The organism is Variovorax sp. GW821-FHT10D07, assembly GCF_059415325.1.
The window spans coordinates 814,817-871,810 of the sequence record NZ_JBWKMZ010000003.1; the positions used below are offsets into that span (position 1 = coordinate 814,817).

General features: G+C 70.4%; 47 protein-coding genes and 1 pseudogene (2 of these 48 only partly in view). 34 read left to right on the forward strand and 14 right to left on the reverse strand.

Annotation, left to right across the window (positions count from 1 at the left end; translation table 11 throughout):
- The 10 genes and pseudogenes from AC07PU_RS14170 to AC07PU_RS14215 all read left to right on the forward strand — a co-directional run.
- Nucleotides 1–1,025, forward strand: a pseudogene (locus tag AC07PU_RS14170) (M20 family peptidase) (its annotated part extends 472 nt beyond the left edge of the window); the annotation flags it as partial.
- 37 nt (nt 1,026–1,062) lie between these two features.
- The gene (locus tag AC07PU_RS14175) at nt 1,063–2,238 is read left to right on the forward strand and encodes an acetyl-CoA C-acyltransferase (RefSeq protein WP_093342083.1); all 1,176 of its coding nucleotides are present in this window, start codon (nt 1,063–1,065) and stop codon (nt 2,236–2,238) included.
- Nucleotides 2,239–2,413: 175 nt separating this feature from the next.
- On the forward strand, nt 2,414–4,267 hold the full coding sequence (locus AC07PU_RS14180; RefSeq protein WP_495318210.1) for an acyl-CoA dehydrogenase: 1,854 nt from the start codon (nt 2,414–2,416) through the stop codon (nt 4,265–4,267).
- A 14-nt stretch (nt 4,268–4,281) separates the two neighbouring features.
- Entirely contained in the window at nt 4,282–4,500 is a 219-nt protein-coding gene (locus AC07PU_RS14185) for a hypothetical protein (RefSeq protein ID WP_296782740.1), read from the forward strand.
- 11 nt (nt 4,501–4,511) lie between these two features.
- Nucleotides 4,512–4,814: a Dabb family protein gene (locus tag AC07PU_RS14190; RefSeq protein ID WP_093342078.1), complete on the forward strand. Its 303-nt coding sequence runs from the start codon at nt 4,512–4,514 to the stop codon at nt 4,812–4,814.
- Nucleotides 4,815–4,851: 37 nt separating this feature from the next.
- Nucleotides 4,852–5,649, forward strand: a complete 798-nt coding sequence (locus tag AC07PU_RS14195; RefSeq protein ID WP_093342076.1) for an SDR family oxidoreductase — start codon at nt 4,852–4,854, stop codon at nt 5,647–5,649.
- 4 nt (nt 5,650–5,653) lie between these two features.
- On the forward strand, nt 5,654–6,115 hold the full coding sequence (locus tag AC07PU_RS14200) for a PaaI family thioesterase (RefSeq protein WP_093342075.1): 462 nt from the start codon (nt 5,654–5,656) through the stop codon (nt 6,113–6,115).
- A 92-nt stretch (nt 6,116–6,207) separates the two neighbouring features.
- Nucleotides 6,208–7,224: an NADP-dependent oxidoreductase gene (locus tag AC07PU_RS14205; protein ID WP_093342073.1), complete on the forward strand. Its 1,017-nt coding sequence runs from the start codon at nt 6,208–6,210 to the stop codon at nt 7,222–7,224.
- Between the two features lie 27 nt (nt 7,225–7,251).
- A complete protein-coding gene (locus tag AC07PU_RS14210; RefSeq protein ID WP_495318214.1) occupies nt 7,252–8,901 on the forward strand; it encodes an isovaleryl-CoA dehydrogenase in 1,650 nt (549 codons plus the stop codon).
- Between the two features lie 36 nt (nt 8,902–8,937).
- Entirely contained in the window at nt 8,938–9,876 is a 939-nt protein-coding gene (locus AC07PU_RS14215; RefSeq protein WP_093342070.1) for a glutathione S-transferase family protein, read from the forward strand.
- A gap of 42 nt (nt 9,877–9,918) precedes the next feature.
- On the opposite strand, the gene AC07PU_RS14220 is transcribed toward AC07PU_RS14215, so the two are convergent.
- Nucleotides 9,919–12,549: an ExeM/NucH family extracellular endonuclease gene (locus AC07PU_RS14220; RefSeq protein ID WP_495318216.1), complete on the reverse strand. Its 2,631-nt coding sequence runs from the start codon at nt 12,547–12,549 to the stop codon at nt 9,919–9,921.
- A gap of 353 nt (nt 12,550–12,902) precedes the next feature.
- Between AC07PU_RS14220 and AC07PU_RS14225 the strand changes: the two genes are divergently transcribed.
- The gene (locus tag AC07PU_RS14225; RefSeq protein ID WP_296782730.1) at nt 12,903–13,808 is read left to right on the forward strand and encodes an SDR family oxidoreductase; all 906 of its coding nucleotides are present in this window, start codon (nt 12,903–12,905) and stop codon (nt 13,806–13,808) included.
- A 3-nt stretch (nt 13,809–13,811) separates the two neighbouring features.
- On the opposite strand, the gene AC07PU_RS14230 is transcribed toward AC07PU_RS14225, so the two are convergent.
- Together AC07PU_RS14230 and AC07PU_RS14235 are read right to left on the reverse strand one after the other, a co-directional pair.
- Entirely contained in the window at nt 13,812–14,291 is a 480-nt protein-coding gene (locus AC07PU_RS14230) for an anthrone oxygenase family protein (protein ID WP_398497700.1), read from the reverse strand.
- Nucleotides 14,288–15,160 carry a Rossmann-fold NAD(P)-binding domain-containing protein gene (locus AC07PU_RS14235; protein WP_495318219.1) on the reverse strand — a complete coding sequence of 291 codons (873 nt, stop codon included), beginning with the start codon at nt 15,158–15,160 and terminating at the stop codon, nt 14,288–14,290. The genes AC07PU_RS14230 and AC07PU_RS14235 overlap by 4 nt, the downstream gene beginning before the upstream one ends.
- A gap of 95 nt (nt 15,161–15,255) precedes the next feature.
- Here AC07PU_RS14235 and AC07PU_RS14240 point away from each other — a divergent pair, with 95 nt between their 5' ends.
- Nucleotides 15,256–15,894: a TetR/AcrR family transcriptional regulator gene (locus AC07PU_RS14240; protein WP_495318221.1), complete on the forward strand. Its 639-nt coding sequence runs from the start codon at nt 15,256–15,258 to the stop codon at nt 15,892–15,894.
- On the opposite strand, the gene AC07PU_RS14245 is transcribed toward AC07PU_RS14240, so the two are convergent.
- On the reverse strand, nt 15,895–16,845 hold the full coding sequence (locus AC07PU_RS14245; protein ID WP_495318223.1) for a LysR substrate-binding domain-containing protein: 951 nt from the start codon (nt 16,843–16,845) through the stop codon (nt 15,895–15,897).
- 127 nt (nt 16,846–16,972) lie between these two features.
- Between AC07PU_RS14245 and AC07PU_RS14250 the strand changes: the two genes are divergently transcribed.
- The 8 genes from AC07PU_RS14250 to AC07PU_RS14285 all read left to right on the forward strand — a co-directional run bounded on the left by AC07PU_RS14250 (nt 16,973) and on the right by AC07PU_RS14285 (nt 28,859).
- Nucleotides 16,973–17,683: an FMN-dependent NADH-azoreductase gene (locus tag AC07PU_RS14250; RefSeq protein WP_495318225.1), complete on the forward strand. Its 711-nt coding sequence runs from the start codon at nt 16,973–16,975 to the stop codon at nt 17,681–17,683.
- Nucleotides 17,684–17,850: 167 nt separating this feature from the next.
- The gene (locus tag AC07PU_RS14255; RefSeq protein ID WP_495318227.1) at nt 17,851–20,664 is read left to right on the forward strand and encodes a sensor domain-containing diguanylate cyclase; all 2,814 of its coding nucleotides are present in this window, start codon (nt 17,851–17,853) and stop codon (nt 20,662–20,664) included.
- A gap of 238 nt (nt 20,665–20,902) precedes the next feature.
- Nucleotides 20,903–22,339, forward strand: a complete 1,437-nt coding sequence (locus tag AC07PU_RS14260; protein ID WP_495318312.1) for an MFS transporter — start codon at nt 20,903–20,905, stop codon at nt 22,337–22,339.
- A 263-nt stretch (nt 22,340–22,602) separates the two neighbouring features.
- Nucleotides 22,603–25,038, forward strand: a complete 2,436-nt coding sequence (locus tag AC07PU_RS14265; protein ID WP_495318229.1) for an alkaline phosphatase family protein — start codon at nt 22,603–22,605, stop codon at nt 25,036–25,038.
- A 178-nt stretch (nt 25,039–25,216) separates the two neighbouring features.
- Nucleotides 25,217–26,617 carry a cytochrome-c peroxidase gene (locus tag AC07PU_RS14270; RefSeq protein WP_495318231.1) on the forward strand — a complete coding sequence of 467 codons (1,401 nt, stop codon included), beginning with the start codon at nt 25,217–25,219 and terminating at the stop codon, nt 26,615–26,617.
- Nucleotides 26,614–27,246, forward strand: coding sequence for a hypothetical protein (locus tag AC07PU_RS14275; protein ID WP_495318233.1), 633 nt, complete (start codon nt 26,614–26,616; stop codon nt 27,244–27,246). The genes AC07PU_RS14270 and AC07PU_RS14275 overlap by 4 nt, the downstream gene beginning before the upstream one ends.
- A 49-nt stretch (nt 27,247–27,295) precedes the next feature.
- Nucleotides 27,296–27,949 (forward strand): hypothetical protein, encoded by a 654-nt coding sequence (locus AC07PU_RS14280; protein ID WP_495318235.1) that lies wholly within the window; start codon nt 27,296–27,298, stop codon nt 27,947–27,949.
- Nucleotides 27,950–27,962: 13 nt separating this feature from the next.
- Complete coding sequence (locus tag AC07PU_RS14285) at nt 27,963–28,859, forward strand: 2OG-Fe(II) oxygenase (protein ID WP_495318237.1); 897 nt, start codon at nt 27,963–27,965, stop codon at nt 28,857–28,859.
- Here AC07PU_RS14285 and AC07PU_RS14290 read toward each other — a convergent pair.
- Complete coding sequence (locus AC07PU_RS14290) at nt 28,843–29,892, reverse strand: aldo/keto reductase (protein ID WP_495318239.1); 1,050 nt, start codon at nt 29,890–29,892, stop codon at nt 28,843–28,845. The genes AC07PU_RS14285 and AC07PU_RS14290 overlap by 17 nt on opposite strands.
- A gap of 33 nt (nt 29,893–29,925) precedes the next feature.
- A complete protein-coding gene (locus AC07PU_RS14295) occupies nt 29,926–31,116 on the reverse strand; it encodes an MFS transporter (protein ID WP_490876443.1) in 1,191 nt (396 codons plus the stop codon).
- Between the two features lie 102 nt (nt 31,117–31,218).
- On the opposite strand from AC07PU_RS14295, the gene AC07PU_RS14300 reads away from it, so the two are divergent.
- A complete protein-coding gene (locus tag AC07PU_RS14300) occupies nt 31,219–32,181 on the forward strand; it encodes a LysR family transcriptional regulator (RefSeq protein ID WP_431509015.1) in 963 nt (320 codons plus the stop codon).
- On the opposite strand, the gene AC07PU_RS14305 is transcribed toward AC07PU_RS14300, so the two are convergent.
- The 3 genes from AC07PU_RS14305 to AC07PU_RS14315 form a co-directional block, all read right to left on the reverse strand.
- A complete protein-coding gene (locus AC07PU_RS14305) occupies nt 32,130–32,921 on the reverse strand; it encodes a fumarylacetoacetate hydrolase family protein (protein WP_495318242.1) in 792 nt (263 codons plus the stop codon). The two genes, AC07PU_RS14300 and AC07PU_RS14305, sit on opposite strands and share 52 nt — an antisense overlap.
- A gap of 13 nt (nt 32,922–32,934) precedes the next feature.
- Nucleotides 32,935–33,912 carry a Bug family tripartite tricarboxylate transporter substrate binding protein gene (locus AC07PU_RS14310; RefSeq protein ID WP_093342044.1) on the reverse strand — a complete coding sequence of 326 codons (978 nt, stop codon included), beginning with the start codon at nt 33,910–33,912 and terminating at the stop codon, nt 32,935–32,937.
- Between the two features lie 139 nt (nt 33,913–34,051).
- Nucleotides 34,052–35,296 carry a pyridoxal-phosphate-dependent aminotransferase family protein gene (locus tag AC07PU_RS14315; protein ID WP_495318245.1) on the reverse strand — a complete coding sequence of 415 codons (1,245 nt, stop codon included), beginning with the start codon at nt 35,294–35,296 and terminating at the stop codon, nt 34,052–34,054.
- A gap of 131 nt (nt 35,297–35,427) precedes the next feature.
- On the opposite strand from AC07PU_RS14315, the gene AC07PU_RS14320 reads away from it, so the two are divergent.
- From AC07PU_RS14320 to AC07PU_RS14335, 4 genes are all read left to right on the forward strand, one after another.
- The gene (locus AC07PU_RS14320) at nt 35,428–36,135 is read left to right on the forward strand and encodes a GntR family transcriptional regulator (protein ID WP_261205684.1); all 708 of its coding nucleotides are present in this window, start codon (nt 35,428–35,430) and stop codon (nt 36,133–36,135) included.
- A gap of 30 nt (nt 36,136–36,165) precedes the next feature.
- Nucleotides 36,166–39,237, forward strand: a complete 3,072-nt coding sequence (locus tag AC07PU_RS14325; RefSeq protein WP_495318247.1) for an FAD-binding and (Fe-S)-binding domain-containing protein — start codon at nt 36,166–36,168, stop codon at nt 39,235–39,237.
- Nucleotides 39,238–39,308: 71 nt separating this feature from the next.
- A complete protein-coding gene (locus tag AC07PU_RS14330) occupies nt 39,309–40,532 on the forward strand; it encodes a YbfB/YjiJ family MFS transporter (protein ID WP_495318249.1) in 1,224 nt (407 codons plus the stop codon).
- On the forward strand, nt 40,529–41,104 hold the full coding sequence (locus AC07PU_RS14335) for a methylated-DNA--[protein]-cysteine S-methyltransferase (RefSeq protein WP_495318251.1): 576 nt from the start codon (nt 40,529–40,531) through the stop codon (nt 41,102–41,104). The genes AC07PU_RS14330 and AC07PU_RS14335 overlap by 4 nt, the downstream gene beginning before the upstream one ends.
- 9 nt (nt 41,105–41,113) lie before the next feature.
- Here AC07PU_RS14335 and AC07PU_RS14340 read toward each other — a convergent pair whose 3' ends face one another.
- Nucleotides 41,114–43,390 carry a DNA/RNA non-specific endonuclease gene (locus AC07PU_RS14340; protein ID WP_495318253.1) on the reverse strand — a complete coding sequence of 759 codons (2,277 nt, stop codon included), beginning with the start codon at nt 43,388–43,390 and terminating at the stop codon, nt 41,114–41,116.
- Nucleotides 43,391–43,498: 108 nt separating this feature from the next.
- Nucleotides 43,499–44,998, reverse strand: coding sequence for a MocR-like pyridoxine biosynthesis transcription factor PdxR (gene pdxR, locus AC07PU_RS14345; RefSeq protein ID WP_495318314.1), 1,500 nt, complete (start codon nt 44,996–44,998; stop codon nt 43,499–43,501).
- A 67-nt stretch (nt 44,999–45,065) separates the two neighbouring features.
- Between pdxR and AC07PU_RS14350 the strand changes: the two genes are divergently transcribed.
- Together AC07PU_RS14350 and AC07PU_RS14355 are read left to right on the forward strand one after the other, a co-directional pair.
- Nucleotides 45,066–46,757 (forward strand): NAD(P)H dependent flavin oxidoreductase family protein, encoded by a 1,692-nt coding sequence (locus AC07PU_RS14350; RefSeq protein ID WP_495318255.1) that lies wholly within the window; start codon nt 45,066–45,068, stop codon nt 46,755–46,757.
- A gap of 38 nt (nt 46,758–46,795) precedes the next feature.
- The gene (locus AC07PU_RS14355) at nt 46,796–47,254 is read left to right on the forward strand and encodes a hypothetical protein (RefSeq protein WP_495318257.1); all 459 of its coding nucleotides are present in this window, start codon (nt 46,796–46,798) and stop codon (nt 47,252–47,254) included.
- Here the strand turns inward: AC07PU_RS14355 and AC07PU_RS14360 are convergent.
- Together AC07PU_RS14360 and AC07PU_RS14365 are read right to left on the reverse strand one after the other, a co-directional pair.
- Complete coding sequence (locus tag AC07PU_RS14360) at nt 47,247–48,482, reverse strand: MFS transporter (RefSeq protein WP_495318259.1); 1,236 nt, start codon at nt 48,480–48,482, stop codon at nt 47,247–47,249. The genes AC07PU_RS14355 and AC07PU_RS14360 overlap by 8 nt on opposite strands.
- Before the next feature lie 63 nt (nt 48,483–48,545).
- A complete protein-coding gene (locus tag AC07PU_RS14365) occupies nt 48,546–49,448 on the reverse strand; it encodes a LysR substrate-binding domain-containing protein (RefSeq protein ID WP_495318316.1) in 903 nt (300 codons plus the stop codon).
- Between the two features lie 78 nt (nt 49,449–49,526).
- On the opposite strand from AC07PU_RS14365, the gene AC07PU_RS14370 reads away from it, so the two are divergent.
- From AC07PU_RS14370 to AC07PU_RS14380, 3 genes are all read left to right on the forward strand, one after another.
- Nucleotides 49,527–50,726, forward strand: coding sequence for an MFS transporter (locus AC07PU_RS14370; RefSeq protein WP_495318261.1), 1,200 nt, complete (start codon nt 49,527–49,529; stop codon nt 50,724–50,726).
- The gene (locus AC07PU_RS14375) at nt 50,723–51,346 is read left to right on the forward strand and encodes a pyridoxamine 5'-phosphate oxidase family protein (RefSeq protein WP_495318263.1); all 624 of its coding nucleotides are present in this window, start codon (nt 50,723–50,725) and stop codon (nt 51,344–51,346) included. The genes AC07PU_RS14370 and AC07PU_RS14375 overlap by 4 nt, the downstream gene beginning before the upstream one ends.
- Nucleotides 51,347–51,454: 108 nt before the next feature.
- Nucleotides 51,455–51,694: a hypothetical protein gene (locus AC07PU_RS14380; RefSeq protein ID WP_296782680.1), complete on the forward strand. Its 240-nt coding sequence runs from the start codon at nt 51,455–51,457 to the stop codon at nt 51,692–51,694.
- A 6-nt stretch (nt 51,695–51,700) separates the two neighbouring features.
- On the opposite strand, the gene AC07PU_RS14385 is transcribed toward AC07PU_RS14380, so the two are convergent.
- Nucleotides 51,701–52,999, reverse strand: a complete 1,299-nt coding sequence (locus AC07PU_RS14385) for an MFS transporter (protein WP_093342022.1) — start codon at nt 52,997–52,999, stop codon at nt 51,701–51,703.
- A gap of 281 nt (nt 53,000–53,280) precedes the next feature.
- Between AC07PU_RS14385 and AC07PU_RS14390 the strand changes: the two genes are divergently transcribed.
- The 4 genes from AC07PU_RS14390 to AC07PU_RS14405 form a co-directional block, all read left to right on the forward strand.
- Nucleotides 53,281–54,090, forward strand: a complete 810-nt coding sequence (locus AC07PU_RS14390) for an SDR family NAD(P)-dependent oxidoreductase (RefSeq protein WP_296782678.1) — start codon at nt 53,281–53,283, stop codon at nt 54,088–54,090.
- A 17-nt stretch (nt 54,091–54,107) separates the two neighbouring features.
- The gene (locus AC07PU_RS14395; RefSeq protein WP_495318266.1) at nt 54,108–54,977 is read left to right on the forward strand and encodes a CmcJ/NvfI family oxidoreductase; all 870 of its coding nucleotides are present in this window, start codon (nt 54,108–54,110) and stop codon (nt 54,975–54,977) included.
- 32 nt (nt 54,978–55,009) lie between these two features.
- Entirely contained in the window at nt 55,010–56,305 is a 1,296-nt protein-coding gene (locus tag AC07PU_RS14400; RefSeq protein WP_495318318.1) for an LLM class flavin-dependent oxidoreductase, read from the forward strand.
- Nucleotides 56,306–56,375: 70 nt separating this feature from the next.
- A protein-coding gene (locus AC07PU_RS14405) for a multidrug effflux MFS transporter (protein ID WP_208512690.1) crosses the window boundary here: on the forward strand, nt 56,376–56,994 show its 5' portion. The gene runs 599 nt beyond the window's last position; the window shows 619 of its 1,218 coding nt (coding positions 1–619); it begins with the start codon at nt 56,376–56,378; its stop codon lies off the right edge, out of view.

The window sequence follows — 56,994 nt, forward strand, 5'->3', positions numbered from 1 at the left end:
GCGGCACGCTCGACAACAAGGGCAACCTGTTCGCGCAGATGGAGGCCATCGAGCTGCTGATCGCCAGCGGCTTCAAGCCCCGCCAGACCATCTACCTCGTGATGGGCGACGACGAGGAGGTCAGCGGCCTGCGCGGCGCGCAGCCGATCGCCGAGCTGCTCAAGTCGCGCGGCGTGAAGCTCGACTGGGTGCTCGACGAGGGCCTGCTGGTGCTCGACGGCGTGCTGCCGGGCCTGAGCAAGCCGGCGGCGCTGATCGGCCTGGCCGAGAAGGGCTACGCCACCTTCTTCCTCTCGCTCGATACGGCGCCCGGTCATTCCTCGATGCCGCCCGCGCACAGCGCGATCGGCAGCATGAGCGCGGCGCTCGCGCGGCTCGAGGCCAACCCGATGCCCGGCGGCATCCAGGGCGTGGCGGGCCAGATGTTCGGCACGCTGGCGCCCGAGATGAGCGGCATCAACCGCGTGATGCTGTCGAACCTCTGGCTCACGGCGCCGCTGGTCGAAGGCCAGCTGCAGAAGAGCCCGAGCAGCAACGCGATGCTGCGCACCACCACCGCGCTGACCATCGTGCGCGCCGGCAACAAGGACAACGTGCTGCCCGGCCGCGCCGAGGCCGCCGTCAATTTCCGCGTGCTGCCCGGCGACACCATCGACAGCGTCGAGGCCCACCTGCGCAAGCAGCTCGGCAACGACGAGATCAAGATCAAGCGCTACCCCGGCAACTCCGAGGCCTCGCCGGTCTCGCCGACCGACAGCGCCGGCTACCGCACCATCGAGCGCTCGGTGCGCCAGTCCTTCCCCGACGCCATCGTCGCGCCCGGCCTCATGACGGCGGCCACCGATTCGCGCCACTTCTCGATCGTGAGCGACGCGGTGTTCCGCTTCTCGCCGTTCCGCATGAAGAACGAGGACCTCGCGCGCTTCCACGGCAACAACGAACGCCTCGCGATCTCGAACTACGGCGAGATGATCGGTTTCTATCAGCAGCTGCTGCGCAACGCCTCCGGCGCGCAGCCCCAGTAACCCGGCTTTCCCTTCCATCTTCGAAAAGGACCTCACCATGACCAGCGCCGTCATCGTTTCCACCGCCCGCACGCCGCTCGCCAAGAGCTGGAAGGGTGCCTTCAACATGACGCACGGCGCCACGCTCGGCGGCCATGCGGTGCAGCATGCGATCGCCCGCGCCGGCATCGAGGCCGCCGAGGTCGACGACGTGATCATGGGTTGCGCCACGCCCGAAGGCGCGACCGGCTCGAACATCGCGCGCCAGATCGCGCTGCGCGCCGGCTGCCCGATCACCACCTCGGGCATGACCATCAACCGCTTCTGCTCCTCGGGCCTGCAGACCATCGCCACCGCCGCCCAGCGCGTCATCGCGGGCGAGGGCGACGTCTACGTGGCCGGCGGCGTCGAGAGCATCTCGTGCGTGCAGAACGAAGCCAACAAGCACATGCTGGCCGACCCCTGGCTCGTGAAGCACAAGCCCGAGATCTACTGGAACATGCTGCAGACCGCCGAGCAGGTCGCCAAGCGCTACAACATCGGCCGCGACGCCATGGACGAGTACGGCGCCGCGAGCCAGCAGAAGGCCACCGCCGCGCTGGAAGCCGGCCGCTTCAAGGACGAGATCGCGCCGATCACCGTGCTGGCCGGCGTGGCCGACCCCGTGATGGGCCTGCGCACCAAGGAAGTCACGATCGAGAACGACGAAGGCATCCGCCCCGGCACCACCAAGGAAGGCATCAGCGGCATCCGCTCGGCCATTCCCGGCGGCCTGATCTCGGCCGGCAACGCCAGCCAGTTCTCGGACGGCGGCGGCGCCTGCGTGGTGGTCGACGAGAAGTACGCCGAGCGCAAGGGCCTGAAGCCGCTGGGCCGCTTCCTGGGCTTCGCGGTGGCGGGCTGCGAGCCCGACGAGATGGGCATCGGCCCCGTGTTCGCGATCCCCAAGGTGCTCAAGCGCCTGGGCCTGACGGTCAACGACATCGACCTGTGGGAGCTCAACGAAGCCTTCGCGGTGCAGGTGATCTACTGCCGCGACAAGCTCGGCATCCCGGCCGACCGCCTCAACGTGGACGGCGGCGCCATCGCCGTGGGCCACCCCTATGGCGTGAGCGGCCAGCGCCTCACGGGCCACGCGCTGATCGAAGGCAAGCGCCGCGGCGCTAAGAAGGTCGTGGTCACGATGTGCATCGGCGGCGGCATGGGTGCCGCGGGCGTGTTCGAGGTGATCTGAGCTTCGTCCTGAACCGCTGAATTCGGACTTCCGGACGCAGAAGTCGCGAAGGTTACGCAGAAGTCGCAGAAGAGAAACCAGAATTTTCATTGGTTTTTCTCTGCGACTTTTTCTTGGCCTTCCGCGCCTTCCGCGTTCGCTGTCCGACCCCGATCCCGCTTTCCTGGAACACACCATGAGCCTGCGTCCCACCCTCGATTTCCTGCTCTACGACTGGCTGCATGCCGAAACGCTGGCCTCGCGCGAACGCTTCGCCGACCACTCGCGCGAGACCTTCGACGCGGTGCTCGACACCTGCGAGCGCATCGCGCGCGAGAAGTACGCGCCGTTCAACCGCACCGTCGACACGCAGGAGCCGCACTTCGACGGCGAGAAGGTGATCCTGCCGCAGGCCACGCACGACGCGCACAAGGCCTTCGTCGAATCGGGAATGATGAGCGCGGCGCAGGACTACGACATCGGCGGCATGCAGTTGCCCTACACGGTGCAGGCCGCGGCCAACAGCTTCTTCGCGATGGCCTCGGTGAGCATCGGCTCGAACATGCTGACCAGCGGCAACGCCAACCTGCTGATGGTGCATGGCACCGACATGCAGAAGGAGGTGTTCGCCAAGAACGAGTTCTCCGGCCGCTGGGCCGGCACCATGTGCCTGTCGGAGCCGCAGGCCGGCTCCTCGCTGAGCGACGTGGCCACGCGCGCCGTGCCCGATGGCGAGGGCTTCCAGGACGATCCGCTGGGCCCGCGCTACCGGCTCACTGGCAACAAGATGTGGATCTCCTCGGGCGACCACGAGCTGACCGAGAACATCGTGCACATCGTGCTCGCCAAGATTCCCGACGAGAACGGCAAGCTGGTGCCGGGCACGCGCGGCATCTCGCTGTTCATCGTGCCCAAGCGCATGGTGAACACGCAAGGCGAACTCACGGGCGAGCGCAACGACGTGGCGCTCGCGGGCCTCAACCACAAGCTGGGCTGGCGCGGCACCACCAACACGCTGTTGAATTTCGGCGAGGGCAAGTACCCGGTCGGCGGCAAGGCCGGCGCGGTGGGCTACCTGGTCGGCGCGCCCGGCAAGGGCCTGCACTGCATGTTCCACATGATGAACGAGGCGCGCATCGGCGTCGGCACCGCCGCCACCATGCTCGGCATGGCCGGCTATTACGCCTCGCTCGACTACGCGAAGAGCCGGCCGCAGGGCCGCCTCGTGAAGAAGCCCGAGGGCGGCGAGGCCAAGGTGGTCAAGGACTCGGCCGGCCCGCAGGTGCGCATCATCGAGCACGCCGACGTGCGCCGCATGCTGCTGGCGCAGAAGGCCTATTGCGAGGGCGCGCTGGCGCTCGAGCTGTACTGCGCGCGGCTGGTCGACGAGCAGAAGACCGGCAACGAGCAGGCCGCCGACGAGGCGCGGCTGCTGCTCGAAGTGCTGACCCCGATCGCCAAGAGCTGGCCCAGCGAGTGGTGCCTCGAGGCCAACTCGCTCGCGATCCAGGTCCATGGCGGCTACGGCTACACGCGCGACTTCCCGGTCGAGCAGTACTGGCGCGACAACCGCCTCAACATGATCCACGAGGGCACGCACGGCATCCAGGCGGCCGACCTGCTGGGTCGCAAGGTGCTGATGGAAAAGGGCCGCGGCCTGCAGCTGCTGGCGGGCCGCATGACCGAGACCATCGGCCGTGCCGCCAAGGTGCCCGCGCTGGCCACCCATGCCAAGGCGCTGGGCGAGGCGCTGCAGCGCGTGGGCAGCGCCACCGAGGCCGCCTGGTCCACCGGCGACCCGGCCGAGGCGCTGGTGAACGCGGTGCCGTACATGCAGGCCTTCGGCCACACGGTGCTGGCCTGGCTGTGGCTCGACGTGGCGCAGCGCGCGCTCGAACTCGACCCGGCGCAGGCCGCTCCCGCGACTGCTGGCAAGATGGCGGCCGCGCGCTATTTCTTCCACTACGAGCTGCCCAAGAACGGCGCCTGGCTCAACGTGGTCGAGAGCCGCGATCCGACCTGTACCGCCTTGCCCGAAGAGGCATTCTGATGCCCGCCATTGCCATGACCCCTCCGACTCCCGCCAAGCCACCGAAACCGCATGCCACGCTCGAGAAGTGGATCTGGATCCTGATCTACGGCGGCCTGTTCCTCGTCATCCTCGGCATCGCCACCGGCCGCACCGAGCCGGCCACCGGCTGGGCCATGGCCGTGCCCGGCGGCATCGCGACCGCCGTGGGCTTCGTGCTGATCTACGTGCGCTCGCGCATGAACGACAAGTAAGGAGCGAGGCCATGCTCAGGCACATCGTGATGTGGAAGTTCAAGGCGCACGCCGAGGGCGCCGACAAGGCCGCCAACCTCGCCAAGGCCAAGGCGCTGCTCGAGGCCTGCGCGACGCTGTCGCCGGGCACCGTGCGCTTCGAGGTCGCGCTGGCCCAGCCGGGCCTGGAAGCCACCTACGACCTGATCCTCAACTCGGAATTCACCGACGCCGCCGCGCTCGCGGCCTATGCCGAGCATCCGCAGCACGTCGCGCTGAAGCCCTTCATCGGCGCCGTGCGCGAGGCACGCCAGTGCATGGACTACGAGCTCTGACGCCACCCGAACACCACCGACACCCGGAGACATTTTCATGACCGCACGCACCACCCAGCAACTGTTCGACCTCCGCGGCAAGACCGCGCTCATCACCGGCGGCTCGCGCGGCCTGGGCCTGCAGATGGCCCACGCGCTCGGCGAGGCCGGCGCGAAGATCATGCTGAGCTCGCGCAAGGCCGACGACCTCGAGCAGGCCGCGGCCGAGCTGCAGGCCGCCGGCATCGACGCGCGCTGGATCGCCGCCGACTGCGCGAAGGAGGAGGACACCCGCCGCCTGGCCGAGGAAACGCTGCAGCGCCTGGGCGCGATCGACATCCTCGTGAACAACGCCGGCGCGAGCTGGGGTTCGCCGGCCGAGAGCCACCCGGTCGAGGCCTGGGACAAGGTGATGAACCTCAACGTGCGCGGCTATTTCATCCTGTCGCAGCACGTGGCCAACCAGTACATGATCCCGAAGAAGAGCGGCCGCATCATCAACATCGCCTCGATCGCGGGCCTCAACGGCAACCCGCCCGAGATGCAGACCCTGGCCTACAACACCTCCAAGACCGCGGTCATCGGCTTCACGCGCACGCTGGCGGCCGAATGGGGCAAGTACAACATCACCGTCAACGCGATCTGCCCGGGCTTCTTCATGACCAAGATGGCGGCCGGCCTGATCAAGTCGCTGGGCGAGGAGAAGATGGCCGCGCAGGCGCCGCTGGGCCGCCTGGGCGACGACGAAGACCTCAAGGGCCTGACGCTGCTGTACGCGAGCGATGCCGGCAAGCACATCACCGGCCAGTGGCTGGCGGTCGACGGCGGCGTGAGCGTGGTCCTGGGCGCGGCCTGAAGCAATGACCCAAGACTCCGACGACATCAACATCCGCTCGTACACGAGCCAGATCCCGTTCGCGCGCCACCTGGGCTTCGAGCTCGTGAAGTTCGAGAACGGCGAATCCGAGATCCGCTACACGGCCAAGCCCGAGCATCTCAACACCTTCGACGTGACGCACGGCGGCGCCTGCATGACCTTGCTCGACATCACCATGGCCGCGGCCGCGCGCAGCGTGACGCCCGAGACCGGCGTGGTCACGATCGAGATGAAGACCAGCTTCATGCAGCCCTCGGTCGGCCCGCTGCACGCACGCGGCACGCTGATCCACCGCACCGCCACGCTGGCCTTCACCGAGGCCAAGATCTACGACGAGCAGGAGCGCGTGTGCGCCCATGCCACCGGCACCTTCAAGTACGTGAAGCGCCGGCTGCCGACCGGCCCGGCGAGCGCCAACGCGATGCGCCCGCCGTCGACCGACTGACCGCGAACAGTCCAAGGGCGGCGGACCCCGTTCCGCCGCCGCAGTCCCAAGGCGCCTCGCGCGCCGCCATCCAGTTTCCAGGAGACACGACCATGCCGACCAACAAGCAGCAGATCCTCGACAACCGCCCCGAGGGCGAAGCCGTCGCGAGCAACTTCAGGCTCGTGACCGCGCAAACCCCGGCGCTCCAGGACAACCAGGTGCTGGTGCGCCACCACTACATGAGCCTCGACCCCTACATGCGCGGGCGTATGAACGACGCCAAGAGCTACGCCCAGCCGCAGCCGCTGGGCCAGGTGATGCAGGGCGGCACCGTGGGCGAGGTGGTCGAGAGCAAGCATCCGAAGTACGCCGTGGGCGACAAGGTGGTGGGCTTCGGCGGCTGGCAGGAATACAGCGTGGTCGATGCCTCGCAGCCCGGTGCGCTCAAGAAGGTGGACACCACCCACGTGCCGCTGTCGCACTACCTGGGCGCGGTCGGCATGCCGGGCGTGACCGCCTGGTACGGCCTGGTCAAGATCATCGCGCCCAAGGCTGGCGAGACCGTGGTCATCACGGCCGCCAGCGGTGCCGTGGGCAGCGCCTTCGGCGCGCTGGCCAAGGCGCGCGGCTGCCGCGTGGTGGGCATCGCGGGCGGCCCGGACAAGTGCAAGTACGTGACCGACGAACTCGGCTTCGACGCCTGCATCGACTACCGCCAGCATCCCGACGTCAAGACCATGAGCGCGGCGCTCAAGGAAGCCTGCCCGAACGGCATCGACGGCTATTTCGAGAACGTCGGCGGCTACATCTTCGACGCCGTGCTGCTGCGCACCAACGCCTTCGCGCGCGTGGCGCTGTGCGGCATGATCGCGGGTTACGACGGCCAGCCGCTGCCGCTCGCGAACCCCGCGCTGATCCTGATCAATCGGCTCAAGGTCGAGGGCTTCATCGTCAGCGAGCACATGGAGGTGTGGCCCGAGGCACTGGCCGAGCTCGGCGCGCTGGTGGGCAGCGGCAAGCTCAAGCCGCGCGAGTCGATCGCGCAGGGCATCGAGGCCGCGCCCGAGGCCTTCCTGGGCCTGCTCAAGGGCCGCAACTTCGGCAAGCAGCTGGTCAAGCTGATCTGAGGCACTGAAAACGCGAAGGAGCCGGCCATGGACGCGACCCACGAGGTATTCAACCAGCCGGCGCCACTGGCCGGCTACAACCTCTTCGACACCAACCGGCCCCTGCGCGATGCGTTGAATTTCAATGCGCCGCAACTGCCGACGGAGTCGCTGCGGCAACTGGGCGAAACGCTGGGCTCGGCCGACATGCAGACGCATGCGCGGCTGGCCAATGTGCACACGCCCGAGCTGCACACGCACGACCGCTTCGGGCGGCGCATCGACGAGGTCGAGTTCCATCCGAGCTACCACCTGCTGATGACCGCGGCGGTGGGCGCGGGCCTGCACGGCACGCCGTGGCGCGCCGATCCCGGCGCGGCCGCGTCGCCGCATGTGCTGCGCGCCGCGGGCTTCATGCTCTTCACCGAGCTCGAGCCCTCGATGCTGTGCCCGATCTCGATGACCTACGCGGCCACGCCCGCGCTGCGCGACAACGCGGCCGTGCATGCCGACTGGGGCGCGAAGCTCGGCAGCCTCGTGTACGACCCCGCGCTCAAGCCGGTGGCCGACAAGGCCGGCGTGACCATGGGCATGGGCATGACCGAGAAGCAGGGCGGCTCCGACGTGCGGGCCAACACCACGAAGGCCGTGCGCGCGGACAGCGACGGCTGGGGCGAGCGCTACGAGATCACGGGCCACAAGTGGTTCTTCTCGGCGCCGATGTGCGATGCCTTCCTGGTGCTGGCGCAGGCGCCGGCCGGGCTCAGCTGCTTCTTCCTGCCGCGCGTGTTGCCCGACGGCACGCGCAACGCGATCCGCATCCAGCGGCTGAAGGATAAGCTCGGCAACAAGGCCAACGCCAGTTCCGAGGTCGAGTTCCACGGCGCCAGCGCCTGGCTGGTGGGCGAGGAGGGCCGCGGCATTCCGCAGATCCTCGAGATGGGCACGATGACGCGGCTGGACTGCGCGCTCGGCACCAGCGGGCTGATGCGCCAGGCGCTCGCGCTGGCTTTGAACCACACGGCGCAGCGCAGCGCCTTCGGCAAGCCGCTGATCGCGCAGCCGCTGATGCAGAACGTGCTGGCCGACATGGCGCTCGAGAGCGAGGCCGCCACCGCGCTCGCGATCCGCCTCGCGCGCGCCTTCGACCGGCCCGCCGACGAGCACGAGCGCCTGATGGCGCGGCTCTTGACGCCGGTCGCCAAGTTCTGGATCTGCAAGCGCGGCAGCCTGCTGGGCCAGGAGGCGATGGAATGCCTGGGCGGCAACGGCTACGTGGAGGAGGGCGGCGAGGGCGTGATGGCGCGCGTCTACCGCGAGATGCCGCTCAACTCGATCTGGGAGGGCGCGGGCAACATCATGGCGCTCGACCTGCTGCGCGGCCTGCGCAAGGGCGACGCGGTGGCGGCGCTGGCGCACGAACTGGCGCCCGCGCGCGGCCAGCATGCGGCGCTCGACCGCCTGGCCGACGCGCTGCCCGCGCGCATCGAGGCGATGGCCTCCGAGGTCGAGGCGCGTCGTCTGGCACAGGACGTGGCGCTGGCCGTGCAGGCTTCGCTGCTCGCGCAGACCGCGCCGCCGGCGGTGGTGGGCGCGTTCTGCGCCTCGCGCCTGGGCGGCGACTGGGGCCATGCCTTCGGCACGCTGGGCGCGGGCACCGATTTCGATGCGATCGTGCGGCGCGCGCAGCCGGTCTAGAAGAACACTGTCTCCCTCTCACAAGGAAAAACCACGATGGCCGATCTGATCCTGCACCACTACGCCACCTCGCCTTTCTCGGAGAAGGTGCGCCTGATCCTCGGCGCCAAGCAGCTGCCGTGGAAGTCGGTCTTCATCCCGCCGATCATGCCCAAGCCCGACGTGGAGGTGCTCACGGGCGGCTACCGCAAGACGCCGTTCCTGCAGATCGGCGCCGACATCTACTGCGACAGCGCGCTGATCGCCGACGTGCTCGAGCACCTGCAGCCCGCGCCCACGCTGTACCCCGAGCCCGAGAAGGGCATGTCGCGCATCCTCGCGCAGTGGGCCGACACCACCCTGTTCTGGGCCGCGATGGCCTGGAACCTGCAGCCCAAGGGCGCGGCCGAGGTGTTCGCCAAGGCGCCGCCCGAGGCCGCCAAGGCCTTCGGCGAGGACCGCGCGAAGATGAGCGCCGGCAACATGACGCGGCTGCGCCCGGGCGATGCCACCAGCGCCTACAAGTCGTACCTGCGCCGGCTGTCCGACATGCTCGACGACAAGCCCTTCCTGCTCGGCGAGGTGCCCAGCATCGCCGACTTCGCGGCCTACCACCCGCTGTGGTACACGCGCCGCATCGAGGCGGTGAAAGGCATCCTCGACCTCACGCCCGCGGTGGTCGACTGGATGAACCGCATGGCGGCCATCGGCCACGGCACGCCCGACAAGTTCGGCGCCGACGAAGCCATCGCCGTGGCCAAGGCCGCGACGCCGCATTCGCTGCTGACCGACAGCACCTTCCAGGACGACCACGGCATTCCGCTGGGCAGCGCCGTCACCCTGCGCGCCGAGAGCTTCGGGCTCGAGGAAACGCCGGGCACCCTGGTGGCGGCCACGCGCACCCACTACACGCTGGAGCGCAACGGCGAGCGCACGGGCCGGGTGCATGTGCACTTCCCGCGCATCGGCTACGTGCTGAAGAAGGCCGAGGCCTGAAAAAACCGCCGGGCCGGCTGATCGCCGGCCCGGCGGTCCCGGTCAGTTCACCGTGTGCGAGCCCAGGCCGTCCGCGGTGTCGATGGGCAGGGGGACGGCGGGGCCCCATTGCTCCGCGGGATCGAAGGGCAGCAGCGGATTCCGGTCGCCGGCCTTGACCTCGGGCTTGCGGCGCAAGGTCTGGTTCAGCGTGCTGATGGCGCCGCTCTTCCACTCGTTGCCGGGGTCCACGCCGACCTGGCCGATGCGGTCGATGACCGTGCCCGACTTCTCGATCGTCAGCGCATCGTCGCCGTTGTAGTTGACCACGCTGCTGACGATCGAGCCCGCGGGCTTGAAGGGGGCCGTGGCGCCGCTGTTCGAGAGCACCAGCGTCGCGCCCGCGGCCAGCGTGCCGCTGAGCACCTGCGTGTTGGTCGGCGTGCTCGCGCCGTTCGAGTACAGCTTGACGGTGTAGAGGCTCAGGTCCAGCGCCGCCGCGGTCGGGTTGTAGAGCTCGATCGCCTTGTTGTTCGAGCTGCCCTCGATGTACTCGCTGAAGAACAGGTCGGGCGGGCCGGGCGGAACCACCACGATCTTGCTGACTGCTACGGTGCCGGAGCGCGTGGCGGTCTGGCCCGCCGAGTTGGTCAGCGTGATCACGACCTCGAAGCTGCCCGCGGCCGCGTAGGTGTGCGTCACCGTGCCCGCGCCCGGCGCGGTCGTCGCGGCGCTGCCGTCGCCCCAGTCGACCGAGAGCGAGGTCAAGGTGGTGGTGCCGCCGGGCAGGGCTTCCGTGATCGTCACGCCATAGCTTTCACCGGCCTTGGCGCTTGCGGGGATCGTGCCGCCGAGGATCGGCAGCGTCACGGCCGCGTCGGCCGCGAGGTTCAGCCCCACCAGCACCGGGTCATGGTCCGAGGCGCGGAACGGCGTGGGCGCGTAGCGGTCGTCGGTCGTGAAGTCGGTGTTGTAGTCGAGCGCGGTCGGCTCGTCGGCATTGATGTGCCACACGCCCACGCCCGCGACCTGCGCGGCCAGCGAGCCCGAGGCATAGGCATGGTCGAGCGCGCCGGTCTCGCCGCCGAACACGTAGGTGTAGCGGTCGTTGGCGGGCATGCGCTTGAGCAGGCTCTCGTTGCCGGCCGACTCGAGCACCTTCGTCGGGTCCTCGAGCAGGTAGCTGTTGAAGTCGCCCATCATCAGCACGTCGGCTTCGCCCTGCGCCTTGAGCTTGGCGACGAAGCTGTTGAGCGCCGTCGCCTGCTGGGTGCGCGCGAGGTTGAAGCAGCCCTGGCCCAGGTCGATGTCGCCCGTGCCCGGGCAACTGCCCTTGCTCTTCAGGTGGTTGACCACGAACCAGAAGCCGCCGTGGTTGCCCACCGCGCTGAAGCGCTGCGCCAGCGGCGGCCGGCCGCTGGGCGCGACGTACTCCGTGAGGTCGGTGCCGGTGGGAAACACCAGGCCGCCGACGCGCTGCACCTTCGCGGGCTTGTAGAGGATGTCGACCTTGATCGCGTCGGTGCCGAAGCTGCCGCTGCGCACCGAGGCGTAGGTGCCCGCGCCCAGCTTGGCGTTGAGCGCGGCCACGAGGTTGTCGGTCGCCACGTCGGTGTTCTGGATCTCCATCAGCCCGATCACGTCGGCATCGAGGCCCGCGATGGCCGCCACGATCTTGGCCTGCTGGCGGTCGAACTCGGTGCGGTTGTTGGCGCCGCGGCAGTTGCCCGCGCTCACGGCCTCGCTGCCGAGCGTGCAGCCCTGGCCGGTCTGGCCCGCGGCGTTCTCGCCGTTCTGGAAGGTGGTGAAGTAGTTCAGCACGTTGAGGCTCGCGACCTTCAGCGCACCGCCGACCGCGGGCGCGCTGGCCGGGCGCGGATTGGCCTGCGCGAAGCTGGTCGCCTCGGTCGGCTGGATCCGGTAGGCCGCGAAGTTGTGGCTCAGGATGCCTGTGACCTTCTGCGTCGTGTCGCCCATGCGGCGCGTGCCGTCGGTGCCGGCCGCGCTCAGGTAGGGGATGGGGTTCGGGTTCTGGCGCGAGCCGCCGTCGTCGAGCACGATGCGCGCGAGCAGGTTCTGCTCGTGCGTCGCTGCCGCGTTGCCGTTGGTGGGGTTGAACTGGCGGCCGTTGAGCGCTAGCACCAGTTGGCCGTAGCGGCCCAGCTCGAACAGCTCCGACACGGCCAGCGGCTGCGCGATCTCGACCAGCATGCCTTCGTAGCGCTCGAGCGTGGATTCGTCGGCCACGGGCAGCGTGATCGGCGTCGGCGCGATCGCGAGGCCCGAGCCGCAGATGGAAACGGCCACCGGCTTGTCGCTGCTGCCCGCGATCTGCGTGATGCTGTCGGGCTTGGCACCGGCGCCGGCGGTCTGGCCGAACTCGGTGACTGTGCCCGAGACCTGCACGTAGTCGCCGACCGCCACGCGCGTGGCGTTGGCCGGTGCGTAGACGAAGAGGCCCTCGGAGGTCAGCGGATCGGCATCGGGCACCAGCGACTGCACGAAGAAGCCGTTGAGCCGGGGATCGCCGGTGCCGGTGGCCTGGAAGTCGCCGACCACCACGCCGCGCACGGTCACGGCCTGCTCGGCCATCGGGCTCAGGTGGCCCGTGCCCTGCACGGCGGGAATGGCCGCGAGCGGCGCATCGGCCGGAATCGCGGCGGCGCAGGTCGGTGCCGGCGGCGGCGGTTGCACGGGTGGTGGCGCGGTGTCGGTGGGCGGCGGGGGAACGAAGGGGAAGACGGCACCGCCGCCGCCTCCGCCACCGCATGCCGTCAATGCGACGACCGCCGCGAGTACCAAAGTTCTGAGTTGCCAGGTCGGCCTCGGCGCTGCATGGATCATGGAAGTTCTCTCGATGGATGAAGGACCGGCGAGCGGGCTGCGGCGGGTTATAGGCAGCTTGTATGTAGCTTCGGAGACATCCTTCGGCCCTGTCGGCCCATGCGTAAACCAAAGGCTTCCTGATGCGTCGCACGAACGACAGCCGCGTGCGCGCCGACGCGCTCTAATGCTCGGCGCAGAGCCATTCCAAAGGAACGTATCCAATGATTCAGGACTTCAAGGGCAAGACCGCCGTGCTCACCGGCGCGGGCTCGGGCTTCGGACTCGAATGCGCGCGCATCGGCGCGGCGCGCGGCATGAACCTCGTGCTGGTCGACGTGCAGCAGGACGCACTCGACAAGGCCAAGGCCGAGATGGAAGCGGCCGGCGCGCAGGTGCTGGCGCGCAAGGTCGACGTGTCGGACGCGGCGCAGATGGAAGCGCTGGCCGCCGCCGTGAAGGAGCGCTTCGGCGCGCCGCACTTCGTCTTCAACAACGCCGGCGTGGGCGCGGGCGGCCTGGTGTGGGAGAACACCGTGGCCGACTGGGACTGGGTGCTCGGCGTCGACCTCTGGGGCGTGATCCACGGCGTGCGCCTGTTCGTGCCGATGATGCTCGAGGCCGCCGCGAAGGACCCCTCGTACCGCGGCCACGTGACCAACACCGCGAGCATGGCCGGGCTGCTGACGCCGCCGAACATGGGCATCTACAACGCCGCCAAGGCCGCGGTCGTGAGCCTCACCGAAACCATGTACCAGGACCTGAACCTGGTCACCGACCAGATCGGCGCCAGCCTGCTGTGCCCGTACTTCGTGCCCACCGGCATCACCAGCAGCGAACGCAACCGGCCCGATGCGCCCAAGCAGAGCGAGCTCACCAAGAGCCAGCTGATCGGCCAGGCCATGAGCAACAAGGCGGTGAGCAGCGGCAAGATCACGGCGGCCGAGGTCGCGGCCAAGGTCTTCGACGCGATCAGCGACAACCAGTTCTACGTCTTCAGCCATCCGAAGGCGCTGGGCAACGTGCGCAGCCGCATGGAGAACATCGTCTCGATCACCAACCCCGCGGATCCCTTCCTCGAGCGGCCCGAGATCGGCGCCAAGCTGCGCGAGCAGTTGCGCGCGCCCTGAAGCTCAGGCCGCGGCCTGCCGCAGCGCCACCGCCACCAGCACGGCCGACGACAGCGTGGCCGCGGCGGTGCGCACGCTGTTCCACAGGGTCCAGGTCCGCAGGTAGCTGTTCCACAGCGCCTCGGTGGGCGCGGCGGCCAGCTGGTCGTTGAGCGGCACGTTGAAGACCATGGTCACGCCGAAGCAGCCGAGCACGTAGAGCAGGGCGCCCAGCAGCACCAGCTGCGAGTCGGTCTGCGCGATCGAGAACAGCGACCAGATGGCGAGCCCGATGCCGAGCACGGCCGTGCCCATGAACAGCGCCATGAAGCTCGGCGTGATCACGGTCACGTTGATCGCGTTCATCGCGCGCATGCCCTCGGCCCCCGGCACGCGCGCCAGCGCCGCCATGATGAAGGACGAGAACGCGTAGAACATGCCGGCGACGAGCGCGCTCGACAGCGCGCCGGCCAGCACCAGCACGGTCAGCAGCTTGCCGCTCACGATGCGGCTCCCCAGACGCCGGTGGGCGCGGTGCGCGCGAGGTAGTCGGCGAAGCTGCGCGGCGGCCGGCCCAGCGCGCGCTGCACGCCGTCGGCCACCGGCGTGTTGCGGCCGTCGAGCACGGTCTTGAACAGGTAGATCACGAGCCACGCGAGATCGGGCGGCAGGCCGGCCTGGCCCAGCGCGGCCGCGTAGTCGTCCATGGTCACGATGCGGCAGCCGATGCCGCGGTGCGCGGCCTGGCCGATGCGGCGAATCGCCTCGGGGAAGTCCAGCGCCTCGGGCCCGGTCAGTTCGTAGAGCTGGCCGCCATGGCGCCCGCCCTCGGGATCGAGCAGCGCGGCGACCGCGATCTCGGCGATGTCGTCGGCATCGACGAAGGGCTCGGGCGCGAGGCCCGCGGGCAGCGTGATCTCGCCGGCGACGATCTCCTCGAGAAAGTAGTTCTCGCTGAAGTTCTGGAAGAACCAGCTCGCGCGCACGATGGTCCAGTCGAGCGCGGTGGCGCGCAGCGCGTTCTCGGCGTCCTCGGCCTCGGGTTCGCCGCGGCCCGACAGCAGCACGGTCTTGCGCACGCCGGCCTTGGCGACCGCCTGGTAGAAGTCGCTCACGGTCTCGACCGCGCCGGGCACGCAGAGGTCGGGCTGGTAGGCGATGTAGACGGCGCTCACGCCCTCGAGCGCCGGACCCCAGGTGGCGCGGTCGTTCCAGTCGAAGGCGGGGCGGGCGTTGCGCGAGCCGGCGCGCACCGTATGGCCGGCGGCCTGCAGCAGGGCCATGACGCGCGCGCCGGTCTTGCCATGGGCGCCCAGGACGAGGATGGGACGTGCATCGTCCCGCGTCTGGACTTTGGTCTGATCGATTGCCATCTCGGACTCCTTGGGTTAACGTGAGGACTGCTCACGTAAAAAATGATATTCCCTCACATTTCGAGCGTCAACCGTTTTTTCGAGTCCGATCCGCCATGAATTCCATCGCCCCCGCCTCGGCCGCCCGCAAGAACCCCACGCAGGAGCGCAGCAAGGCGCGGGTCGAGCTGATCCTCGAATGCGCCTCGGCGCTGATCGAGCGTGGCGGCAGCGACTCGCTGAAGATGAGCGAGGTGGCCGCGCGCGCCGGCATCTCGATCGGCTCGCTCTACCAGTACTTCCCCGACAAGAGCGCGCTGATCCGCGTGCTGGCCGAGCGCATCAACCTGCACAGCCGTGGCTGCATCGAGGAGGGGTTGCGCGAGGTGCACGACCTCGCGAGCCTGCGGCTGGCCTTCTCGGCGCTGGTCGACCGCTATTTCGAGATCGTCGGTGCGCGGCCCGTGATGCGCGACATCTGGAGCGGCATGCAGGCCGACCGGCAACTGCTCGGGCTGCAGATCGCCGAGAGCCGCATCGCCGGCGGCATGCTGGCCGAGGCCATGCGCAAGGTGCACGGCGATGCCGATCCGACGCGCAGCGCGCAGATCGAGCAGTCGGCCTTCCTGATCTGGGAGCTGGGCGAGGCCACGATCCGCCTCGCGATCGGCGTGGCGAGCGAGGAGGGCGCGGCGCTGGTCGCGGCCTACAAACGCATGGCGCTGCGCGAGATCGCGGAGCCCTTCGAGGACTGATCAGCCAGCCGGCTGTGCTTGCGACGCGATCCAGTCCCAGACCGCGCGCACCGCCGGCTCGTCCTCGCGCCCGTTCGCGGTGGCCAGGAAGTAGCGCCCGGTATCGAGCGCCGGCCCGAAGGGCTGGACCAGCGCGCCGCTGCGCAGCTCCTCGGCCGCGAGCGTGAGGCTCAGCAGCGCCACGCCATGGCCGCCGAGCGCGGCCAGGATCGCATGGGTCTCGTCGGAGAACGAGAGTTCGGCCTCCGGCGCCTCCTTGGCCGCCTGCTTCGCGGAGCGCCCGCGCGGCGGCGCCATGCCCGCTTCCTCGAACCAGCGCGGCCACAACGCCGGCGCATGGGCCTGCGGCTGCCAGTCGCAATGGATCAGCCGGTGCCGCGGCAGGTCTTCCACGCGCGCCAGGCCCAGCATCGGGCTGCACAGCGGCGCGTAGCGCTCGGGCATCAGCGCGCGCGCCGCCAGCCCCGGCCAGCGGCCGCTGCCCAGGCGCACCGCGATGTCGGCCTCGCCGCGCGCCAGGTCGACCACCGTGTCGCTCGCATGCAGCCTGAGCTCGATGCCCGGGGAGGCCGCGCGGAAGGCCGCCATGCGCGGGATCACCCAGCGCGCGGCGAAGGCGGTGTTGGTGCTCAGCGTCACGGCCTGGGTGGCGGCCGGCCGGCGCAGCCGCTCGACGCCGGCCTCGAGCGCGTCGAAGCCCTGGCGCAGGTCCTCGAACAGCCGCTCGCCCGCGGGCGTGAGCGCCAGTTGCCGCGTGAGGCGGCGAAACAGCGGCTGGCCCAGCGTGTCCTCGAGCGCGCGCACCTGGTGGCTGATGGCCGAGGGCGTGACCGACAGCTCGCGCGCCGCGCGCAGGAAGCTGCCATGCGCCGCCGCGGCCTCGAAAGCGCGCAGCGCGAGCAGCGGCGGGAATCGCCTGGGCGCCCTGACGGATGAGTCTGGCTCGTTCATTGGAGGAAAAACGATCGTTTGTGAGGCGGCGGCGAGGCCCATAGATTCTCACTACGCCTCGGCCGATCGCCATTCTGGCATCGCGAGACGAAAGACATCCATTCACTCATCTCAAGGACCACCGACCATGTCCCTCCGACTGCTCCACATCGACACCAGCGCCCGAGCGGGCCGTTCCGGCACCGATCCCCATGGCTCCCACTCACGCCGGCTGTCGGCCCGCTTCGTCGAGCGCTGGCACGCACTGCGGCCCGGCGACGCGGTCGAGCACCTCGACGTCGGCCAGCAGCCGCCGGGCTTCGTCGATGGCCGCTGGATCCATGCCGCCTTCACCGCGCCCGAGCAGCGCGAGCCCTGGATGACCGAGCGCCTGGCCGAGAGCGACCGCCTGGTCGACCAGCTGCTGGCGGCCGACCTCGTGGTGGTCGGCCTGCCCATGTACAACTTCGGCGTGCCGGCGCAGTTCAAGGCCTGGATCGACAACGTGGTGCGCGTGGGCCGCACCTTCGGCTTCGATCGCGCGCGCGGCGCCGTGCCGTACTGGCCGATGCTGCCGCCCGGCAAGCGGCTGGTGCTGCTGGGCGCGCGCGGCGACCACGGCTACGGCCCGGGCGGGCGCATCGCGCACATGAACCACGTCGAGGCGATGGTGCGCACGGCCTTCTCGTACATCGGCCTGACCGAGGTGCACGAGGCCGCGGCCGAGGGCGACGAGTTCGGCGGCGCGCTGCTGGCCGACTCGCTGGCCCGGGCCGAGGCCGAGGTCGATGCGCTGGTGGATGCGCTGGCCGGCGCGGTGACGGCGCCGGCGGCCGGGCAGCCGCTCGTTGCCGTTTGACGGAAGGACGCGGCGGCTGCATCCGTTCGGGCCGCCGCCGCGTATGGGGAAGCGGAGGTGTATGACGTTTCTCACCTTCCGCTGACCGACGAACGCACCGATACTCGCCCCAGGTCGCATGAGCCGGCACGGAACCCCGGCGCGCCACTGGCCTTCCCATCTCATTCATGACCCCTTCGCGACCGTTCCATCGCCGCTTCGGACTCCATACCCGCGTCAGCCTCGGCGTCGCCGCCGTGGTGCTGGCCGCGACCGTCGCGATCGCGATGGTCGCGCTGCAACTGGTGCGCGGCAGCCTGCGGGCCTCGATCACCGGCGAGCAGTTCGCGCGCGTCTCCTCGATCGCCACCGGCGTCGACCAGAAATTCGGCAGCCGCCGCATCCTGCTGCAGACCTTCGTCGACAGCGTGGAGGCGCAGAACTTCCAGGACGGCCGGCCGCTGCAGGCCTTCCTCGAGCGCCACAAGTCGCTGCGCCTGGCCTTCGACAACGTGGCCTTCCTCGACCTCGACGGCAACCTGGTGGCCAACCTCAGCAACGCCAGCCAGGTCGGCACCATCAACATCCGCGACCGCGCCTACTTCCAGCAGACGGTGCAGTCGGGGCTGGGCCTGATCTCGCGGCCCTACCGCAACCGGTTGAACGGGCTGGCGCAGATCGCCATCACCGAGCCGGTGCTCGATGCGCAGGGCAAGGTGCGCTTCGTGATCTCGGGCGCCATCAATCTCAAGGACCGCAACATCCTCGGCGACCTGGCCGACGTGCGCTTCGGCAAGACCGGCTACCTGTTCATCCTCACGGCCGACGGCGTGGTGGTCGACCATCCCGACGCGGCGCGCATCCTGAACCGGCTGCCGACCGAGAACGGCGCCAACCCCGAGATCCGCCGCGCGATCGCGGGCTTCGAGGGCACCAGCGAGGGCATCGACGAATCGGGCGTGCGCGGCCTGTTCGCGTTCCAGCGCACCGACCAGACCAACTGGATCGTCGGCGCCATGTACCCGAGCGACGAGGCTTTCGCGCGCATCGATGCGATCGAGCGCGTGGCGCTGGGCGGCGGGCTGGTGGCGGCGCTGCTCGCGGGCGCGCTCGCGCTGGGCTTCGTGCGGCGGCGCCTGACGCCGCTGGCCGCGCTGCACGGCCGCATGCAGTCGGCGCAGGATCCGGCCGCCGGCGTGCCCGAGCCGCCGGCCAGCTATGCGCAGGACGAGATCGGCGAGCTCGCGCGCAGCTTCGACCAGTTGATGGCGCAGCAGCGCGCGAGCGAGCAGCTGCTGGCGCGCTCCGAGGCCCAGGTGCGCACCATCGCCGACAACATCCCGGCGCTGGTCTCGCACGTCGATGCGGCGCTGCGCTACACCTTCGTCAATGCGCACGTGAAGGCGATGCACGACGACGGCGAGCTCGTCGGCCGCCCGATGCCCGAGGCGCGCGGCGCCGAGGACTTCGCGGTCGTCGCGTCGTACTACGAGCGCGCGCTGCGCGGCGAGACCGTGATCATCGAGAAGGCCGGCAACCCGGCACGCGGCGTCGGCGATCGCACCTACAAGGCCCACTACATCCCCGACCGCGACACCGAGGGCGTGGTGCGCGGCGTGTTCGCGATGACCTTCGACATCACCGACGAGGTCAACGTGCGCAAGGCGCTGACCGAGCAGGAGCGCCGGCTGCGCGACGTGACCAACAGCATCCCGGCGCTGGTCGGCTACTTCGACCGCGAGGAGAACTGCCTGTTCGCCAACAGCCGCGCGCGGCGCCTGGCCGACCTGTTCGACGGCCCGCTCGCGGGCGTGAGCCTGCGCTCCTCGCTCGGCGATGCGGTGTACGCGCAGATCCGGCCGCACCTGCCCTCGGTGCTGGCCGGCAAGAACGCGCACTTCCCGGTCGACGCGCCGATCCAGGGCAGCGACGGCCATTTCCAGACTCACCTGATCTCCGACATCAACCTCGAGGGCGAGGTGCTGGGCTTCTACCTGATGGCCTTCAACATCACGGCGCTGAAGGAGGCCGAGCTGCGCGCCGCCGAGAGCGAGCTGCGGCTGCGCGCCATCACCAACAGCATGCCGGCGCTGATCACCTACATCGACCGCGAGGAGCGCATCACCTTCGCCAACGCCACCAGCCACGAATGGCTGGGCCTCGGGCCCGCGCAGGTGGAAGGGCGCCATCTCGAGGAGGTGGCGGGCCGCGAGGTCTACCTGTCGCGCCGCCCGATGCTGGCGCGCGCGCTGGCCGGCGAGAAGGTGGAGTTCGAGGCGCGCACGCAGCGCGCGGGCTACGACCGCGTGACGCAGGTGATCTACGTGCCCGACACGCGCAGCGACGGCAGCACGCACGGCATCTTCTCGCTCGCGCTCGACATCACGGCGCTCAAGCTGGTCGAGCGCCAGCTGATCGAGCTCGCGCGCATCGACACGCTGACCGGCCTGCCGAACCGGCTGGCCTTCAACGAGTTCCTGCCCGACGCGGTGCTGCGCGGGCGCATCACCGGCCATTCGCTGGCCGTGATGTTCCTCGACATCGACCGCTTCAAGGCCATCAACGACACGCTGGGCCATGCGGTGGGCGACGCGGTGCTGGCCGAGTACGCGCGCCGGCTCAAGGCCTGCGTGCGCGCCAGCGACATGGCGGCGCGGCTGGCCGGCGACGAGTTCGTGCTGGTGATCGAGAACCTCAAGCAGCGCGAGGCGGTCGCGGCCGTGGCCTCGAAGATCGTGGCGCAGATCAACCATCCGGCCTTCCGCGTCGACGGCCAGCGCATCGAGGTCGCGACCAGCATCGGCATCGCCTTCCATGGCCCGGCCGAATCGGCGGTCACGGCGGCCGAGCTGCTGGCGCGCGCCGATGCCGCGCTCTACGCCGCCAAGGCCGCGGGCCGCAATCGCTATGCCTTCTTCGTGCCGGGCGAGGGCGCCCAGGGCAAGGCGGCCTTCCCGCAGTCGCCGCCGTCCTTCCTCGAACCGCCCGAAGGCGAAGGCTGACGAGGCGAGGGCGCGGGCAGGGCGCCCGCCGACTTGCCTGATCCTGCGAAGAGTCCGAGCAGCGGACAGGGGCTCGTGATGGCTATAGCATGCAGCCCTTCGCAATCCGTGCCCGTGCCCCGTGCGCTTCCCGCGCCCCGATGTGCCCCGACGCACCGCGCTCCCCAGGAAGTCCCGCGTGACACCCGAAGCCCCTCCCACCAAGACCACCCACCGCCCGCTGGTCATCGCGTCGATCATGGCGTCGATGGCCATGGTCGCGATCGAGGCGACCATCGTCTCCACCGTCATGCCGCAGATCGCCTCCGAGCTCGGCGGGCTGCATCTCTACAGCTGGGTCTTCGCCTCGTTCCTGCTCGCGCAGACCGCGATGACCGTGGTGTTCGGCAAGCTCTCCGACCTCTACGGGCGCAAGCCCGTGATGTTCGTGGGCATCGCCATCTTCCTCGTCGGCTCGCTGCTCGCGGGCTTCTCGTGGTCGATGCCCGCCATGATCTGCTTCCGGCTGATCCAGGGCATCGGCGCCGGCGCCATCCAGCCGGTGGCGCTGACCATCGTGGGCGACCTCTATCCGGTGCGCGAGCGCGGCAAGGTGCAGGGCTACCTCGCGAGCGTCTGGGCCGTGTCGGCCGTGCTCGGGCCGATGCTTGGCGCGCTGATCGTGCAGAAGCTCTCGTGGGCCTGGATCTTCTGGATCAACGTGCCGATCGGCATCGCGGCCGCGCTGGGCTTCTGGGCCTTCCTGCACGAGACCCCGGCCACGCGCCGCGCCTCGATCGACATCGTGGGCGCGGTGCTGTTCGCCGCCGGCATCGCCGCGCTGATGATCGCGCTCACCGAGTTCGGCATCGGCAACGATGCCTCCGCCTGGGGCTGGAGCGCGGCCTTCGCGCTCACCGTGGTGCTGTTCGTGTGGCAGGAGCGCCGCGCGGCCGACCCGATGGTGTCGTTCAAGCTCTGGGGCGCGCGCGTCATCGCCACCGTCAACGGCGCGGCCCTGCTCGCGGGCATGGTACTGATCGGCATCACCACCTTCCTGCCGATGTACGTGCAGGTGGTGCTCGAGCGTTCGTCGGTCACGGCGGGCCTCACTTTGACCATGGTGATGCTGGGCTGGCCGATCGGCGCCACGCTGACCTCGCGCATCTTCCAGCGCGTGGGCCTGTGGCGCATCCTCGTGGCCGGCGCGGCCCTGATCCCCGTGGGCTGCGCGAGCTTCGTGCTGCTCGCCGCGGGCAGCACGCCGGTGCTCGCGGGCGTGGGCTCGTTCGTCATCGGCCTGGGCATGGGCCTGCTGAGCCTGAGCTCGCTGATCCTGATCCAGGAGTCGGTCGACGTCGCGCAGCGCGGCAGCGCCACCGCCTCCAACGTGTTCTCGCGCAACCTCGGCAGCGCGCTCGGCGCGGCCTTCTTCGGCGCGGTCTTCAACTTCGGCCTCACGCGCGCCGATGGCCGCCTCGCCTTCACCGACGAGCAGCTGCGCCTGCTGCTGCAGGGCCCGGCCTCGCCCGCGGCCGGCGACGCGGCGCTGCGGCTCGCGCTCGGCGGCTCGTTGCACCTCACCTTCGTGATGATGCTGGTGGTGGGCCTCGCGGTGTTCGCGCTCTCGCTGTGGCTGCCGCGCGAAGCCACGCAGATGCATGCGCTGGCGCGGCGCGAAGCCGCGCCGAAATAGCAGCCGCCGAGGCTCGCTGACCGCGCCCTGACCACGGGGCGCGAAACTGCAAATCCGTTGCTTTTACGGCGTGCCGCGCACGCCGCGCGCGCTCGTGCGCGCGATGTCTTCGAGGGCGGAAGAAAGCGCTAACGCGCGCCTAAGTCTGCTGCCTTCGGACTGACATTTGGCAAAACCACCATCGACCGGTCCTTGAATCAAGGGCCGCCGGATTCGGCGAATCCGTGCGTCCGTTCGCATTCCCCAACGATCGAGAGTCGACTTTGAAACCCATCCACAAGATCAAGACCGGCCTGCTGTGCCCCGCGCTCACGGTGCTCGCAGCCTCCGTGCTCAGCGCCTGCGGCGGCGGCGGTGACGGCGGCGTGTCCTTCCTGCCGCCCACGGGCACCACCCTCAGCGGCGTCGTGGCCGCCAGCGGCTACGTGCCCGGCAGCAACACGGGCAACCCGACGCTCAAGGCCGGCTATTACGCGAAGGCCACGGTCTTCGTCGATGCCAACGGCAATGGCGTGCTCGACAGCGGCGAAGCCTCGACCACCACCGATGCCAGCGGCAAGTTCACGCTGACCACCACCCAGGGCGGCCAGCTGGTGGCCGACATCGGCACCTCCGCGACCAACACGGCCACCGGCGCCAAGGTCGCGAGCCACCTGATCCTGCGTGCCTCGGCCGACCAGATCGTCGACCAGGGCGCGGCCAAGATCGTCATCAGCCCGCTGTCGAGCGAAGCGCAGCGCCTGGTGGAAGCCAACGGCAGCAGCTACAAAGCCGAGAAGGCCAACCTGCTCGCGCGCCTGAACGTGCCCACCTTCAACCTCGGCACGGCCGCGCTCACCGATCCGCTGGCCGACGTCAACGGCCTGAAGGGCACCGACCAGTACGCGGCCCTGTACCAGGACAACGAGCTGACCAACCGCTACACCTACGCCACGGCCAAGCTCGACCGCAAGGACCCGTTCCCCGACAACCTGGCGGTGGCCGGCGGCGACCCACGCCTGAAGAACGCGTCGGTGACCATCAGCAACAAGGACGGCAGCAGCGTCACGCGCTCGCAGCCGACGCAGACCCAGAGCGACATCACCTTCGCGCAGGCGCAACAGGCGGCCTTCAACGTCGAAGGCGTGCCGGCCTACGACAACATCTTCGTGATCATCGAGGAGAACAAGTCGACCGACGTGATCGTGGACAACCCGCGCGCCGTCAACATCAACTACATCCTCAAGAAGTACAACCAGCTCAGCACCTACTACTCGACCGGCAACCCGTCCGAGCCCAACTACAGCGCGCTGGGCGGCGGCGACGACTTCGGCATCACCGACGACAACTGGTTCGGCTGCGGCGTGGTTCCCGACGGTCCCTACAAGATCACCGACGTCGAATTCAAGGGCGGCACGGCGTCCGACGGCCAGCCCCTGCCCACGCAGGACAAGCTGCCGCCCGCGAACAGCGCCACCCGTGCCGGCTACAGCACGACCGCCGGCGCGGCCTGCAGCGATACGCCGACCACCGGCACCGTGCACAACATCCCCGGCGACAACCTGTTCACGCTGATGTCGAAGACCGGCCGCACGATCCGCACCTACAGCGAATCGATGAACCCCGGCCAGGACGTGCGCGCCGACAGCATCGCCGATTCGAAGGTGGCCGCCACCTACGACGCAGCCAAACTGGGCGTCACCAATCTCGACGGCTCCACCCCCAGCCTCAAGGGCACAGACAACTACGCGGTGGGGAACGGTCTCTACAAGGTCAAGCACGGCCCGTCGATCGCCTTCCAGGATGCGCGCAACCTGCCCGAGTTCGTGGCCACCAACCGCACCATCTTCGGCACCCAGTACCAGGAAGCCGACTGGCTCAAGACCTCGGTCTACGGCCTGCCCAGCGGCTGGATCTACGACCAGTTCAGCAAGGACCTGGAAACCGGCGACGTGGGCAACATCAACTTCGTGGTGCCCGACCAGTGCGACGACATGCACGGCGTCGGCACCGACACCAGCTGCGTGAGCAACAACAACGGCCAGGCCAATGGCGTGCAGCGCGCCGACATCTACCTCGGCATGGTGGTCAAGAAGATCCAGAACTCGGCGCTGTGGAAGAACCCGAACAAGCGCGTGGCGATCGTCGTGATGTACGACGAAGGCGAAGGCGGCAACAACGGCTCGTGCTGCGGCTGGAATGCCGGCGGCTCGAATTCGAAGACCACGCCGCTGACCGTGGATGCGAGCGGCAAGGGCCTGCCGACCGCGCCGCCGCTCAACTACAGCAACGGCAACTTCGGCCACGGCAACTCGATCTTCGGGATCATCAGCAACCAGCAGGACGTGGGCGGCGCGAAGAAGCAGGTGGTGGACAGCGACGCCTACAGCCACTTCTCGTTCGTGCGCACGCTGCAGGACATGTTCCAGATCGCCGACCCGGCCGTGGATGCGAGCTACCTGAACCGCGCCAAGTACACCGAAGCCTTCATCCTGGCCAACATCCAGGCATTGCCTGAGTACTCGGGCAGCGCGGACACGCACTTCGACTCGGTGCGGCCGATCAACCATGCCTACGTGATCCCGAGCGGCTACACGCAGAAGCTCTACCCGGGCGACATCGTCGGCGTGAAGGATCCGGTCACGGGCCAGACCGTGGGCCAGATCACGCCGCAGGTGGGACCCGACGCGAGCCAGGTCAACGTCTGGGCGACCAAGTAAGCCCGGGGACGATCCGCGGGGCGAGGCAGATCGCTTCGCCCGGCGGATCCGTTCCCCTCATGCCATTCCAGACGGGATCCGTTGCGGACCGCCTGGAATCTGGCGTTTCAGGTTTCCGAATCCCGCAAGGCGGCCCAGCCGCCTTCGCGGGATGCAACGTTGAATGATGAACTTGGCAATGGAAAAGACGGTCGCGCTCGGCATGGTGCTCGCGGCCGCGCTGTGGGCCCTGGTGGCCTGCAACAGTACCGAGCCGGTAGCGGCCAAAGGAACAGCCGTTGCGCGCGCGCCGGTGCTGAGCCTGCCGGCCCAGGTCGGCCAGCTGGCCTTCTTCGACAAGAGGCTCTCGGGCGGCGGCAACATGTCGTGCGCGAGCTGCCACGACCCGCAGTACGCCTACGGCCCGCCCAACAGCATCTCGGTGCAGCTCGGTTCCGACATCGCGCAGACCGGCGCGCGCGCCGTGCCTTCGCTGCGCTACCGCGAATCGACACCGGCCTACGACGACAACGCACCGAACCCCGACGGCGTGACCTCCGAGTCGCCGGGCGGCGGCTTCATGTGGGACGGCCGCGCGGCCACGATGGCGGCGCAGGCCGCGCTGCCGCTGCTCAACCCGGTCGAGATGAATGCCGCCTCGAAGGAGGCGGTGGTGAAGGCGGTGCGCGAGGGCAGCTATGCGGCGCTGTTCAAGCAGGCCTTCGGCGCCAAGGTGTTCGACGACAACGACGTGGCCTTCGACGACCTCGGCAAGGCGATCCAGGCGCTCGAGACCGAGGACCTGAGCTTCCACCCGTACAGCAGCAAGTACGACCTCTATGTCTTCAACAAGATCGGCGGCACGCTGACGCCCGCAGAGCGGCGCGGTGAGGTGCTGTTCCACAGCAGCGGCGTCGCCAACTGCTCGGGCTGCCACTACACGGGCGCCAACTTCAACGGCAACACCGGATTGATGACCGACTTCACCTACCAGGCGCTGGCCGCGCCGCGCAACGACCGCTCGATCCCGAACAATCCCGATCCGATCCCGGCCAACAACGATCCGAAGTACTTCGACATGGGGCTGTGCGGTCCCTTCCGCACCGACCACATGCCCGCCACGCCGGACACGGCGAACCCCTACTGCGGCATGTTCAAGGTACCGGTGCTGCGCAACGTGGCGACGCGCGGCAGCTTCTTCCACAACGGCGTGTTCCATTCGATGGAGCAGGTGCTCAACTTCTACAACACGCGCGACACCCATCCCGAATACTGGTATCCGGCCGACAAGGACGGCAGCGGCGCGCCGCAGGCGAATCCGGCCTGGGCGCTGCAGCCCACCGCCGTGCCGGGCGCGACGGTGCGCAAATACAACGACCTGCCGCGCGCGCAGCAGGGCAACGTCGACGAGGAAGTGCCGCTGGGCACGGGCGAGGGCGGCGACAAGACGGCCGCCAGCGGCACCAGGCCGCGCGCGCCGGGATCGGCGCCGGCCATGACGGCCGAGCAGATCGCCGACCTGACCTGTTTCCTCGGCACGCTGAGCGACGGCTACCAGCCGTCCGCCACGTCCTCGGCTTCCGACCGGTGCGCGAAATGAGGGGCACGTACTCCAGCCCCTGGCGGCGCTTCGGCATCGCCGCGTGCCTGGCGTTGCCGGTGATCTTGTTGGCCGCCTGCGGCAACGAAGAGGCGCGCTTTCCGAACCGCGACAACTTCACCGCGGCCGCCAACGACTACCTCGCGCAGCGCGGGCATGTGTGCCTGGCCAAGTACGACTGGCCGATCAAAGTCGCGGCCGGGTCGAACGAGCCCGACGCACAGCAGATGCCGCTGCTCGAGAAGCTCGGCTTCGTGACCGGCAAGGACGTCGCGTCCGCGCGCGAATACGCGCTGACCGACGCCGGGCGCCAGCACTACCTGCAGGTGCCCGTGGTGGTGCGCACCACCACGCAGGCCGTCGTGCATCCGGCCGATCTGTGCGCGGCCACCTTGAGCCTCGATCGCCTGGTCGGCTGGGACCCGCCGCAGACCCGCGACGACCGCACCACGACTTCGCTGCTCTTCACCTACCACATCGCGCTCGATCCCTGGGCCACCGCGCCCGAGGTGCAGCAGGCCTTCCCGCTGCTCGCGCGCGCGATCCAGCGCGAGGGAACGATGCAGATGCGCCTCGGCGTCCACCTCACGCGGCGCGGCTGGGTCGCCGACGAACTCGACATGCACTGAGTCCGCAACCACCCGCGCCATGGCTACCCGATACATCCACCAGAACCCCATGAATCTCCGTTCCTCGTTCCAGACCCTGATGACCCTCACCGCGATGGGTGCGCTCTGCGCGCTCGCCGCCTGCAGCGCCGGCCCCGACGCCAACGCACCCACGGCCGAGAACCTCGCGGCCCCGCTCGACGCGTACCTGGCGGAGCGCGGCGACATCTGCCTCGCGATGTTCGACTGGCCGATCGACCTGACCGAAGCCGAGGCCGGTTCCGGCGCGCGCCATGCGGTGCAGTTCCCGGTGATGGAGAAGCTGGGCCTGGTGCGCAGCACCATCGTCGCCGCGCCCAAGAGCGCCGAGAACCCCGACGGCGCGGTCAAGCGCTTCGAGCTGACCGAGGAGGGCCGCAAGTTCTACAAGCCGCATTCGCACGCCACCCGCGATGCCGAGCATGCCAACGACTTCTGCGTGGCGCACCTGCAGCGCGAGAAGATCGTCGACGTGAAGCTCGATGGCACCGACGCCAGCCATCCGATGGCCGTGGTGAGCTACACCTACCGCATCGACCCGGCGCCATGGATGCAGGACCCCGACGCGCAGCGCGTGTTCCCGATGGTCGCGCGCATCATGAATGGCGCCAACGGCCCGCTGCAGCTGCGCCAGGGCTTCACGCGCGGCGACAAGGGTTGGGTGCCGCACCTGGGTCCCGTCTGATCGGCGGCCGGCCATGAGCACCGTCGTGCGCTTTTCCCCCGAGCTGGGGCGCTGGCTCCAGGGCATGCTCGATGCCGGTCAGATGCCGCAGGTGCTGGTCGCGACGATGCGCGGCAAGGGCATGAACGAACGCGCCGCGCAGGCCATCGTCGCGGCCCATGTCGATGCGCGGCAGCGCGGTGCGCCGATGCCGGCCGATGCCGTCGAGCTGCCGGACGCGGTCGCCGCCAAGCCCGCGATGCGGCTCGCGCCGGGCACGCGGATCCAGGCCATCGACCGCGAGATCGTCGTGCATGCGCGCGGCGAGGACCCGGTCCATGCCTCGCTGGGCAACGTGATGGATGCCGAGGAGTGCCGGGCCTTGATCGAGATGGCGCGGCCGCGCCTCGCGCCTTCCACCCTGGTCGATCCGATGAGCGGGCGCGACGTGGTCAGCGACCGGCGCGCGAGCTGGGGCATGTTCTTTCGCCTGGCCGAGAACGAGCTGGTGGCCCGCCTCGACCGGCGGCTGTCGGTGCTGATGAACCTGCCGCTGGAGAACGGCGAGGGCCTGCAGCTGTTGCACTACCCGGAAGGCGCGGGCAGCGAGCCTCACCACGACTACCTGGCACCGGGCAACGCGGCCAACCGCGAATCGATCGCGCGCAGCGGCCAGCGCGTGAGCACGCTCGTGACCTACCTCAACGACGTGCCAGAGGGCGGCCAGACCGTCTTTCCGCAGCTGGGCCTGGCGATGTCGCCGATCCGCGGCAATGCCTGCTACTTCGAGTACGGCGACGACGAAGGCCGGGTCGACGCGCGCTCGCTGCACGCCAGCGCGCCCGTGACGCGCGGCGAGAAGTGGGTCGTGACCAAGTGGATGCGCGCGCGCCGTTTCGTGTCGGCCGGCGAAGTCAGGCCGGCGCGCTGACCGGCACCGCCACCGGGCTGCGCTCCGCGAACTGCCCGTTCCAGTACGGGTAGTAGGGATAGGGCGGCGCGATCGCGCTGGCCGCGTCGAGCCGCGCCATCTGCGCGTCGCTCAGCTGCCAGCCGAGCGCGCCGAGGTTCTGCGTCAGCTGCGCCTCGTCGCGCGCGCCGATCAGCACGCTGGCCACCGTGGGCCGCTGCAGCAGCCAGTTGAGCGCGATCTGCGCATGCGTCTTGCCGGTCTCCTCGGCCACGATGTCCATCGCGTCGACGACGCGGTAGAGGCGCTCGTCGTCCACCGGCGGCGCGAAGCCGGCGGTCTCGTGCAGCCGGCTGCCCGCGGGCAGCGGCTGGCCGCGCCGGATCTTGCCCGTGAGGCGGCCCCAGCCCAGCGGGCTCCAGACGATCGCGCCCACGCCCTGGTCCAGGCCCAGCGGCATCAGCTCGAACTCGTAGTCGCGCCCGACCAGCGAGTAGTAGGTCTGGTTCGCCACGTAGCGCTCGAGGCCCAGCCGGTCGGAGGCCGCGAGCGACTTCATCAGCTGCCAGCCCGAGAAGTTCGACATGCCGATGTAGCGCACCTTGCCCGATTTCACGAGGGCGTCGAGCGTGCCCAGCACCTGCTCGACCGGCGTCATCGCGTCGAAGGCGTGCAACTGCAGGATGTCGATGTAGTCGGTGCCCAGCCGCTTGAGCGCGGCCTCGGTCGCGCCCACCAGGTGCTGGCGCGAGGCGCCGACCTGGTTCGGTCCATCGCCCGCGCGCAGCGAGAGCTTGGTCGAGACGATGGCCTTGTCGCGCCGGCCCTTGAGCGCGGCGCCGAGGATGGTCTCGGAGGCACCGTTCGAATAGACGTCGGCGGTGTCGAACAGGTTCACGCCGGCATCGAGCGCGATGTCGACGATGCGGCGCGCGCCGTCGGTGCCGGTGTTGCCCCAGGCGCTGAACAGCGGGCCCTGCCCGCCGAAGGTGCCGGCGCCGAAACCGAGGGCGGGCACCTTGAAGCCCGAGCGGCCGAGAAAGCGTTGTTCCATGAGACTTCTCCTTTGTTTGAATGGGGGGATGGATCAGGCGCGCACCGAGGCGCAGTCGCCCGGCAGGGTGCGGTCGCCGCGGCGGTCGAGCGCGCGGCTCCACAGCGCGATCGCGAGGCCCGCCACGGTCAGCAGCGCGGCGGCCCAGCCCAGCGCGCGCAGGCCCGGGCCATGGTCGATCACCACGCCGCCGGCCCATGCGCCGAGCGCATTGCCGAGGTTGAAGGCCGCGATGTTGAGGCTCGAGGCCAGGTTCTGGCCGGCGCCTGAGGCCTTCTCGAGCACGCGCAGCTGCATCGGCGCCACCGTGGCGAACGAGGCCACGCCGAGCAGGCCGACGAAGACCACCGCGGCGATCGGCGTGCCGATCGCGAACTGCATGGTGCCGAGCACCACCGCGAGCACGGCCAGCGTGCCGAGCACCGCGGGCATCACGGCGCGGTCGGCCAGCCGGCCGCCGAGGATGTTGCCCACGGCCAGGCCGCCGCCGAACACCAGCAGGATCGGCGACACGGCCGATTCCGACAGGCCAGTGACCTGCGTCAGCAGTGGCTGGATGTAGGTGAAGACGGCGAAGACGCCGGCGAAGCCGAGCACCGTCATCGCGAGGCCCAGCAGCACCTGGGGCCGGGCCAGCACAGCGATCTCCTCGCGCAGCGGCGCGGGCCTGGCCTCGCCCTCGACGCGCGGCACGAACACGGCCAGCACCGCGAGGGCCGCCACGCCGATCAGCGCCACGGCCCAGAAGGCCGCGCGCCAGCCGAAGTGCAGGCCGAGCCAGGCGCCGAAGGGCACGCCCAGCAGGGTGGCGGCGGTCAGGCCGGTGAACATGATGGCGATGGCCGAGGCGCGACGCTCGGGCGCCACCAGGCCGGTGGCCACCACCGAGCCGACGCCGAAGAAGGTGCCGTGCGCGAGCGAGGTGATGACACGCGCGCCCATCAGCAGTTCGTAGTTGGGCGCCAGCGCGCAGGCAATGTTGCCGAGCGTGAAGATCGCCATCAGCGCCAGCAGCACGGTCTTGCGCGGCAGCCGGCGTGTGGCGATGGTGAGCAGCGGCGCGCCGACCGCGACCCCGAGCGCATAGCCCGAGATCAGCAGGCCGGCGGCCGTGATCGAGACCTGGAGGTCGGTCGAGACCTGCATCAGCAGGCCCATGATGACGAATTCGGTGGTGCCTATTCCGAAGGCACCGGCGGTGAGGGCGAGTAGAGCGATGGGCATGATGCCTGTACTGTGCGGACGAAGTCCCTCGTTGACTAGAATGCCGCCGGTCAACGCACTTGTGAATTCAACTCACAAGCCGAATCCACGGGAGAACACGCCATGCCGCGCATCGAGGTCAACCGTTCGGGCGAGATGGAGGCCTTCGTGCAGGTGGTCGACGCGGGCGGCTTCTCGGCCGCCGCGCGGCTGCTGGGCATGACGCCCTCGGCCGTCAGCAAGCTGGTGGCGCGGCTCGAGGCGCGGCTGGGCATCCAGCTCGTGCACCGCTCCACGCGCAAGCTGCAGCTCACGCCCGAGGGCCTGCATTTCTACGAGCGCAGCCACCGCGTGCTGGCCGACATGGACGAGGCCGAGCGCTGCGCGGCCGCCGGTGCCGCGCCGCGCGGGCGGGTCAGCATCAATGCCAGCGTGTCCTTCGGCCACCACATGCTGGTGCCGCTGGTGCCCAAGCTGATCGAGCTGCATCCGCAGATCACGCTCGACATCGCGCTGACCGACCGCATCGTCGACCTGATGGACGAGCGCGCCGACATCGCGATCCGCTGGGGCCAGCTGCCGGCCTCCGACCTGGTGGCGCGGCGCATCGGCGACACCAGCCAGACCATCCTGGCCGCGCCGTCCTACCTCGCGAAATACGGCACGCCGCGCACGCCGCAGGAACTCGAGGCGCACAGCCGCCTGGGCTGGACCTACCGGCGCAGCGCGCCCGACTGGCCGTTCCGCATCGACGGCCGGACGATCCTGCTGCCGGTGGCCGGCCCGGTGCGCGCGGGCGATGGCGAGACCCTGCGCCACCTGGCGATCGCGGGCGCCGGCATCACGCGGCTGTCGCTCTATCACACGCAGCACGACATCGACGCGGGCCGGCTCGTGCCGCTGCTCGAGGAGTTCAACCCGAACGAGGTGGAGCCGATCCACGCGGTCTACATCGGCAAGGCCGGCACCCTGCCGGCGCGGGTGCGCGCGGTGCTCGACTTCCTCGTGGCCTGCTCGGGCGTGGGCGGCGGGCGCTACACGCGCAGCCGCACGGCGCCGATGCCGGGGAAATCGGCCGTCACCTGATCGCCGCGCGCGCAGGGCAAGAGGCCGATCCAGGAACCGGTCGTGACCACCGTGCCGGCCGGCACGGTCTGGCCATGGCGCGTGAGATGGCGCAGCCAGATCGGCAGCAGCCAGGCCGGATCGCCGAGCGGATGGCTGCCTTCGCGCACCACGGTGTCGGCGTTGCCGATCTTCGTTTCGCAGCGCTGCGAGGCCCAGTCGATGGCGGCGAAGGGCCGCCATTCGCCGAGCACCAGCGCGCCGTGCACCTGCGAGTCGGCCAGCCGCAGCAACGGCGTGGCGGCCTCGCGGTCCTGCCAGCGCGCATCGCAGACCTCGATCGAGACGGTCATGGCATCGACCAGCGCGGCCGCGTCTTCCTGCGCGAGCGAGGCGGCCAGGGCCGGCGTGACCTCGCGGCCCAGGCGCAGCGCGATCTCGGCCTCGATGCCGGGCTGGTGGAACACGAGGTCGGAGCAATCGGCCGGGCTCTGGCGCACGCCGGCGGGCGGCAGCGGCGCATGCGTGAGCGTCGCGCCGCGCGAGCCGCCGCCGGATTTCCAGCAGCCGGGCAGGGTGCCCGCGTCGAACCAGCCGAGTGCCGCGGCCACCGCGTCCTGCACCGCATAGGCCTCGGCGGGCTCGTGCAGCGTGTCGAGCCAAGGCACGGCATCGAGCGTGCGGTTGGCGCGGCGCGCGGCGACGAGGGCGTCGGCCAGCGCGGAAAGAGAAGGGGGCAGGGTGGTCGTGTGTGCGTTCATGCCGCCGACCTTCTCAAGATTCGACGCGCACGTTGCCGTCCTTCACCACCTTGGCCCACTTGGCGATCTCGGTGTGGATGAACTGCCTGAACTTGTCCTGCGAGCCGCCGCCGTCCTCGGCGCCGTAGGTGTCGAGCTTCTCCTGCACGTCGGGCATGGCCAGCACGGCATTCACGTCGCGGTTGACCTTCTGCGCGATCGGCGCCGGCAGCTTGCCCGGGCCCGCGAGGCCATACCAGGTGGTGGCCTCGAAGCCCTGGAAGCCCTGTTCCTGCATCGTCGGCACGTTCGGGTGGCCCTTGGCGCGTTGGGTGCGCGTCTGCGCCACCGCGAGCACGCGGCCGCTCTTCACGTGCGGCGTGGCGGCGGTCATGGTCTCGAAGCTGTACTGGATCTGCCCGCCCATCAGGTCGGCCAAGAGCGGCCCGCTGCCCTTGTAGGGCACGTGCAGCGCATCGACGCCGGCCTGCAGCTTGAACATCTCGAGCGCCAGGTGCTGCGCCGAGCCCGCGCCGGCCGAGCCGAAGCTCAGCGTGCCGGGCGCGGCCTTGCAGGCGGCCACGATGTCCTTCACCGTGAGCGCCTTCTGCGCTGGGCTCGCGATCAGCAGGTTGGGCGTGACGCCCACCAGCACGATCGGCACGAAGTCGCGCTCCACGCTGTAGCGCAGCTTGGGCTGCAGGCTGGGCGCGAGCGCATGGCTGTTGATGTGGGCCATCAGCAGCGTGCTGCCGTCGCTCGGCTGCTGCGCCACGTAGTCGGCCGCGAGCACGCCGGCCACGCCGGCCTTGTTCTCGACGATCACCTGCTGGTTCCACATCAGGGTGAGCTTCTGCGCCACCACGCGCGCCAGCGCATCGGTGCCGCCGCCCGGCGGGAAGCCCACCACGATGCGCACCGGCGCGTTGGGCCAGTCCTGCGCGAACAGCCGGGGCACGCCCAGCGTGGCGGCCGCGGCGGTCGCGGCCTGGATCAGGGAACGTCGTTGCATCGTGCTTGTCTCCGTGGATGGATGGGGGTGTCGGATGCGGGGCGGGAAGGGCGCATGTCCGTGCGGCCCTCGCGCCGAGGCCGCCGCGCCGTTCGAGCGGCGCGCTGCGGCCTGGAATCGATCGAGGCTCCCTGTGTCGCTATGCGGCCTTCTTCAGCGCCACCGGCGCGGCCGCATGGTTCGCGAAATGGTCCATCGCCGCCTGCACGCCGCTGCCCGCAAGCTTGATGCCCGTGAGCTTCATGCCCATCTCGACACCCGCGACCATGGCCACCAGCGTGAGGTCGTTGCTGTCGCCGAGATGGCCCATGCGGAACATGCGGCCCTTGAGCTTGCCCAGGCCCGTGCCCAGCGAGAGGTCGAAGCGCTGGTGGATCAGCCGGCGCAGCGCATCGGCATCGACACCTTCGGGCGTGATCACGCCGGTGAGCACCGGCGAATAGACGGCCGGGTCGGCGCACTGGATCGGCAGGCCCCAGGCCTGCACCGCGGCGCGCACGCCCGCGGCCCAGCGGCGGTGGCGCGCGAACACGTTGTCCAGCCCTTCGCCCAGCAGCATGTCGAGCGATTCCGAGAGGCCGTAGAGCAGGTTGGTGTTGGGCGTGTAGGGCCAGTAGCCGTCCTTGTTCATCTCGACGATCTCGTCCCAGGCCCAGAAGGCCTTGGGCAGCTTCGCGCTCTTGGACGCCTCCAGTGCGCGCGGCGAGAGCGCGTTGAAGCTGATGCCCGGCGGCAGCATCAGGCCCTTCTGCGAGCCGCTGACCGTGACGTCCACGCCCCATTCGTCATGGCGGAAGTCGGCGCTCGCGAGGCCCGAGATGCTGTCGACCATCAGCAGGGCCGGATGGCCGGCCGCATCGATGGCCTGGCGCACCGCGGCGATGTCGGAGGTGACGCCGGTCGAGGTCTCGTTGTGCACCACGCACACGGCCTTGATCTTCTTCTCGGTGTCCTTGCGCAGCCGCGCCTCGATCAGCTCGGCCTGCACGCCACGGCGCCAGCTCGGCGCGTTCGGCAACTGGTCGTCGCTGCCCGCATAGGCGAGGAACTCGCTCGACACGCCCAGGCGCGTGGCCATCTTCTGCCACAGCGAGGCGAAGTGGCCGGTCTCGTACATCAGCACGTGGTCGCCCGGGCTCAGCGTGTTGGCGAGCGCGGCCTCCCAGGCGCCGGTGCCCGAGGCCGGGTAGATCGCGACCGGGTGCTTCGTCTTGAAGATCTGCTGGATGCCGGCGAGCACCTTCAGGCCCAGCGTGCCGAACTCGGGCCCGCGGTGGTCGATGGTGGGCAGGCTCATGGCCCGCAGGATGCGGTCGGGCACCGGGCTGGGGCCGGGGATCTGGAGGAAGTGACGGCCGGTGGGATGGAGGTCGAGTTGCAGCATGGCGGGTCCTTTCGGCGCCAGTTTTGCATTCAAAATTCATTTTGTTCTGCTGGTTTACCCTGAAATTCAAGGGTTGTGGGTGTTCTTTTTTGCATTCAAAATGCAATCACGAGGCCGAAAGAACGCATCTCATGACCGCCGAAATCATCGAAATCTCCCGCCTTGCGCTGCACGACCAAGTCGCGGCGCGGCTGCGCACCATGCTGGTCGAAGGCCTGATCGCGCCGGGCGCCAAGCTCAACGAGCGCGAGCTGTGCCTGCAGCTGCGCGTCTCGCGCACGCCGCTGCGCGAGGCGATCAAGCTGCTCGCGGCCGAGGGCCTGGTCGACCTGCTGCCCAACCGCGGCGCGGTGGCCGTCAAGCTCACCGAGGCCGACGTGATCGACACCTTCGAAGTGCTGTCCATGCTCGAGGGCATGTCGGGCGAGCTGGCCGCGCGCCGCATCACCGAGGAGCAGCTGTCCGAGGTGCGCGCGCTGCACTACGAGATGCTGGCCTGCTATGCGCGCCACGACCTCTCGGGCTACTACCGGCTCAATGCGCGCATCCATTCGGCGATCAACGAGGCCGCGGGCAACCCGGTGCTGTCGAACACCTACCGCTCGATCAATGCGCGCGTGCAGTCGCTGCGCTTTCGCACCAACCAGAACGAGGCCAAGTGGAAGAGCGCCGTGGCCGAGCACGAACAGATGATCGAGGCGCTGGCCGCGCGCGATGCCGCCGCCATGCGCAAGGTGCTGGTCGCGCACGTGCTGCGCAAGCGCGACACCGTGCTCGAGCTGCTGCGCGAGGGCGAGATCTATCCGCCCGCGAAGAAGACCCGTTCCAAGGCGCCCTGAGCGCGCTTTCCCCCCCAAAGAAAATCCACGATGCTCATCGAACCCGCCAGCCGCATCCAGCCCGCCGGAACCGTCCTGCCACCCAACGACACCTGCGAGGCGCTCGCGCGCCGCCTGCGCGCCGAGACGCAGGGCGAGGTGCTGTTCGACGCGGGTTCGCGCGGCCGCTACGCCACCGACGCGTCGATCTACCAGATCACGCCGGTCGGCGCCTTCGTGCCGAAGACCGAGCGCGACATCGCCACCGCCATCGACGTGGCGCGCGACCTCAAGGTGCCGGTGCTCGCGCGCGGCGGCGGCACCAGCCAGTGCGGCCAGACCACGGGCGCGGCGCTGGTGATCGACAACAGCAAGCATTTCCGGCGCGTGCTCGACCTGGACCTCGAGGCCGGCACTGCCACCGTCGAGCCCGGGCTGGTGCTCGACCACCTCAATGCGCAGCTCAAGCCGCACGGCCTGTGGTATCCGGTCGACGTGTCGACCAGCGCCCAGGCCACCTTGGGCGGCATGGCCGGCAACAACTCCTGCGGCTCGCGTTCCATCGCCTACGGCAACATGGTGCACAACGTGCTCGGCGCGAGCGCCTGGCTGTCGAGCGGCGAGCTGGTGGACTTCGGGCCCGTGGGCACGCTGGGCGTGCGCGCCGCGGGCATCGCGCAGTTCGTGCGCGGCCTCGCGCGCCAGCACCGCGAGGCGATCGCGGCGAACTGGCCCAAGGTGATGCGCCGCGTGGCCGGCTACAACCTCGACATCTTCGACAACCAGAGCGAGAAGCCCTACACGGCCGACGGCAGCGTGAACCTCGCGCACCTGCTGATCGGCGCCGAGGGCACGCTGGCCTACACGCGCAGCCTCACGCTCAAGCTGGCGCCGCTGCCGCGCGCCAAGGTGCTGGGCATCGTCAACTTCCCGACCTTCCATGCGGCCATGGATGCCGCGCAGCACATCGTCAAGCTCGGACCCACCGCGGTCGAGCTGGTCGACCGCACGATGATCGAGCTGAGCCTCGCGAACCCGGCCTTCAAGCCCACGGTGCAGACCGCGCTGATCGGCAAGCCGGCCGCGATCCTGCTGGTGGAGTTCTCGGGCGCCGAGAAGGCGCCGCTGCTGCAGGCGCTGGCGCAACTGGTGGAACTGATGGGCGACCTGGGCCTGCCGGGCAGCGTGGTCGAGATGCCCGACGAGGCGCGCCAGAAGAACCTCTGGGAGGTGCGCAAGGCCGGCCTCAACATCATGATGAGCCTCAAGGGCGACGGCAAGCCGGTGAGCTTCATCGAGGACTGCGCCGTGCCGCTCGAACACCTGGCCGAATACACCGACGCGCTCACCGAGGTGTTCGCGCGCCACGGTTCGCGCGGCACCTGGTACGCGCATGCCTCGGTCGGCACCCTGCACGTGCGGCCGATCCTCGACATGCGCGCCGATGGCGGCGCCAAGATGCGTTCGATTGCCGAGGAGGCCTCGGCACTCGTGCGCAAGTACAAGGGCGCCTTCAGCGGCGAGCACGGCGACGGCCTGTGCCGCGGCGAATGGATCGAGTGGCAGTTCGGGCCCGCGATCAACGAGGCCTTCCGCGCGATCAAGCACAAGCTCGATCCCGTCGGCCTGTTCAATCCCGGCAAGATCATCGACCCGCCGCGCATGGACGACGGCGCGCTGTTCCGCTTCGCGCCGCCGACCGCGCCCAAGCCCTATCGCCGCATCGAACTCAAGCCGGTGCTCGACTGGTCGGCCTGGAACGTCAATGCCGACCCGGTGACCGAGCAGACCTCCGCGCCCGGTACCGGCGGCGACAGCACCGGCGGCCTGGCCAAGGCGGTCGAGATGTGCAACAACAACGGCCACTGCCGCAAGTTCGACGCCGGCACCATGTGCCCGAGCTACCGCGTCACGCGCGACGAGCAGCACCTCACGCGCGGCCGCGCCAACACGCTGCGGCTGGCGCTGTCGGGCCAGCTCGGCCCCGATGCCTTCACCGGCGAGGCCCTGCACGAGACCATGGACCTGTGCGTGGGCTGCAAGGGCTGCAAGCGCGACTGCCCGACCGGCGTGGACATGGCCAAGATGAAGATCGAGTTCCTGGCCCACTACAAGCGGCGCCATGGCCACACGCTCAAGGACCGGCTGGTGGCGCAGTTGCCCGACTACGCGCACCGCGCGAGCCGGCTGCCGTGGCTCCTGAACCTGCGCAACAGCATGCCGGGCGCCGCCTGGCTCGGCGAGAAGCTGCTGGGCTTCTCGGCCAGGCGCTCGCTGCCGGCCTGGCGCAGCGACACCTTCTGGCGCGCCAAGGACGGCGAGCCCGGCCTGTTCGCCGACCGCGACACCGTGCTGGCGATCGCGCGGCGCGGCGGCAAGGCCGCGGTGCTGTTCGTCGACACCTTCAACGGCACCTTCGAGAGCGAGAACGCGCTCGCGGCCGCGCGCGTGCTGCAGGCCGCGGGCTATGTGCTGCACACGGTCGAGAAGCGCGGCGCCCACCATTGCTGCGGCCGCACCTACCTGGCCAGCGGCATGGTCGACGAAGCCAAGCGCAAGGCCGAGGCCCTGATCGATGCCTTGCTGCCGCTGGCGCGCGCGGGCGTGCCGGTGGTGGGCCTCGAGCCCTCGTGCCTGCTCACGCTGCGCGACGAGACCCTGGTGATGGGCTTCGGCGAGAAGGCCGAGACCGTGGCGAAGCAGGCACTGCTGTTCGAGGAGTTCGTCGCGCGCGAGGTCCGCGCCGGCCGTTTCGAGCTCGCGCTCAAGCCGGCCGAGGCGCCGATCCTGCTGCACGGCCACTGCCACCAGAAGGCCTTCGGCGCGGTGAGCCCGGTGCTGGAGGTGCTGAAGCTGATCCCGGGCGCCGCGCCCGAACTGATCGAGAGCTCGTGCTGCGGCATGGCCGGCAGCTTCGGCTACGAGGCCAGCCACTACGAGGTCTCGATGCGCATGGCCGAAGCCAGCCTGCTGCCCGCGATCCGCGCCAAGCCCGGCGCCATCGTGGTGGCCGACGGCACGAGCTGCCGGCACCAGATCGCCGATGGTGCGCAGCGCGAGGCGGTGCACGTGGCGGTGCTGCTCGAGCGGCACCTGCTGCACGCGGACGCCGGCGTGCACTGAGCGGCCGATTCACGCGCGACAGCGCGGCGGCGCCGGCTGCCGCAGAATGGTGCCTCCCCGCGCACCGCCCGATGTCGACCACCCTGACTTCCTCCGCCCCCGTGCCGCCCACCTTGCGGCTGGCCTTCGCCCTGTCGATGGGCGCGGCCGTCTCGCTCGGCATCACGCGCTTCGCCTATGCGCTGCTGCTGCCGCCGATGCGCGACGACCTCGGCTGGAGCTATGCGCTGGCGGGCGGCATGAACACCGCCAACGCGGTCGGCTACCTGGTCGGCGCGCTGGTCACGCCGGCGCTGATGCGGCGCTTCGGCGTGAGCCGGCTGCTGGTGGTGGGCGCGGTGCTCGCGAGCCTGTTCATGGCCGGCAGCGGCTTCGTCACCGCGGCGCCCGCGCTGCTGCTGCAGCGGCTGCTCGCGGGCATCGCGAGCGCCTGGGTGTTCGTGGCGGGCGGCCTGATGGCCGCGCGGCTCGGCGAGGCCGATGCCTCGCGCGGCGGCCTGCTGCTGGGCATCTACTACGGCGGCACCGGTTTCGGCATCCTGGCCTCGGCGCTGCTCGTGCCGCAGGTGCTGCAGGCCGCGGCGGGCGAGCCGCATGGCTGGGCCTGGGCCTGGTGGGCGCTGGCGGTGGCCAGCGGCATGGCGACCGTGCTGCTGGCCTGGGCCGGCCGTGCGCTGCCCGATCGACCCGCGCCAGCGCCCGCCGCCGCGGCGCCCGGTGCCGCACCCGGCGCGCCGGTCGCGCTGCGGCGCTTCGGCTGGGCGCTCGCGGGCTATGCCTTCTTCGGCATCGGCTACATCGGCTACATGACCTTCGTGATCGCGCTGCTGCGCGAGCAGGGCGCGAGCGCGGGCTTCGTCACGCTGTTCTATGCGTTGCTGGGCATCGCCTGCATCGCCTCGTCGCGGCTGTGGGCCGGGCTGCTCGACCGCTACCGTGGCGGCCAGCCGCAGGCGCTGCTCAACGGGCTGCTGGGCGTGGCGACCTTGCTGCCGGTGCTCAGCGCCTCGGCGCCCATCGCGCTGGTCTCGGGGCTGCTGTTCGGCGGCGTGTTCCTCTCGGTGGTGGCCTCGACCACCGCGCTGGTGCGCCACAACCTGCCGTTCTCGCGCTGGGCCCAGGGCATCAGCGTCTTCACCATCGTGTTCGCCTTCGGCCAGATCGTGGGCCCGACCATCACCGGCTGGATCTCCGACGGCCCGGGCGGGCTGGCGCGCGGCCTCGTGGGGTCGGCGATCGCGCTGTGGCTCGGCGCCGTGCTGGCTTCGCGCCAGCATGCGCTGGAGCCCGCATGAACGAGGCGCTTCCGCTCGCCGACGAGGCTGCCACGCCGGGCTTCGCCGTGTTCGATACCGCGCTCGGCGTCTGCGGCATCGCCTGGGGTCCGCGGGGGCTGGTCGGCGTGCAGTTGCCGCAGGACGACCCCACGCTGCAGCCCGCGCTCAGGCGCATGCGCCAGCGCTTTCCCGAGCTGCCCGAGGCCGAGCCGAACGCCGAGGCGCGACGCGCGATCGCGGCGGTGCAGGCCCTGCTCGAGGGCGCGCAGGACGACCTGCGCGACATCGCGCTCGACATGCGCGGCCTGTCCGATTTCCATCGGCGCGTCTACGAGCTCGCGCGGCGCATTCCGCCGGGCCAGACCCGCACCTACGGCGAGATCGCCGAGGAACTGGGCGACAAGACGCTGGCGCGCGCGGTGGGCCAGGCCATGGGCCTCAACCCCTTCGCGCCCGTGGTGCCGTGCCATCGCGTGCTCGCGGCCGGCAACAAGCCCGGTGGTTTCTCGGCCGGGGGCGGGGCGCTGACCAAGCTCAGGATGCTCGACATCGAGGGCGCGCGGCCCAACGGGATGGCGTCGCTGTTCTAGGCGCGAGTTTCAGCGGCGCCGGCGGCCCGGCGCGCGCGGAACGCTCAGCAACTGGCTCAAGGACGCGACCTCGCGCCGCTCCCCGCCCTGATGGGTGTCGGCGCCGCGCACCTTCGCGCCGAAATCGAGGGAGGTCAGACGCTCCAGTTCCGCGATGCTCACGTGGTAGCGCTTCACCTTCTCGAAGCTCACGCGCGCCAAGGTCGCTTCGGACAGCGTGGCCTCGGGCACGTAGTCGATGAGCGGCGTCTGGTCGATGCTCAGGGCGGTCGCCTGCAAGCGGCCGTCCTCCACGCGCAGCACGATCTTCCAGTACTCGCGCGGGGCCTTGAACCCGGCCATCTCGGGCATGCCGCGATCCCAGGGAATGTCGTTCTCGTCGTCGAAGATCGGTCCGGTGAACACGCTCACGCGCGCCTGGTCCGCCACCGCGTTGTTGAGCGCGAAGTCCTCGAGCGCGCGCCAGTACAGCGTGCCGCCCGCGTGCGCGGCCGCTTCGGCGCCCGGCTTCCTCTTGCCCATGTTGAAGAAGCCCACCTGCGGCGACCGGTTGGTCACGTGGAAGGTGTCGGCATTGGCGCGCACGACGATGTCGTCCGGCCCCCAGAGCGGATCCTGCCGGCGCGTCAGGTGGCCTTGCTGGAAGATCCGGTTCGCATGGTCCGCCTTGCGCTTGTCGACGATGGCCGCGCCCTGGGCGTCGTAGGCCGTCTGTCCCGCGTACAGCGCGGGCGGGGTCTGTTCTTCCTCGGGGATGCGCGGATCGATGAACCAGAGCTCGCTGGCCTCGGGGGCCTCGTCCGCTTCCTCCTCGCCCGGATGGAAGGCAGCGATGACGCCGGTGCTGCGGTCGTAGCTCTTGGCGAGGCGTCCGTCGATGTTGGTGGCCGTGAAACAGGCCAGCCGCCGTTTCTTGTGCATCACCACGCTGAAATGCTCGTACGGCAGTTCGTACTTGGGCCGGCCCGCCTTGGGACGCGTGTTGACCGATACCGCCCGCAGGGCCGCCGCACCGCGCGGCTTGGGCAGGGGAACGGCAACGCCGGGCAGGAAGTCGGGCTGGTAGCCGTCGCGGTTGCCGTAGTCCGGATCGACCTGGACCCGTGCCTCTTCGCCGGTGCTCGACGGCGCCGCGTCGGCATGCGGTTGCGGGGCGGCGTCCTGCGCGGGCGTCGGCGATCCGTTGCGGGTCGGGTAGCCGCCCAGCTGCACGCTCACGCGCAACGGGATGGTCCAGGTCGCCGTGCCGTCGCTGGCCACGTCGACCGATGCACCGAGCGAAGCGTCATGCGCCACGGCCGGTGCGGACTCGACGGACGAGACCACCTGCGGGTCCAGGCCCGCGGCGATGGCCTCGGTGATCTTCTCGCGCTCGCGCGCCGGCAGGCCGCTCTTGCGCGTGTTCATGTCGGTCACGATGGCGCTGATCCGGATGCCCTCGTTGACCGTCTTGGCGATCTGCTTTCCGTTCTGGTCGAGCAGGTCGCGGTGCGGCGATCCCCAGTGGTGCAGGGCGATCACCTGCCACAGCACGTTGAAGACCGGCGAGCCGGAAGACCCGGGCTCCGTGTCGGCCACGTAGTGCAGCGTGGTGCTCGCGCGCGAGACCAACTGGTTCTCGCGCAGCACGGCTTCCTTCATGCGGCCGTCGGGGTGCTGGACGATGTTCGCGTGGTCGCCCAGCTGGTGCTTGTCGCGGGCCGCGGAGATCGGCAGGAAGCTGTAGCCCGCTAGCGTGCCGGGGCCGTTCAGGCGGCCGCCGACCGCCAGCACGGTGTAGTCGAGGTCGTCCTGGTCGTTGGTGAGGAAGCAGGCTTCGGGCGCGAAGGCGAAGCGCGTGGGCACGCGCGGGCGTCCCGCGAGGTCGCGCTCGTAGTCGAACTCCACCAGCAGGTCCGCCGCATCGGCCTTGGAACCGATCACGTGGTTGTTGGTGAGGAACAGCACGGGCGAGATCATGAAGCCGGTGCCGAGGCCCTGGCCGTCGCGCGTCACGATCCGCGCCACGGCGCGCGCCGCATAGGCGCCGCGCTGCAGGAACGCGACATCGACGAAGTCGATCGTCTTGCCCCAGACCTTTTCCGCGCCCGAATGCGGTGCTTCGCGCGCGGCCTCCTGCACCGGCAGGCCGACCCGCCGCTGCAGCACGGCGCTGCGGCGCAGCATCTCGGGCTCGGCGTCGCCGGGCCGGCCGGCGCCGATCGCATCGAGCGAGCGCTGGATCTGCTCGGCCTGCTGCTGGATGCGCTGGCGCGCGGCGACACCGATGTGGGCGGGCTCGTTCATGTTCTCCTCCAACTGGCCGCGGGGGCGGCGGCGATTGCGGATTCGTGGACCGTCTCGCTCGCCTTTTAAAGGGCCTTGATGACAGGACGATGCAAAGGCACGGCCGCGTCAGGCGCTCTGGATCAGCCGCCGCAGCTCGTCGACGTTGCGGCGCAGCGCCGCGTCGTCCATCGCCGTGTAGCCGATCACCAGCCCCGGCGGCAGGTCCTTGCGCCGGCAGAAATCCGAGATTGCCTGGAAGCGCAGCCCGCGCTGCGCGGCCGCGCGCAGGAACGGCGCCAGCGCCATGTCCGGCGGCAGCCACCACACGAGGTGGAAGCCCGCGTGTTCCCCGGTGACATGCAGCCGCGCGGGCTCGAGCGCCGCGCGCAGGCCGCCGAGCACGAGGTCGCGGCGCTGCGCATAGACCATGCGCGCGCGCCGCACATGGCGCGCGAAGTCGCCGCTCTCGAGGAAGCGGGCCAGCGCCATCTGCTCGATCACGCCGGTGGAGCGCCCGGCGATGTGGCAGGCGCGGCGGAAGTCGGCGACCAGCGCGCGCGGCAGCACCATGTAGCCGATGCGCAGCGCGCCGAACAGGGTCTTGTTGAAGCTGCCGCAGTGGATCACGCGGTCGGCGGCATCGAGGCTCTTGAGTGCCGGCAACGGCGCGCTGTCGTAGCTGAACTCGCTGTCGTAGTCGTCCTCGACCACCCAGGCCTTCGCGGCCTCGGCCCATGACAGCAGTTCGAGCCGGCGCGACACCGGCATCGTGAGACCGCTGGGCGACTGGTGCGCGGGCGTGACATGCGCGAGCCGCGCGCCCGCCTGCTGGCGCGCCTGCGCGACCGAGAAGCCTTCGGCATCGATCGGGACATGGATCAGCTGCTGCCCGTGGTGGCCGAAGATCGGCGCGGCATGCAGGTAGCCGGGGTCCTCGAGCAGCACCTTGTCGCCGGGCGCCAGCAGCAGCCGCGCGCAGAGGTCGAGCCCTTCGCGAATGCCCGAGACGATCACGATCCGCTCGGCCTCGCAGGCGATGCCACGCGCCACCCCGAGGTAGCCGGCGATCTGCTCGCGCAACGCCGGCAGCCCGAAGGGATCGTCGTCGGACAGTTGTGCCGCGGTCACGCGCCGCGCGCTGGCCTGCAAGGTGCGGCGCCAGAGATCGAGCGGGAACAGCGCCGGATCGGCCACGCGTGCCATGAAGGCCTGGTGGGCCTCGGTGGCGGCGAGCGGCGCCATGTCGGTCTTCCAGGCCGGCCGCGTACGGGGCGTGGCCGGGCGCCGCTTCGCGTCACCGGCCTCGAAGAAGCGGTCGGGCACCTGCGCCGCCACGTAAGTGCCCGATCCGGCCCGGCTGACCAGGTAGCCCTCGCTGCGCAACTGGTCGTAGGCCGCGTCGACGGTCACGCGCGACACCTGCCAGCGTTGCGCGAGCTGCCGGGTCGAGGGCAGGCGCGCGCCCTTGGCCAGTGCGCCGTCGAGGATGCGGGCGCGGATCTGGCGGTAGATCCAGGCCTGCTTGGCCTCGCCCTCGCGCGGCGGTTCGGTCGCGAGATCGAGGCTCGATGGCGTGCGTCGGGCCTGCGGGGGGCTGGAAAGTGGCCTTATCGCTTTCTCCGAAATGGATCTACAAGCAAGGCCACATTCTATTTAGATTCGCGTCCAAGGCATTCCACCCACGAAGCTCCCCATGACGACGAACCCCACGCACTTCTTCTGCACCCTCGCGCCCGACGGCCCGCGATTCCCCCTCGATGGCGCGGACAGCCTGCTCGACGCGGCCCTGGCGCAGGGCGTGGCCGTGCCGTTCTCGTGCAAGCGCGGCGAATGCGGCTCGTGCCGCGCGCAGTTGCTCGAGGGCGGCGTCGAGCGCATCGCACCGCCCTCGGAGGCGGCCTACCAGGTCGACGAGGGGGAACTGCTGATGTGCCAGTGCCGTGCCACCAGCGACCTGCGGCTGCGCTTCGCGCACTGGAGCGCACCGGTGCTCGCGCCATCGCGGCACTCCGCGAAGGTCGTGATCTGCGAACCGCTCACGGCCAAGGTCACGCGGCTCGTGGTCGAGCTGCAGAGCGCCGAGCCGTTCCGCTGCGCGCCGGGCCAGCATGCGCAGTTCGTGCTCGAGGACGGCGAGCGTCGCAGCTTCTCGATCGCCAACCGGCCGTCGGAAGAGGGCGAAGCGAACCGGCTCGAGTTCCATATCCGCCGCATGCCGGGCGGCCTGTTCACCGAGCAGCGTCTCGCGTCGCTGCGGCCCGCGGACCTGCTCGAGCTCGAAGGGCCCCATGGCGCCTTCGTCTGGCAGGCGCCCGCCGACGAGGTCGAGCACCTCGTGCTGCTGGCCACCGGCACCGGCTTCGCGGGCGTTCGGCCGATCCTGCAGACGGCGCTCGCGAGCGGCGCGTTCCGCACGCTGTCGCTCTACTGGGGCGTGGCCGAGGCCGGCGACTGCTATGCGGCCGCATGGCTCGACGAGATGGCGCGGGTGCACGCGGGTTTTCGCTGGACCGCGGTGTCGTCTTCGCGCGCGGAAGGCAGGCAGCATGTGCAGCACGCGGCATCGAAGGCCGTGCACGACTGGGCGCGGACCATCGTCTATGCCTGCGGCAATCCGGCCATGGTGCGCGATGCGCGCGCGCTGCTGCAGGCCGAGGGGCTGCCGAAGGCGCGCTTCGTCTCGGAGGTGTTTCTCCCGAGCACGAAGGAGGGCGCACCGCAGGTCGCGCGCCATCCCTGGGAGAAGGTGGGCGCCACGTTCACGCGCGACGGCATCCTCGAGGCGCGTCGCCGCTCGATGGAGGCGCTGCCGCAGATCGCCGCGCTGATCGAGCCCGGCATGACCACGGGCGAAGCGATCGCGGTCGCCGACCGGCATCTGCGGCGACTCGGCGCCGCCTACAACTGGCATCCGACCTATGTGCGCTTCGGGCCCGACACGCAACGCACCTCGCGCGAGCCGGTCGATCGCCAGCGGCGCCTGCGCGAGGACGACGTCTACACCGTCGACCTGGGTCCGGTCTGGGACGGCTACGAGGGCGACTACGGCGATACCTTCGTTCTCGGTGCCGATGCCGACCACGCGCGCGTCACGCGCGCGGCGCGCGACATCTTCGAACGCGCGCAGGAGGCCTGGCGGCAGGGACTGAGCGGCGCCGCGCTCTACGACTTCGCGAGCGAGCTCGCGCGCACGCATGGCTGCGCGCTGGTGCGCGAGACCGGAGGCCACCGGGTCTCGGACTTTCCGCATGCGCTCTACGGCAAGCACCGCCTGGCCGAGGCCGACTTCGTTCCGGGCGACGGCATCTGGGTGCTCGAGGTCCAGGTGCGCGACCTCGAACGGCCGATCGGTGCCTTCTTCGAGGATGTGCTTCTTAAGAATTGATTCAGATCATTCCTAACTCTGCGGCCTAGAGTTCGGCAATGACTGTGAACCGTATCGAACCCCGACCGCTTTTTCTTCTTCGCGCCTTCCGTTCTTCCGCGCCGCGCCTCGCACTCGCGGCCGTTGCCGCGGGCACGCTGCTCGCGGGCTGCGTGACGCCCGGCGAACATGCGCGCGAGCAGCGCATGCGCGACGAGCAGAACTGCATGGCCTATGGCTTCCGTCCCGAGAGCCCGGCCTATGCGCGCTGCCTGCAGAACGAGAACCTCTCGCGCCAGGACCGCGACAACCTGCAGGACATCGAATCGCGCCGCCGCTCGGAAGACCCGCGCCGCTATGGCGGCGGTGGCGGCGGCTGGGAGCGCGAACGCGACCGGGACCGCGATCGCTACGACCGCATGAACGACAACCAGCGCCAGGCGCTGCGCAACTGCGACCTGCTGCCGCCCGCCAACCAGCCGGGCTGCCGCGCGATGGTCTGGTCGACGCTCAAGTAGGGCTGCGCAACGCCGCGTCCGAGGATGCGGCATCGAGCTTCGCGAGCGCGATGACCGCCGCCTGCAGCACGAAGCCCGCGAGCGCGAGCAGCAGGCAGCCGGCTTCGCCCCAGAGCGCGCCGGCCCCCGCGCCGAGCGCCGCGCCCACGGGCCGCGCGCCGGCATTCACCGTGAGGAACACGGCCGAGACGCGGCCCAGCATGCCCGCGGGCGTCACGCCCTGGCGCAGAGTGGTCGAGCTGATGGTCCACACCATCGGCCCGGCGCCGAACACGAACAGCGACAGGGCCGCGAGCCCGGCGCTGGGCCAATGCAGCGTCGAAGCCATCAGCACCGCGGCCAGCACCGCGCTGAACGGGCCGACGCGGATCGCACTGCCCGGGCTCATACGTGCCGCGATGCGCGGCGTGAGCAGCGCGCCCGCCACCATGCCCGCGCCGTACATCGCGAGCGTGAGCCCCACGCCCTGCGCGCCGAGGCCGAGCGCGCGCACCGCATGCGGCACGTAGCCGGCCTGCAGCACGAACCATGCGATGTTGAAGATGGCACCGGTCAACAGCATCGGCCGCAGCCAGGCATGGCGCAGCACGAAGCGCGCGCCTTCGCGCAGCTCGGTCCACGGATGGCGCGCGGCAGGCATGCGGCGCGCCGGCTCGGGGAGCTTCCACAGCAGGGCCACGGCCGCCGCCGACAGCGCCGCTGCCAGCACGAAGGCCGCGCCCGCGCCGGTCCAGGCCACGAGCGCGCCCGCCACGGCGGGGCCGGCCGCGAAGGCCGCGCTGCGCGCCAGCTCGATGCGGCCATTGGCGCGTGCCAGCGCCTCGCGCGGCACGAGTTCGGGCACCAGCGCGGGCGCCGCGACGCTGAAGGCCACGGTGCCGATCGCTCCGATGAAGCCCAGCAGCGCCATGCCCGCGATGCCCATGCGCGCCGACCACGGCGCCGCCAGCACGGCGAGCATCAGCAAGAGCGACAGCGCGCGCAGCACTTCGGCGCGCAGCATCAGGCGCCGGCGCGGCATGCGATCGGCGAGCAGGCCCAGCGGCATCGCGAGCAGCAGGAAGGGCAGGGTCTGTACGGCCGCGAGCAGCCCGGTCTCGACGGCGCCCGCGCCATAGGCCATCACCGCGACCAGCGGCACCGCGGCCAGGCCGAGCTGCTCGGCCGACTGCGCCGCGAGGTTGGCATGGGCCAGATGGAGAAAGGGGCGGGGCAGGGCGGAAGACATGACCCGATGGTCGTGGACCGCCCCGCATCGGGCTGGCCGAAAACGGACCCGTGAAGACGGGCCTCAGCCCACGGCTTCGGCCTGCTGCGCCAACAGCATGTCCTCGAACCAGTCAGCCACCTGTCGCGCCTCGGGCGCCGCACCCGGCGCGAGCCCGTAGTAGTAGCGCTCGAGCCGCATGCGCAGCGCGGGCAGCGGCGAGTGCAGCCGGCCCGAGGCGAGGTCGTGCGACACCAGCGAGGTCGGCGCGAGCGCGATGCCCAGGCCGTCGACCGCGGCCTGCAGCACGAAGTGCAGGTGGTCGAACTGCAGCCGTCCGGCCGGCCGCACGCGCGGCGCGCCGACCTGCTTCTTCCAGGCCTCCCAGTCCTCCTTGCGCGTGCGCGCCGACAGCTGCACGTGCGCGGCCAGCGCGCGCAGGTCGCGCAGCGGATGGGCCTTGAACAGCGCGGGCGCGCCGACCACCAGCACCTCGTCCTCGAGGAAAGGCTGCACCACGACCGCGCCGGGCCAGCCCTCGAGCCCGCGGCGCACCGCGATGTCGAAGCTGTCGGCCACCTGCTCGGGCATCACGGTGCTCGTGACCACCTGCGGCTCGATGTCCGGATGGCGCTCGACGAAGGAGGGCAGGCGCGGGATCAGCCAGCGCACCGCGAACGAGGGCCGCACGTTGATGCGGACCGTGCGCGCCGCGCCCTGTGCCTGCAGCGCGCGCGCGGCGGCGCCGATCTGCGCCAGCGCGGGATCGACCTCGGCGAAGAATTGCTGGCCCTCGGCCGTCAGCGCGACCTGGCGGATGCGGCGCTCGAACAGCGCGACGCCGAGGAAGGCCTCGAGGCCCTTGATCTGGCGGCTGATCGCGCTGTGGGTGACGTGGAGTTCGTGCGCCGCGCGCGTGAAGCTCAGGTGGCGCGCCGCGGCCGCGAAGGCGCGCACGGCGTTCAGGGGAGGCTCGCGGGACGGCATGCGTGCGATTTTGTCACGCATGCGGCGCGTTAATGTCGTTTGTCGGCGCGGCCTCCGCGGGCGCACGATGCGGGCTCGATGTCTTCTTCCCGCCGCTCCGCTTCCGTCCCCGCCACCCTCGCGGCCTCCGTCTCCACCACCGACCGCAACTCCCGCCACGCCGCGCTCTCGCTCGGGCTCGCGCTGCCGGGCGACGTGGTGCTCTACCTGCTGCTGCCGATGTATGCCGCACAGTTCGGCGTCACGCTCGCCGAGGCGGGGCTGCTGCTCGCGGCCAACCGCCTCGTGCGCATCGCCGGCTATGGCTGGGTGGCCGACTTCTATGCGCGCCATGGCGACCGCCGCACCTGCACGCTGGCCGTCGCGGGCGCGGTGCTGTGCTGCCTCGGCTATGCCACGCTCTCGGGGCTGTGGGCGCTGCTGCCGCTGCGGCTGCTCTGGGGCCTGTGCTTCGCGGCCTTCAACCTCTCGACCCAGGCGCTGGCCACGGCCGACCCCGTGGGCGCCGCGCGCCGCAGCGGCCGCTCGCGTGCCTTCATCGCGCTCGGTCCGGTGGTGGCGCTGCCGCTGGGCGCGGTGCTCGCGCACTGGAGCGGGCCGCGCACCATCTTCTGGCTGCTGGCCGCGGTGGCGCTGCTCGGGCTGCTGGCCGCGCGCCGGCTGCCGACGGCGCCGCATCCGGTCGCGGTGGCGGCCAAGCGCTTCCAGCGGCCGAACAGCCTCGACGGCTGGTCCTTCATGGAAGGGCTGGCGCTCGACGGCCTGTTCATCGTCGGCCTGTCGTACCTCGGCAAGGACCTGCTGCCGGGCGCGGCGGTGGTGGTGGCCGGCGTGCTGATGGCGCTGCGCTACTTCTCCGAGATCGCGCTCAGTCCCGTAGGCGGCCGCATGGCCGAGCGCTTCGGCGCCGAGCGCCTGCTGGTGAGCCTGTCGCTGCTCACGGCGCTGGCGCTGGTGGGCTTCGGCCTGGGCTGGCTCTGGAGCTGCGCGGCGCTGATCGTGGTGCTGCGCGCGCTGCAACTGCCGCTGATCGCGCCCATCGTCGCGCACCGCACGCCCGGACCCGAGCGCGTGCAGGCGCTGGCCGCGCGCTCGACCTGGCGCGACATCGGCGCGGGGGCGGGGCCGGTGCTGGCCGGGCTGCTGCTGCCCATTGCGTCGTCGGCCTGGGTCTACGGCGTGGCGGCGGCGCTGCTGGCCGGCACGGCCATCGCCTGCGGGCGCAGTGCCGCGAAACTCGAGCCGTCCCGGGATTCCCTTCACCATCGACCGTCATGACCCACGACCCGCACGCGATCCAGACCCTGGCCCAGCTCCAGGCCCTGTTCGGCCAGCCCGGCGAAGCCTCGCTCAAGAAGGAGATCGACTGGCTGCATCCCTCCTACCGGGCGCTGATCGAGGCCTCGCCGTTCGCGGTGCTCGCCACCCTCGGGCCGGACGGCCTCGATGCCTCGCCGCGCGGCGACCCGCCGGGCTTCGTCGCGGTGAAGGACGAGAAGACGCTGTGGATGCCCGAGCGCCGCGGCAACAACCGCATCGACAGCCTGCGCAACATCGTGGCCGATCCGCGCGTGGCGCTGCTGTTCCTGATTCCGGGCGTGGGCGAGACCCTGCGCGTCAACGGCCGCGCGCGCATCACGGCCGATCCCGCGCTGCTCGCGCGCTTCGCGGTGGAGGGCAAGGCGCCGCAGTGCGTGATCGAGATCGCGGTCGAGACCGTGTTCTTCCAGTGCGCGCGTGCGATCCAGCGTTCGCGGCTGTGGGCGCCGCGGCCCGACGAGGCACGGCCCGACGTGCCCACGCCCGGCGCGATCCTGTCGGCGCTGACCGATGCCGCCTTCGACGGCGCGAGCTACGACCGCGAGCTGCCGGCGCGGCAGAAGGCCACGCTTTACTGAAGAGGCGCAAATTTTTTTGCGAAGGACTGAGGGTTTGGCACCCTTCGTTCGTCTTCAGGAGGTCGGACCCGTTCCGGCCTCTCGAAGACAGCGAAGAAAGCCCCGCCCATGCACCCCGGTCATTCCCCGTTCGAATCCCTGCAGCCACCCGCCGCGCCGCGCCGCCGCTCCAAGTCCTTCGTGCTGCGCTGGTGCGGCAACGGCTGCGGCGAGGTGGCGGTGGTCGGGCCGCTGGGCTGGTGGCCCTGCTGCTCGAAGGAATGCTGGGAGGCCTGGCACCAGCTCGAGACCGCCAAGGCCGCGGAAGCGACGCGGCTGGCCGGCGCGGAACTGCGCGCCGGCGCCTGAACGATCTCAGGCCCGTCCGGGCGCCGTGGCCTGCTCGGTGCGCGCGTCGTGGCCGATGATCAGCACCAGCACGAAGGCCACGGCCGCCAGCAGCGCGAGGAAGATCACCGCGTAGATGTCGTTGCCCATGCGGTCCTTGAGCGTGCCGAAGATGGTCGGGCCGATGTAGCCACCGAGGTTGCCGATCGAGTTGATCCAGGCGATGCCCGCGGCCGCGGCGGTGCCGCTGAGCATGGCGGTGGGCAGGGTCCAGAAGGTGGGCAGGGCGCTGAAGATGCCGAAGGCCGCGAGCGTCACGGCCGCCATCTTGGGCACCGGCGCGCTGGTCTCGGCCGCCAGCACCAGGCCGACGAAGATGCAGGCCAGCGGGATCAGCAGGAACCACTTGCGTTCCTTGCGCGCATCGGAGGCGCGGGTCCAGAACAGCATCGCGATCGCACCCACCAGGTAGGGGAAGGCGTTGATGAAGCCGATCTCCACGTTGCCCAGCCCGCCGAAGCCCTTGATGATCTGCGGCAGGAAGAAGCTCAGGCCGTACAGCGGCACCGTGATGCCCATGTAGACGAAGCCCAGGCCGATCACGCGCGGGTTCAGCAGCGACTGCTTCCACGAGATCTGGTTGATCGACTCGCGGTTGCGCCGCTCGGCGTCGAGCGTGCCCTGCAGCCACGTGCGTTCCTCGTTCGTGAGCCACTTCGCGTCCTTCGGACCGTCGGGCAGGTAGAACAGCACGAAGAAGGTCAGGATCAGCGAGGGGATCGCCTCGAGGATGAACAGCCACTGCCAGCCGTGCATGCCGCCCATCCCGTCCATGTTGAGGATGAAGCCCGAGATCGGCGAGCCGATCACGGTGGAGATCGGGATCGCGAACATGAACCAGCCGACGATGCGCGCGCGGTAGGCCGAGGGGAACCACAGCGTGATGTAGAAGATGACGCCGGGGAAGAAGCCGGCCTCGGCGATGCCGAGCAGGAAGCGCACGACGTTGAAGCTGGTCGAGCCGCCGACCCAGGCCTGGGCCGCCGACAGGATGCCCCAGCTGAACATGATCCGCGCGATCCAGCGGCGCGCGCCGAAGCGCTCGAGCGCCATGTTGCTCGGCACCTCGAACAGGAAGTAGGCGATGAAGAAGATGCCGGCCGCGCTGCCGAACACGGCCGCGCTGAAGCCCAGGTCCTTCGACATGGCGGCGCCCGCGAAGCCGAGGTTCACGCGGTCGAGGTAGGCGATGAAGTAGCTGACCATGAGCAGCGGCAACAGCCGCCAGCTCATCTTCGAGATGGTTCTCTGCTCGATCGGATTCACGTGTTGTCTCCTGTTGTGTGTGTGATATGGGAGGCGTTGAGGAAAGCCGCGGCCGTCGCCGGCCGCCGGACCATGTTAGGCCGGCCGGGCCGGCATTCCTGACACGGAAATGACCGAGGCGGGAAAGCACGGGGCAGGGCGCTTGTGCACCTTCCGCGGCCGGCCTGCATCGGGCCCGGGACTCGACCGGTTCGCGCATATGGTTATCGCTTTTCCATCGTTCCGGCCCCCGGGGCGCGGGTATAGCCTTCGTGACGATCCACGCTTTGCGACCCGCCCCGATGTCCACGAACGCCGCTTCCTCCCCGTCTTCCTCCCCCGCCGAACCCACCGCCTCCCGTGGTCCCTCCGTCGCCTGGATCGCGGGCGTCGGCGCGAGCGCGGGCCTCGGTGCCGCGCTCGCGCGGCGCTTCGCGCAGGAGGGCTTCGTCGTCGCGCTGACCGGCCGCACGCCGCAGCAGCTCGAGGCCGTGGCCGCCGAGATCGCGGCCGCGGGCGGCACGGCCCATGCCTTCGCGGCCGACGTGGCGAGCGAGGCCGAGGTGCACGGCGTCGGCCAGCGCGTGCGCGCGCTCGGGCCGCTGTCGGTGGCAGTGTTCAACGCCTCCAGCGCGGCGCGCGCGCCCACGCTCGAGATCTCGGTCGAGCAGTTCACCCAGGCCTGGCGCACCAGCACGCTCGGCGGCTTCGTGTTCGCGCGCGAGGCGCTGCGCGGCCTGCTGGCCAATCCCTTCGACGGCGCCACGCCCGCGGGGCGCGGCAGCCTGCTGTTCACCGGCGCCACCGCCGCGCTGCGCGGCAAGCCGCCGTTCGCGGCCTTCGCGGCCGCCAAGGCCGGGCTGCGTTCGCTGAGCCAGAGCCTGGCGCGCGAGTTCGGGCCGCAGGGCATCCACGTCGCCCATGTCGTGATCGACGGCGGCATCGACGGCGAGCGGCTGCGCAGCGGGGCGCCCCAGCGCGCGGCGCAGGCCGGCGAGGACGGGCTGCTGCAGCTCGATGCCATCGCCGAGAGCTACTGGCAGCTGCATGCCCAGCATCGCAGCGCCTGGACGCAGGAACTCGACCTGCGGCCGTTCAAGGAACCCTTCTGATTCAGAACGAGGAGCGCATGAGTTCCGCATCGCCATTCAGTCCGCACGAGCATCCGCTCATCGCCACCCTGCCGTCGGTCGAGGCCGAGCTCAACTACCTGAAGCCGGGCCAGGGCCGGCCCGCGAGCTACACCTTCGAGCCGCCGCCGGGCACGCCCTGGGTCACGGGCGAGCTCGAGGCGCGGCGCGTGGCCATCCGCGACGGCCGCCCGCTGGTGGCGCTGCGCGAGCTCTCGCTCGACCGCAGCGGCTTCACCCAGATCGCGCACCGCAGCGTGCTGGCCGACTTCTCGCAGGACGCGACCATCCGCGACATCTACTACCGCGAGTCCGAGGCGCTGCTGCGCGACGTGACCGGGGCCGAGAAGATCGTGGTGTTCGATCACACGCTGCGCGACAGCGCCCAGGGCTCGCGCCGCACCTCGGAACTGCGCGAGCCGGTGCGCCGCGTGCACGACGACCAGACGCCGGCCTCGGCGCGGCGCCGCGTCACCGACCACCTGCCGCCCGACGAAGCGGCCGAGCGGCTCGCGAAGCGCTTCGCGATCGTCAACCTGTGGCGGCCGCTGGCCACGGTGGAGCGGCTGCCGCTCGCGCTGTGCGATGCGCGTTCCATCGATCCGGCGGACCTGGTGCCCAGCGACCTGATCTACCCCGACAAGGTGGGCGAGACCTATTCCTTCACCTGGAACCCGAAGCACCGCTGGTACTGGTTCCCGCGGCTGCGGCCCGACGAGGCGCTGCTGTTGAAGATCTTCGATTCGCGCGAGGACGGCACGGCGCGGCTCACGGCCCACACGGCCTTCGAGGACCCGACCGGCTCGCCCGAGGCGCCGCCCCGCCGCAGCATCGAGCTGCGCGCGCTGGTGTTCTGGGACAAGCCGTGAGCGCGCGCAAGCAGCTGCGCCTGGGCGCCTTCATGCGCCCGGTCAGCATCCACACCGGCGCCTGGCGCTACCCGGGCGCCTGGCCCGACGCCAACTTCAACTTCGAGCGGCTCAAGCAGCTCGCGCAGACGCTGGAGCGGGGCCGCTTCGACGCCTTCTTCATGGCCGACCACCTCGCGCTGCTCAACATGCCGATCGAGGCCTTGCAGCGCAGCCACACGGCGACCTCGTTCGAGCCCTTCACCCTGCTGTCGGCGCTGGCGCAGCACACGCAGCACCTCGGGCTGATCGCCACCGCCTCGACCACCTTCGACGAACCGTTCCACATCGCGCGCCGCTTCGCCTCGCTCGACCACCTGAGCGGCGGCCGCGCGGGCTGGAACATCGTGACCACCTCGAACCCCGACGCGGCGCTGAACTTCGGCCGCGAGGACCACATGGAGCACGACGCGCGCTACGACCGCGCGCGCGAGTTCTACGACGTGGTGACCGGCCTGTGGGACAGCTGGGCCGACGACGCCTTCGTGCGCGACGTCGACAGCGGCCGCTTCTTCGATCCGGCCAAGCTGCACGTGCTGGCCCACAAGGGCGAGCACCTGTCGGTGCGCGGGCCGCTGCACATCGCGCGGCCGGTGCAGGGCTGGCCGGTGATCGTGCAGGCAGGCGCCTCGGAGGCCGGCCGCCAGCTCGCGGCCGAGACGGCCGAGCTGATCTTCGCAGCGCCGGGCACGCTGGCGAACGCGCGCGCCTTCTATGCCGACGTCAAGTCGCGCATGCGCAAGCTCGGGCGCGACCCCGAGCACCTCAAGATCCTGCCGGGCGCCTTCACCATCGTGGCCGACTCGGTCGACGAGGCGAAGGCGATCCGCGCCAAGCTCGACAGCCTGGTGCACTACGACAGCGCGATCGCCTCGCTGTCGATCGCGCTGGGCCACGATGCCTCCAGCTTCGACCCCGACGGCCCGCTGCCCGAGGTGCCGCCCACCAACGCGAGCCAGAGCGGACGCGAGCGCGTGATCGAGCTGGCCCGGCGCGAGAACCTCACGGTGCGCCAGCTCGCGCAGCGCCTGGGCGGCTATGGCGGCCTGGCCTTCGTGGGCACGGCCCAGACCATCGCCGACGAGATGCAGGAATGGCTCGAGAGCGAGGGCTCGGACGGCTTCAACGTGATGTTCCCCTGGCTGCCCGGCGGGCTCGATGCCTTCGTCGACCGCGTGGTGCCCGAACTGCAGCGCCGTGGCATCTTCAGGCAGGAATACGAAGGTCGTACCCTGCGCGAGAACCTGGGCCTGCCGCGGCCGGTCAACCGTTTCTTTTCGCAAGATTAGCGGGGCCGGGGCGAGGGGACACTGGGCGCGCCGCCGGCGCGCGGGCGGCGCATTGGCGACAATCGCCCCAATGCGTTCCTCTCCCTTCTTCCGCATGGCCCTGCTGCTGGGCCTGCTCTCCGCCATCGGTCCCTTCGCCATCGACATGTACCTGCCGGCCCTGCCGGCCATCGGCCAGAGCCTGCGCGCCGACATCGGCGCGGTCCAGATGAGCCTCACGGCCTTCTTCATCTCGCTGGGCGCGGGCCAGCTGCTGTATGGGCCGGTCTCCGACATGGTGGGCCGCAAGCCGCCGCTGTACGCGGGCCTCGCGGTGTTCGCGATCGCCAGCGTGGGCTGCGCGCTGGCGACCGACATCCAGACCCTGATCGCGCTGCGCTTCATCCAGGGCCTGGGCGCCGCGGCCGGCATGGCGATCCCGCGCGCGGTGGTGCGCGACCTGCACACTGGCACCGATGCCGCGCGGCTGATGTCGCTGCTGATGCTGGTGTTCAGCATCTCGCCGATCCTCGCGCCGCTGGTGGGCAGCGGCGTGATCGCGGTCACGGGCTGGCGCGGCGTGTTCTGGGCCGTGACCATCGCGGCCGTCGCCGGCCTCGCGATGATGGCCACGCTGCTCGCCGAGACCCGGCCGGCCTCGGAGCGCGTCGAGAGCAGCATCGGCAGCGCGCTGTCCGCCTACTGGCTGC

Bases quoted from the DNA above. Each gene is read 5' to 3' on its own strand.
- AC07PU_RS14175 (WP_093342083.1), top strand. From the start codon at position 1,063: ATGACCAGCGCCGTCATCGTTTCCACCGCCCGCACGCCGCTCGCCAAG.
- AC07PU_RS14180 (WP_495318210.1), top strand. From the start codon at position 2,414: ATGAGCCTGCGTCCCACCCTCGATTTCCTGCTCTACGACTGGCTGCAT.
- AC07PU_RS14185 (WP_296782740.1), top strand. From the start codon at position 4,282: ATGACCCCTCCGACTCCCGCCAAGCCACCGAAACCGCATGCCACGCTC.
- AC07PU_RS14190 (WP_093342078.1), top strand. From the start codon at position 4,512: ATGCTCAGGCACATCGTGATGTGGAAGTTCAAGGCGCACGCCGAGGGC.
- AC07PU_RS14195 (WP_093342076.1), top strand. From the start codon at position 4,852: ATGACCGCACGCACCACCCAGCAACTGTTCGACCTCCGCGGCAAGACC.
- AC07PU_RS14200 (WP_093342075.1), top strand. From the start codon at position 5,654: ATGACCCAAGACTCCGACGACATCAACATCCGCTCGTACACGAGCCAG.
- AC07PU_RS14205 (WP_093342073.1), top strand. From the start codon at position 6,208: ATGCCGACCAACAAGCAGCAGATCCTCGACAACCGCCCCGAGGGCGAA.
- AC07PU_RS14210 (WP_495318214.1), top strand. From the start codon at position 7,252: ATGGACGCGACCCACGAGGTATTCAACCAGCCGGCGCCACTGGCCGGC.
- AC07PU_RS14215 (WP_093342070.1), top strand. From the start codon at position 8,938: ATGGCCGATCTGATCCTGCACCACTACGCCACCTCGCCTTTCTCGGAG.
- AC07PU_RS14225 (WP_296782730.1), top strand. From the start codon at position 12,903: ATGATTCAGGACTTCAAGGGCAAGACCGCCGTGCTCACCGGCGCGGGC.
- AC07PU_RS14235 (WP_495318219.1), bottom strand. From the start codon at position 15,160: ATGGCAATCGATCAGACCAAAGTCCAGACGCGGGACGATGCACGTCCC.
- AC07PU_RS14240 (WP_495318221.1), top strand. From the start codon at position 15,256: ATGAATTCCATCGCCCCCGCCTCGGCCGCCCGCAAGAACCCCACGCAG.
- AC07PU_RS14245 (WP_495318223.1), bottom strand. From the start codon at position 16,845: ATGAACGAGCCAGACTCATCCGTCAGGGCGCCCAGGCGATTCCCGCCG.
- AC07PU_RS14250 (WP_495318225.1), top strand. From the start codon at position 16,973: ATGTCCCTCCGACTGCTCCACATCGACACCAGCGCCCGAGCGGGCCGT.
- AC07PU_RS14255 (WP_495318227.1), top strand. From the start codon at position 17,851: ATGACCCCTTCGCGACCGTTCCATCGCCGCTTCGGACTCCATACCCGC.
- AC07PU_RS14260 (WP_495318312.1), top strand. From the start codon at position 20,903: ATGGCGTCGATGGCCATGGTCGCGATCGAGGCGACCATCGTCTCCACC.
- AC07PU_RS14270 (WP_495318231.1), top strand. From the start codon at position 25,217: ATGGAAAAGACGGTCGCGCTCGGCATGGTGCTCGCGGCCGCGCTGTGG.
- AC07PU_RS14275 (WP_495318233.1), top strand. From the start codon at position 26,614: ATGAGGGGCACGTACTCCAGCCCCTGGCGGCGCTTCGGCATCGCCGCG.
- AC07PU_RS14280 (WP_495318235.1), top strand. From the start codon at position 27,296: ATGAATCTCCGTTCCTCGTTCCAGACCCTGATGACCCTCACCGCGATG.
- AC07PU_RS14285 (WP_495318237.1), top strand. From the start codon at position 27,963: ATGAGCACCGTCGTGCGCTTTTCCCCCGAGCTGGGGCGCTGGCTCCAG.
- AC07PU_RS14290 (WP_495318239.1), bottom strand. From the start codon at position 29,892: ATGGAACAACGCTTTCTCGGCCGCTCGGGCTTCAAGGTGCCCGCCCTC.
- AC07PU_RS14295 (WP_490876443.1), bottom strand. From the start codon at position 31,116: ATGCCCATCGCTCTACTCGCCCTCACCGCCGGTGCCTTCGGAATAGGC.
- AC07PU_RS14300 (WP_431509015.1), top strand. From the start codon at position 31,219: ATGCCGCGCATCGAGGTCAACCGTTCGGGCGAGATGGAGGCCTTCGTG.
- AC07PU_RS14305 (WP_495318242.1), bottom strand. From the start codon at position 32,921: ATGAACGCACACACGACCACCCTGCCCCCTTCTCTTTCCGCGCTGGCC.
- AC07PU_RS14310 (WP_093342044.1), bottom strand. From the start codon at position 33,912: ATGCAACGACGTTCCCTGATCCAGGCCGCGACCGCCGCGGCCGCCACG.
- AC07PU_RS14315 (WP_495318245.1), bottom strand. From the start codon at position 35,296: ATGCTGCAACTCGACCTCCATCCCACCGGCCGTCACTTCCTCCAGATC.
- AC07PU_RS14320 (WP_261205684.1), top strand. From the start codon at position 35,428: ATGACCGCCGAAATCATCGAAATCTCCCGCCTTGCGCTGCACGACCAA.
- AC07PU_RS14325 (WP_495318247.1), top strand. From the start codon at position 36,166: ATGCTCATCGAACCCGCCAGCCGCATCCAGCCCGCCGGAACCGTCCTG.
- AC07PU_RS14330 (WP_495318249.1), top strand. From the start codon at position 39,309: ATGTCGACCACCCTGACTTCCTCCGCCCCCGTGCCGCCCACCTTGCGG.
- AC07PU_RS14335 (WP_495318251.1), top strand. From the start codon at position 40,529: ATGAACGAGGCGCTTCCGCTCGCCGACGAGGCTGCCACGCCGGGCTTC.
- AC07PU_RS14340 (WP_495318253.1), bottom strand. From the start codon at position 43,390: ATGAACGAGCCCGCCCACATCGGTGTCGCCGCGCGCCAGCGCATCCAG.
- AC07PU_RS14350 (WP_495318255.1), top strand. From the start codon at position 45,066: ATGACGACGAACCCCACGCACTTCTTCTGCACCCTCGCGCCCGACGGC.
- AC07PU_RS14355 (WP_495318257.1), top strand. From the start codon at position 46,796: ATGACTGTGAACCGTATCGAACCCCGACCGCTTTTTCTTCTTCGCGCC.
- AC07PU_RS14360 (WP_495318259.1), bottom strand. From the start codon at position 48,482: ATGTCTTCCGCCCTGCCCCGCCCCTTTCTCCATCTGGCCCATGCCAAC.
- AC07PU_RS14365 (WP_495318316.1), bottom strand. From the start codon at position 49,448: ATGCCGTCCCGCGAGCCTCCCCTGAACGCCGTGCGCGCCTTCGCGGCC.
- AC07PU_RS14370 (WP_495318261.1), top strand. From the start codon at position 49,527: ATGTCTTCTTCCCGCCGCTCCGCTTCCGTCCCCGCCACCCTCGCGGCC.
- AC07PU_RS14375 (WP_495318263.1), top strand. From the start codon at position 50,723: ATGACCCACGACCCGCACGCGATCCAGACCCTGGCCCAGCTCCAGGCC.
- AC07PU_RS14380 (WP_296782680.1), top strand. From the start codon at position 51,455: ATGCACCCCGGTCATTCCCCGTTCGAATCCCTGCAGCCACCCGCCGCG.
- AC07PU_RS14390 (WP_296782678.1), top strand. From the start codon at position 53,281: ATGTCCACGAACGCCGCTTCCTCCCCGTCTTCCTCCCCCGCCGAACCC.
- AC07PU_RS14395 (WP_495318266.1), top strand. From the start codon at position 54,108: ATGAGTTCCGCATCGCCATTCAGTCCGCACGAGCATCCGCTCATCGCC.
- AC07PU_RS14400 (WP_495318318.1), top strand. From the start codon at position 55,010: ATGCGCCCGGTCAGCATCCACACCGGCGCCTGGCGCTACCCGGGCGCC.